Annotated in this window: 71 protein-coding genes, 1 rRNA gene and 2 other annotated features; of the genes, 2 read left to right on the top strand and 70 right to left on the bottom strand. The window is 38.4% G+C overall.

The window, feature by feature from the left end:
- The first annotated feature begins 403 nt into the window (after nt 1–403).
- Entirely contained in the window at nt 404–568 is a 165-nt protein-coding gene (locus BT1A1_RS18310) for a site-specific integrase (protein WP_156103128.1), read from the top strand.
- A gap of 5 nt (nt 569–573) precedes the next feature.
- Nucleotides 574–861, top strand: coding sequence for a tyrosine-type recombinase/integrase (locus tag BT1A1_RS19395; protein WP_034767094.1), 288 nt, complete (start codon nt 574–576; stop codon nt 859–861).
- A 194-nt stretch (nt 862–1,055) separates the two neighbouring features.
- Here BT1A1_RS19395 and rpsI (BT1A1_RS17595) read toward each other — a convergent pair whose 3' ends face one another.
- The 70 genes from rpsI (BT1A1_RS17595) to rrf form a co-directional block, all read right to left on the bottom strand.
- On the bottom strand, nt 1,056–1,145 hold the full coding sequence (rpsI, locus tag BT1A1_RS17595) for a 30S ribosomal protein S9 (protein ID WP_072012621.1): 90 nt from the start codon (nt 1,143–1,145) through the stop codon (nt 1,056–1,058).
- Nucleotides 1,146–1,449: 304 nt separating this feature from the next.
- Entirely contained in the window at nt 1,450–2,010 is a 561-nt protein-coding gene (locus BT1A1_RS00790; RefSeq protein ID WP_231553249.1) for a stage II sporulation protein M, read from the bottom strand.
- A 426-nt stretch (nt 2,011–2,436) separates the two neighbouring features.
- Complete coding sequence (gene rpsI / locus BT1A1_RS00785; RefSeq protein ID WP_034767092.1) at nt 2,437–2,829, bottom strand: 30S ribosomal protein S9; 393 nt, start codon at nt 2,827–2,829, stop codon at nt 2,437–2,439.
- Between the two features lie 20 nt (nt 2,830–2,849).
- Nucleotides 2,850–3,287: a 50S ribosomal protein L13 gene (rplM, locus tag BT1A1_RS00780; RefSeq protein WP_034767091.1), complete on the bottom strand. Its 438-nt coding sequence runs from the start codon at nt 3,285–3,287 to the stop codon at nt 2,850–2,852.
- Nucleotides 3,288–3,475: 188 nt separating this feature from the next.
- A complete protein-coding gene (truA, locus tag BT1A1_RS00775) occupies nt 3,476–4,213 on the bottom strand; it encodes a tRNA pseudouridine(38-40) synthase TruA (protein ID WP_034767089.1) in 738 nt (245 codons plus the stop codon).
- A gap of 93 nt (nt 4,214–4,306) precedes the next feature.
- Nucleotides 4,307–5,101 (bottom strand): energy-coupling factor transporter transmembrane component T family protein, encoded by a 795-nt coding sequence (locus tag BT1A1_RS00770; protein WP_034767086.1) that lies wholly within the window; start codon nt 5,099–5,101, stop codon nt 4,307–4,309.
- Nucleotides 5,098–5,967, bottom strand: a complete 870-nt coding sequence (locus BT1A1_RS00765) for an energy-coupling factor ABC transporter ATP-binding protein (protein WP_034767084.1) — start codon at nt 5,965–5,967, stop codon at nt 5,098–5,100. The genes BT1A1_RS00770 and BT1A1_RS00765 overlap by 4 nt, the downstream gene beginning before the upstream one ends.
- Nucleotides 5,943–6,782: an energy-coupling factor ABC transporter ATP-binding protein gene (locus BT1A1_RS00760; protein WP_034767082.1), complete on the bottom strand. Its 840-nt coding sequence runs from the start codon at nt 6,780–6,782 to the stop codon at nt 5,943–5,945. The genes BT1A1_RS00765 and BT1A1_RS00760 overlap by 25 nt, the downstream gene beginning before the upstream one ends.
- Nucleotides 6,783–7,421: 639 nt before the next feature.
- Nucleotides 7,422–7,787 (bottom strand): 50S ribosomal protein L17, encoded by a 366-nt coding sequence (gene rplQ, locus BT1A1_RS00750; protein WP_034767077.1) that lies wholly within the window; start codon nt 7,785–7,787, stop codon nt 7,422–7,424.
- 49 nt (nt 7,788–7,836) lie between these two features.
- Nucleotides 7,837–8,781: a DNA-directed RNA polymerase subunit alpha gene (locus BT1A1_RS00745; RefSeq protein ID WP_034767075.1), complete on the bottom strand. Its 945-nt coding sequence runs from the start codon at nt 8,779–8,781 to the stop codon at nt 7,837–7,839.
- A 171-nt stretch (nt 8,782–8,952) separates the two neighbouring features.
- The gene (gene rpsK / locus BT1A1_RS00740) at nt 8,953–9,342 is read right to left on the bottom strand and encodes a 30S ribosomal protein S11 (protein WP_034767073.1); all 390 of its coding nucleotides are present in this window, start codon (nt 9,340–9,342) and stop codon (nt 8,953–8,955) included.
- 22 nt (nt 9,343–9,364) lie between these two features.
- Nucleotides 9,365–9,730, bottom strand: coding sequence for a 30S ribosomal protein S13 (gene rpsM / locus BT1A1_RS00735; RefSeq protein WP_034767071.1), 366 nt, complete (start codon nt 9,728–9,730; stop codon nt 9,365–9,367).
- A gap of 19 nt (nt 9,731–9,749) precedes the next feature.
- Nucleotides 9,750–9,863, bottom strand: a complete 114-nt coding sequence (gene rpmJ, locus BT1A1_RS00730; RefSeq protein ID WP_003156543.1) for a 50S ribosomal protein L36 — start codon at nt 9,861–9,863, stop codon at nt 9,750–9,752.
- A gap of 33 nt (nt 9,864–9,896) precedes the next feature.
- The gene (gene infA, locus BT1A1_RS00725; RefSeq protein ID WP_010191517.1) at nt 9,897–10,115 is read right to left on the bottom strand and encodes a translation initiation factor IF-1; all 219 of its coding nucleotides are present in this window, start codon (nt 10,113–10,115) and stop codon (nt 9,897–9,899) included.
- Nucleotides 10,115–10,420, bottom strand: a complete 306-nt coding sequence (locus tag BT1A1_RS00720; protein WP_034767065.1) for a KOW domain-containing RNA-binding protein — start codon at nt 10,418–10,420, stop codon at nt 10,115–10,117. Before BT1A1_RS00720 ends, infA begins: the two co-directional genes overlap by 1 nt.
- A gap of 144 nt (nt 10,421–10,564) precedes the next feature.
- Entirely contained in the window at nt 10,565–11,215 is a 651-nt protein-coding gene (locus BT1A1_RS00715; RefSeq protein WP_034767063.1) for an adenylate kinase, read from the bottom strand.
- A gap of 62 nt (nt 11,216–11,277) precedes the next feature.
- Entirely contained in the window at nt 11,278–12,570 is a 1,293-nt protein-coding gene (secY, locus tag BT1A1_RS00710) for a preprotein translocase subunit SecY (RefSeq protein ID WP_041846752.1), read from the bottom strand.
- A complete protein-coding gene (gene rplO / locus BT1A1_RS00705; protein WP_034767061.1) occupies nt 12,570–13,010 on the bottom strand; it encodes a 50S ribosomal protein L15 in 441 nt (146 codons plus the stop codon). The genes secY and rplO overlap by 1 nt, the downstream gene beginning before the upstream one ends.
- 30 nt (nt 13,011–13,040) lie before the next feature.
- Entirely contained in the window at nt 13,041–13,220 is a 180-nt protein-coding gene (gene rpmD, locus BT1A1_RS00700; protein WP_034767059.1) for a 50S ribosomal protein L30, read from the bottom strand.
- A 13-nt stretch (nt 13,221–13,233) separates the two neighbouring features.
- A complete protein-coding gene (rpsE, locus tag BT1A1_RS00695) occupies nt 13,234–13,734 on the bottom strand; it encodes a 30S ribosomal protein S5 (RefSeq protein ID WP_034767056.1) in 501 nt (166 codons plus the stop codon).
- Nucleotides 13,735–13,755: 21 nt separating this feature from the next.
- Nucleotides 13,756–14,118, bottom strand: a complete 363-nt coding sequence (rplR, locus tag BT1A1_RS00690; protein WP_034767053.1) for a 50S ribosomal protein L18 — start codon at nt 14,116–14,118, stop codon at nt 13,756–13,758.
- A gap of 30 nt (nt 14,119–14,148) precedes the next feature.
- A complete protein-coding gene (rplF, locus tag BT1A1_RS00685; protein ID WP_034767051.1) occupies nt 14,149–14,685 on the bottom strand; it encodes a 50S ribosomal protein L6 in 537 nt (178 codons plus the stop codon).
- A gap of 27 nt (nt 14,686–14,712) precedes the next feature.
- Nucleotides 14,713–15,111, bottom strand: a complete 399-nt coding sequence (gene rpsH / locus BT1A1_RS00680; RefSeq protein ID WP_034767049.1) for a 30S ribosomal protein S8 — start codon at nt 15,109–15,111, stop codon at nt 14,713–14,715.
- 27 nt (nt 15,112–15,138) lie between these two features.
- On the bottom strand, nt 15,139–15,324 hold the full coding sequence (locus tag BT1A1_RS00675) for a type Z 30S ribosomal protein S14 (RefSeq protein WP_034767047.1): 186 nt from the start codon (nt 15,322–15,324) through the stop codon (nt 15,139–15,141).
- A gap of 20 nt (nt 15,325–15,344) precedes the next feature.
- Nucleotides 15,345–15,884, bottom strand: a complete 540-nt coding sequence (gene rplE / locus BT1A1_RS00670) for a 50S ribosomal protein L5 (protein WP_034767044.1) — start codon at nt 15,882–15,884, stop codon at nt 15,345–15,347.
- 28 nt (nt 15,885–15,912) lie between these two features.
- Nucleotides 15,913–16,224, bottom strand: a complete 312-nt coding sequence (gene rplX, locus BT1A1_RS00665; RefSeq protein ID WP_034767042.1) for a 50S ribosomal protein L24 — start codon at nt 16,222–16,224, stop codon at nt 15,913–15,915.
- Between the two features lie 38 nt (nt 16,225–16,262).
- On the bottom strand, nt 16,263–16,631 hold the full coding sequence (gene rplN, locus BT1A1_RS00660) for a 50S ribosomal protein L14 (protein WP_034767040.1): 369 nt from the start codon (nt 16,629–16,631) through the stop codon (nt 16,263–16,265).
- 41 nt (nt 16,632–16,672) lie between these two features.
- Complete coding sequence (gene rpsQ, locus BT1A1_RS00655) at nt 16,673–16,936, bottom strand: 30S ribosomal protein S17 (RefSeq protein ID WP_034767038.1); 264 nt, start codon at nt 16,934–16,936, stop codon at nt 16,673–16,675.
- 21 nt (nt 16,937–16,957) lie between these two features.
- Nucleotides 16,958–17,158, bottom strand: a complete 201-nt coding sequence (rpmC, locus tag BT1A1_RS00650) for a 50S ribosomal protein L29 (RefSeq protein WP_034767036.1) — start codon at nt 17,156–17,158, stop codon at nt 16,958–16,960.
- Nucleotides 17,148–17,582, bottom strand: a complete 435-nt coding sequence (gene rplP / locus BT1A1_RS00645; RefSeq protein WP_034767035.1) for a 50S ribosomal protein L16 — start codon at nt 17,580–17,582, stop codon at nt 17,148–17,150. The genes rpmC and rplP overlap by 11 nt, the downstream gene beginning before the upstream one ends.
- A 2-nt stretch (nt 17,583–17,584) precedes the next feature.
- A complete protein-coding gene (gene rpsC / locus BT1A1_RS00640) occupies nt 17,585–18,241 on the bottom strand; it encodes a 30S ribosomal protein S3 (RefSeq protein WP_034767034.1) in 657 nt (218 codons plus the stop codon).
- A gap of 3 nt (nt 18,242–18,244) precedes the next feature.
- Nucleotides 18,245–18,586, bottom strand: coding sequence for a 50S ribosomal protein L22 (rplV, locus tag BT1A1_RS00635; protein ID WP_034767033.1), 342 nt, complete (start codon nt 18,584–18,586; stop codon nt 18,245–18,247).
- 18 nt (nt 18,587–18,604) lie between these two features.
- The gene (rpsS, locus tag BT1A1_RS00630) at nt 18,605–18,883 is read right to left on the bottom strand and encodes a 30S ribosomal protein S19 (RefSeq protein WP_034767032.1); all 279 of its coding nucleotides are present in this window, start codon (nt 18,881–18,883) and stop codon (nt 18,605–18,607) included.
- Nucleotides 18,884–18,943: 60 nt separating this feature from the next.
- On the bottom strand, nt 18,944–19,774 hold the full coding sequence (gene rplB, locus BT1A1_RS00625; RefSeq protein WP_034767031.1) for a 50S ribosomal protein L2: 831 nt from the start codon (nt 19,772–19,774) through the stop codon (nt 18,944–18,946).
- 24 nt (nt 19,775–19,798) lie between these two features.
- Nucleotides 19,799–20,083: a 50S ribosomal protein L23 gene (gene rplW, locus BT1A1_RS00620; RefSeq protein ID WP_034767030.1), complete on the bottom strand. Its 285-nt coding sequence runs from the start codon at nt 20,081–20,083 to the stop codon at nt 19,799–19,801.
- Nucleotides 20,083–20,706 carry a 50S ribosomal protein L4 gene (gene rplD / locus BT1A1_RS00615; RefSeq protein WP_034767023.1) on the bottom strand — a complete coding sequence of 208 codons (624 nt, stop codon included), beginning with the start codon at nt 20,704–20,706 and terminating at the stop codon, nt 20,083–20,085. The genes rplW and rplD overlap by 1 nt, the downstream gene beginning before the upstream one ends.
- Nucleotides 20,707–20,732: 26 nt before the next feature.
- Entirely contained in the window at nt 20,733–21,362 is a 630-nt protein-coding gene (rplC, locus tag BT1A1_RS00610; protein WP_034767021.1) for a 50S ribosomal protein L3, read from the bottom strand.
- 33 nt (nt 21,363–21,395) lie between these two features.
- Entirely contained in the window at nt 21,396–21,704 is a 309-nt protein-coding gene (gene rpsJ, locus BT1A1_RS00605) for a 30S ribosomal protein S10 (RefSeq protein ID WP_003156464.1), read from the bottom strand.
- A 341-nt stretch (nt 21,705–22,045) separates the two neighbouring features.
- Nucleotides 22,046–23,233 (bottom strand): elongation factor Tu, encoded by a 1,188-nt coding sequence (tuf, locus tag BT1A1_RS00600; protein ID WP_034767019.1) that lies wholly within the window; start codon nt 23,231–23,233, stop codon nt 22,046–22,048.
- Nucleotides 23,234–23,363: 130 nt separating this feature from the next.
- The gene (gene fusA / locus BT1A1_RS00595) at nt 23,364–25,442 is read right to left on the bottom strand and encodes an elongation factor G (protein ID WP_034767017.1); all 2,079 of its coding nucleotides are present in this window, start codon (nt 25,440–25,442) and stop codon (nt 23,364–23,366) included.
- 77 nt (nt 25,443–25,519) lie between these two features.
- Complete coding sequence (rpsG, locus tag BT1A1_RS00590) at nt 25,520–25,990, bottom strand: 30S ribosomal protein S7 (RefSeq protein WP_034767015.1); 471 nt, start codon at nt 25,988–25,990, stop codon at nt 25,520–25,522.
- Nucleotides 25,991–26,036: 46 nt separating this feature from the next.
- Nucleotides 26,037–26,456 (bottom strand): 30S ribosomal protein S12, encoded by a 420-nt coding sequence (gene rpsL, locus BT1A1_RS00585; RefSeq protein WP_034767013.1) that lies wholly within the window; start codon nt 26,454–26,456, stop codon nt 26,037–26,039.
- Nucleotides 26,457–26,556: 100 nt separating this feature from the next.
- A complete protein-coding gene (locus tag BT1A1_RS00580) occupies nt 26,557–26,805 on the bottom strand; it encodes a 50S ribosomal protein L7ae-like protein (protein ID WP_034767010.1) in 249 nt (82 codons plus the stop codon).
- A 140-nt stretch (nt 26,806–26,945) separates the two neighbouring features.
- On the bottom strand, nt 26,946–30,542 hold the full coding sequence (gene rpoC, locus BT1A1_RS00575) for a DNA-directed RNA polymerase subunit beta' (RefSeq protein ID WP_034767008.1): 3,597 nt from the start codon (nt 30,540–30,542) through the stop codon (nt 26,946–26,948).
- Nucleotides 30,543–30,664: 122 nt separating this feature from the next.
- Nucleotides 30,665–34,225, bottom strand: a complete 3,561-nt coding sequence (rpoB, locus tag BT1A1_RS00570; RefSeq protein WP_034767006.1) for a DNA-directed RNA polymerase subunit beta — start codon at nt 34,223–34,225, stop codon at nt 30,665–30,667.
- Between the two features lie 224 nt (nt 34,226–34,449).
- Nucleotides 34,450–35,061 carry a class I SAM-dependent methyltransferase gene (locus BT1A1_RS00565; RefSeq protein WP_034767003.1) on the bottom strand — a complete coding sequence of 204 codons (612 nt, stop codon included), beginning with the start codon at nt 35,059–35,061 and terminating at the stop codon, nt 34,450–34,452.
- Between the two features lie 121 nt (nt 35,062–35,182).
- A complete protein-coding gene (gene rplL, locus BT1A1_RS00560) occupies nt 35,183–35,548 on the bottom strand; it encodes a 50S ribosomal protein L7/L12 (protein WP_034767001.1) in 366 nt (121 codons plus the stop codon).
- Between the two features lie 123 nt (nt 35,549–35,671).
- Nucleotides 35,672–36,172: a 50S ribosomal protein L10 gene (rplJ, locus tag BT1A1_RS00555; RefSeq protein WP_034766992.1), complete on the bottom strand. Its 501-nt coding sequence runs from the start codon at nt 36,170–36,172 to the stop codon at nt 35,672–35,674.
- Nucleotides 36,173–36,213: 41 nt separating this feature from the next.
- Nucleotides 36,214–36,376, bottom strand: a sequence feature (ribosomal protein L10 leader region).
- 52 nt (nt 36,377–36,428) lie between these two features.
- Nucleotides 36,429–37,118 (bottom strand): 50S ribosomal protein L1, encoded by a 690-nt coding sequence (gene rplA, locus BT1A1_RS00550; protein WP_034766990.1) that lies wholly within the window; start codon nt 37,116–37,118, stop codon nt 36,429–36,431.
- Nucleotides 37,119–37,225: 107 nt separating this feature from the next.
- Nucleotides 37,226–37,651 carry a 50S ribosomal protein L11 gene (gene rplK, locus BT1A1_RS00545; RefSeq protein WP_034766988.1) on the bottom strand — a complete coding sequence of 142 codons (426 nt, stop codon included), beginning with the start codon at nt 37,649–37,651 and terminating at the stop codon, nt 37,226–37,228.
- Nucleotides 37,652–37,820: 169 nt separating this feature from the next.
- Nucleotides 37,821–38,354 (bottom strand): transcription termination/antitermination protein NusG, encoded by a 534-nt coding sequence (gene nusG / locus BT1A1_RS00540; RefSeq protein WP_034766986.1) that lies wholly within the window; start codon nt 38,352–38,354, stop codon nt 37,821–37,823.
- A gap of 367 nt (nt 38,355–38,721) precedes the next feature.
- Nucleotides 38,722–38,901 (bottom strand): preprotein translocase subunit SecE, encoded by a 180-nt coding sequence (gene secE / locus BT1A1_RS00535; RefSeq protein WP_034766984.1) that lies wholly within the window; start codon nt 38,899–38,901, stop codon nt 38,722–38,724.
- 32 nt (nt 38,902–38,933) lie between these two features.
- A complete protein-coding gene (gene rpmG, locus BT1A1_RS17590; protein WP_072012620.1) occupies nt 38,934–39,080 on the bottom strand; it encodes a 50S ribosomal protein L33 in 147 nt (48 codons plus the stop codon).
- 173 nt (nt 39,081–39,253) lie between these two features.
- Entirely contained in the window at nt 39,254–39,913 is a 660-nt protein-coding gene (sigH, locus tag BT1A1_RS00530) for an RNA polymerase sporulation sigma factor SigH (protein ID WP_268753549.1), read from the bottom strand.
- Between the two features lie 69 nt (nt 39,914–39,982).
- Nucleotides 39,983–40,489, bottom strand: coding sequence for an NYN domain-containing protein (locus tag BT1A1_RS00525; protein ID WP_034766980.1), 507 nt, complete (start codon nt 40,487–40,489; stop codon nt 39,983–39,985).
- A 5-nt stretch (nt 40,490–40,494) separates the two neighbouring features.
- Nucleotides 40,495–41,232, bottom strand: coding sequence for a 23S rRNA (guanosine(2251)-2'-O)-methyltransferase RlmB (gene rlmB / locus BT1A1_RS00520; protein WP_034766978.1), 738 nt, complete (start codon nt 41,230–41,232; stop codon nt 40,495–40,497).
- Nucleotides 41,225–41,650 (bottom strand): Mini-ribonuclease 3, encoded by a 426-nt coding sequence (locus BT1A1_RS00515; protein WP_034766976.1) that lies wholly within the window; start codon nt 41,648–41,650, stop codon nt 41,225–41,227. The genes rlmB and BT1A1_RS00515 overlap by 8 nt, the downstream gene beginning before the upstream one ends.
- Before the next feature lie 3 nt (nt 41,651–41,653).
- Nucleotides 41,654–43,051 (bottom strand): cysteine--tRNA ligase, encoded by a 1,398-nt coding sequence (cysS, locus tag BT1A1_RS00510; protein WP_034766974.1) that lies wholly within the window; start codon nt 43,049–43,051, stop codon nt 41,654–41,656.
- A complete protein-coding gene (gene cysE / locus BT1A1_RS00505; RefSeq protein WP_034766972.1) occupies nt 43,002–43,700 on the bottom strand; it encodes a serine O-acetyltransferase in 699 nt (232 codons plus the stop codon). The genes cysS and cysE overlap by 50 nt, the downstream gene beginning before the upstream one ends.
- Nucleotides 43,701–43,773: 73 nt before the next feature.
- Nucleotides 43,774–44,019 (bottom strand) — a binding site (T-box leader).
- 45 nt (nt 44,020–44,064) lie between these two features.
- A complete protein-coding gene (gene gltX / locus BT1A1_RS00500) occupies nt 44,065–45,519 on the bottom strand; it encodes a glutamate--tRNA ligase (RefSeq protein ID WP_034766969.1) in 1,455 nt (484 codons plus the stop codon).
- Between the two features lie 103 nt (nt 45,520–45,622).
- Nucleotides 45,623–46,099 carry a 2-C-methyl-D-erythritol 2,4-cyclodiphosphate synthase gene (ispF, locus tag BT1A1_RS00495; protein WP_034766966.1) on the bottom strand — a complete coding sequence of 159 codons (477 nt, stop codon included), beginning with the start codon at nt 46,097–46,099 and terminating at the stop codon, nt 45,623–45,625.
- Between the two features lie 20 nt (nt 46,100–46,119).
- The gene (gene ispD, locus BT1A1_RS00490; RefSeq protein WP_034766964.1) at nt 46,120–46,809 is read right to left on the bottom strand and encodes a 2-C-methyl-D-erythritol 4-phosphate cytidylyltransferase; all 690 of its coding nucleotides are present in this window, start codon (nt 46,807–46,809) and stop codon (nt 46,120–46,122) included.
- A gap of 219 nt (nt 46,810–47,028) precedes the next feature.
- Nucleotides 47,029–48,114, bottom strand: coding sequence for a PIN/TRAM domain-containing protein (locus BT1A1_RS00485; RefSeq protein WP_034766962.1), 1,086 nt, complete (start codon nt 48,112–48,114; stop codon nt 47,029–47,031).
- A 182-nt stretch (nt 48,115–48,296) separates the two neighbouring features.
- On the bottom strand, nt 48,297–49,673 hold the full coding sequence (gene radA / locus BT1A1_RS00480; RefSeq protein WP_034766959.1) for a DNA repair protein RadA: 1,377 nt from the start codon (nt 49,671–49,673) through the stop codon (nt 48,297–48,299).
- 148 nt (nt 49,674–49,821) lie between these two features.
- A complete protein-coding gene (gene clpC / locus BT1A1_RS00475; protein WP_034766957.1) occupies nt 49,822–52,248 on the bottom strand; it encodes an ATP-dependent protease ATP-binding subunit ClpC in 2,427 nt (808 codons plus the stop codon).
- A gap of 15 nt (nt 52,249–52,263) precedes the next feature.
- Nucleotides 52,264–53,334, bottom strand: a complete 1,071-nt coding sequence (locus tag BT1A1_RS00470; RefSeq protein WP_034766955.1) for a protein-arginine kinase McsB — start codon at nt 53,332–53,334, stop codon at nt 52,264–52,266.
- A gap of 3 nt (nt 53,335–53,337) precedes the next feature.
- Nucleotides 53,338–53,880 (bottom strand): protein-arginine kinase activator protein McsA, encoded by a 543-nt coding sequence (locus BT1A1_RS00465; RefSeq protein ID WP_034766953.1) that lies wholly within the window; start codon nt 53,878–53,880, stop codon nt 53,338–53,340.
- Between the two features lie 23 nt (nt 53,881–53,903).
- A complete protein-coding gene (locus BT1A1_RS00460; protein ID WP_034766951.1) occupies nt 53,904–54,365 on the bottom strand; it encodes a CtsR family transcriptional regulator in 462 nt (153 codons plus the stop codon).
- A 581-nt stretch (nt 54,366–54,946) separates the two neighbouring features.
- Nucleotides 54,947–56,305, bottom strand: a complete 1,359-nt coding sequence (gene glpT / locus BT1A1_RS00455; protein WP_034766949.1) for a glycerol-3-phosphate transporter — start codon at nt 56,303–56,305, stop codon at nt 54,947–54,949.
- 704 nt (nt 56,306–57,009) lie between these two features.
- A 5S ribosomal RNA gene (gene rrf, locus BT1A1_RS00450) occupies nt 57,010–57,125 on the bottom strand.
- Nucleotides 57,126–57,335: the final 210 nt, after the last annotated feature.

Here is a 57,335-nt window from a genome sequence, read left to right as displayed (position 1 = left end):
ATTTCCTAATTTTGAAATTTCAATTGAAAGGGTATAGCCTTCAAATAACCCCAGTTTTCTAAAAGGCTTTTTACTTTTAAAATAGTTACCTCCCTTTTTTTTAGTAATCATATCCATAAAGAGCATTTAGACCACTATATTATATAAATATTTGAAAATCATCCAATTTAAAAAGGAATTTGAAAAACAGTAGTTTTTTACTAGCCGCTAACAATCTTTTGCAATTTTATTGTAACTTTAGTCTTAGTATCCTCTCTTTGATTAATAAAATTGTAACTACTTAGGGCTTGCTGAATAAGCAAAATTCCAGACTTGACAAGGATTTCGGCTACTATTGTCGAATATAAAGTGTAAGGATTTTATAGGAAACACGTAAAAAACCTTGCACTTGGAGGCTGTTACGATGTACAAAAATACAGAATATCAATTAACTTTTGTAGATGATTTTTTTCTACCAATCGGTGGGAAGAACCTTGTTTGGATCAACGAGGAATATCTATTGCTACGTCCGAAAACGAAGAATTCAGTGCGTACAATTAGTCTTGATGTTGAAACGTTGGAGTTCTGATAAAGTTGAAAAAGCTGAACAAACAACTACGGGAAGATCATGGTAATCCCAAAATCGAGAAATTTCTGTTTCCGCGTCCAAGCGACCTGAAACTAATACGGCTTGCGCATCTGAACGAGCGACTTCATTTCGCCTGCAAGAAATTCAAATTGAAAAATATCTGGGTTCACGGGTTGCGGCATACCCATGCTTCTATGTTGTTCGCATCCGGGGCAAGAATGAAAGACATTCAGCAAAGATTAGGACATGCACGGAAAGATACCGTCAAAAATGAAAGTGCTGAGTTAACGTAAATTATTCCAGTCATAAAAAGCACATGCCCAACCAAAAAATAGGGTTAAAACAGACCATAAGCGAAATGCTTAATTTCTTTTTGAAAAAGTTACATTCAATTTACATTTACTTTCGCCTTTTTAGCTGTTTTTTCTATGAAAACGCCCATTTGGAATATATACCAAATGGGCGTAACCCTTGATATGACAGGGTTTTAACGTTTTGTAAATTGTGGAGCACGACGAGCACCTTTAAGACCGTATTTTTTACGTTCTTTAATTTTTGGGTTTTCACGGCACATCATTTAATGCAAAACTCCATATGTATCAATATATTTAGTAAGTTTCAATTTCACAAGATTTCATTGAATTGCGCCAAGGGGTATTCAAAGGGTATTCAAAATTTAAATGCTGGCGGGACCATATGTATAAAGACTCTATTACTTCTCAATCGCTTTATGCAGAAATCGAAAACAAGTAATCAGGAACAATGTCAGAAGAAATACAAAAAAGAAATATAAAGTTGAGTATCAAAAATTAAAAATGGTCAATCAGAGAATAAATTCTGATTGACCTTATAATACGATCGCGCCCGATTGCTGAAAACTACTACTCAAATAAGCTAAATATAATATCAGCTATGTAGGTTTCCAGAAATGCAGCCATAATAATGATTGGTAAAATTAAAACAGCGTAAATCTTTACTGTCCCCAATACATTTTTAATTAGAGACGTTCCTGCTTTGTCTTTCTTAAATACACTTCTTACTTTATCTCGAACGACTTGATTTAACTTGAACAGAACTGCTGCAAATAAACAAAAAGCAAAAACCTCAAAGATATAATGAGGAATAGCAGAAATGATTATGCCAAGACCCTTTTTAAAATTTGCCTGTAAAGCAATACCGAAAAGAATTCCAGTAAGAGCAACAGTTGAAATTATATTCAATAGATATAGAAATTGTATTGGAATTAAAGCCAAGAAAAACATTTGTAAAGGCACTATAAATCCATTATTAACGATAAATGACCAGACCTTTTTTATCCCTTTAGATTCTTTCACTTGATCAGGTAGATTATTTCCTACTTCTTTGGTTAGTTCCTCCAAACTTGGATTGATTATGTAGGTTATTACCGTTGCAACGATTGTTATTGCTACGGCAAATATCAAAAAATTAATCGATCTTTTAAATACGCTTTTGTTAACTACATTCTGTATTTTAACCACCTCACTCTGGCAACTTACTCAACTATATGGTCCCATTCGTATTGCGGAGGAGTCGCAATCGGTTTTAGTATAGAACTTTACTCAAAGCAAACAACTTTATTAGCACAGAACATGATATATCGACTATTATTGGTGGCAAACCAAATTCTTTAAATAACACCGATGCAAATGAGCCAAGATATACAAACCACGATGAATATCTATACGCACGTTTCGGATGTTATGAAAGAAAGTGCAGCAGATACCATTAATGATTTTCTCGATTTTTAACCAAAGGGTATTCAAGGGGTATTCAGCTCTATTTTTTAAATGAAAAACCCTTCCCGTTTCTCACGGGAAGAGGCTGTAAACGTTGATATAATAACGATATTAACGTTTTGAAAATTGTGGAGCACGACGAGCGCCTTTAAGACCATACTTTTTACGTTCTTTCATGCGGGCGTCGCGTGTTAAGAAGCCGGCACGTTTTAGAACAGCGCGATATTCCGGATCTGCTTGAAGCAATGCACGAGCAATCCCGTGACGAATGGCTCCAGCTTGACCGGTATAACCGCCGCCATTTACATTTACTAATACATCATAACGACCAACTGTTTCCGTTGCAACAAGCGGTTGTTTAACAACTTCACGCAATGCTGCAAAAGGAATATATTCTTCAATATCACGATCATTAATAACGATACGACCATCACCAGGAACTAATCGAACACGTGCAACAGAACTTTTGCGACGACCCGTTCCGTAATATTGTACTTTTGCCAAAATGATTTCCCTCCTCTAGATTAACCGCGCAACTCGTAGTTTTCAGGTTTTTGTGCTTGATGTGGATGTTCCGGGCCACGATATACATGTAATTTTTTAAACATTTGACGTCCTAAAGAGTTTTTCGGAAGCATGCCTTTCACAGCCAATTCAAGCATTCTTTCTGGATAGTTCGTACGCATTTCATCAGCGGTCCGAACTTTCAACCCACCTGGATGCTGACTATGACGATAATATTTTTTATCAGCTAATTTGTTTCCTGTTAATTCAATTTTCTCTGCATTAATAATAATGACATGATCACCAGTATCTACATGCGGTGTATAAGTTGGTTTATGTTTACCGCGTAAAATCGATGCTACTTCACTTGCCAAACGTCCAAGCGTTTGACCGGCAGCATCAACAACGTACCATTTGCGTTCAATTTCTTGTGGCTTAGCCATATAAGTCGTACGCATTGATTACCCTCCTAATATCCATCAATTGTTTATATTCAACATAATAAGTTTCCGGGGCTTATCATGGAAAAAACAATGTACCATATGATATAATAACGGTTCTGAACCTTGCTGTCAAGGTAATGTACTTAATTTCGTTACTAAAAGTATGTGGCAATAAATGGGGCTCCCAATTCCGGCTGTCCTATTTAATAGTAAACTTTATATAAGTACAAACCATGCCCAGGTACGGTTTTTCCTGCTTGCATTCTGTCCTTTGCTTCTATAATTCGCGGAATTTCTTCCGGCTCTCGTTTCCCTGTGCCAACCTCCAGCAATGTACCAACAATAATTCTTACCATATTGTACAAAAATCCGGTCCCTTTTATTTTTATAATCAGTTGGTCCCCTTCTTGAATAAGGGTTAAGCTTTCAATCGTACGAATCCGGTCTTTTACTTCTGTTTTCGCTGAACAAAAGCTGGTAAAATCATAGGTTCCGACTAAATATTTTGCGGCTTTTTCCATTTTTTGAAAATGAAGGGGATGTGGGAAATGGTAATAATAATTTCTCATAAAAGGGTCCCGATCTTTTTTTAATGAAATATAATAATGATATTCTTTCCCTTTAACGGAAAAACGAGCGTGAAAATCAGACGGTACTTCCTCGGTTGTTACAACAACAATATCAGAAGGAAGTAATGTATTTAATGCAATTTTCCAGCGGTCTTCAGGAATTTCAAGAGGACTGTCGAAATGGATGACTTGCCCCTTCGCATGTACATGGGCATCAGTTCGTCCTGAAGCAAAAATCGGAATCATTTCCCCTTTATGCATTTTCATCAGTACTTTTTCAACCTCACCTTGAATCGTTCGTTTTTCCGGTTGTCTTTGATATCCCTCAAAATGAGTTCCATCATAGGCGATGACACATTTCAATCTTTTCATTCTAATAATCTCCGAGTCTCCATTAGTTTTACACGAGCTAATTTTTAATAAGAAAAGCGCAAAGTCCTGCTTTTGTACCGCTAAAGAAGAACTCTAGCGAAGTAAAAGTAATAGAATTGTCAAAATGAATAAAGTTAGTATGGCGATATTGTCAATCATCCCCCATTTTAGCAGACGATATTTCGTCCTTCCTTCGCCACCGCGATAGCCTCTCGCTTCCATTGCTGTAGCTAACTCTTCCGCCCGTTTGAATGCATTAATGAAGAGCGGAATTAATAGAGGTACGACCGCTTTTGCCCGTTGTTTAATGGTACCTTCTGAAAAATCAACCCCACGGGCCATTTGTGCTTTCATTATTTTATCTGTTTCATCCATTAATGTTGGAATAAAACGAAGAGCAATGGAAATCATCAGTGATAATTCATGAACAGGAAAACCTACTTTCTTCAAAGGTTTCAGTAAACTTTCAATCCCGTCTGTTATTTCAATCGGTGTTGTCGTCAAAGTTAATAAAGAAGTTACGAGTAATAAAAAGAAGAAGCGGAGGGAAATAAAAATCCCCTGACGCAGACCTCCTTGATAAATTTCGATAAAACCAAATTTATATAAGAGATCCCCTTCCTTCGTGAAAAATATATGCAAAAAGAACGTGAATAAAATAATCCAAAACAAAAATTTTAAACCGTTAAATAAAAATTTAATCGGGATATTTGATAGCCATATTGCCGCTAAGGTAAAAATCGCCAATAATCCATATGTCAACGTATTATCAGCCAGAAAAACAACAGCAATGAATATGATTATTGTTAATAACTTCGCACGGGGATCCATTTTATGTAATGGTGAATCAACTGGTATATACCGGCCGAAAATCATTTTCTCCATCATTTCTCGTTCACCCGCTTTATATAAGCAAATATATTTTCAACCAGCTCATCGATAGATAAGCTCGGTTCGGCAATTTCCTTTCCAATTTTATCCTCCAGTTTCAATTGAAAACGAACCGATTCCGGTACATCTAAACCTAAATCAATTAATTCAGCCGGTGATGAGAATATTTCCTTTGGTGTCCCCTTTTTATAGACCGTTCCTTTATGCATAATAATAATTGAATCAGCATATTTCGAGGCTTCCTCCATACTATGGGTGACAAGAACAATCGAAATCCCTTTTTCCTGATAAAGTTGGTAAAACATTTCCATAATTTCCGTTCGTCCCCGGGGATCAAGCCCCGCAGTTGGTTCATCCAAAACAAGAATATCCGGATTCATCGCAAGGACACCGGCAATGGCCACCCTCCGCATTTGACCACCGGAAAGGTCAAAGGGGGACTTGTTTAGGAGTTCTTCCGACAAACCCACTAATTTTAGCGCCGTTTTTGCCTGTTGTCTTGCCTCTTCCTCGGTTGCCCCAAAATTCATAGGTCCAAAACAAATATCCTTTTCAACTGTTTCTTCAAAAAGCTGGTGTTCAGGAAATTGGAACACAATACCGACTTTTTGCCTGATTCCCTTTAAGCCCTTTCCCTTTTTTTCAGAAGTTACCGTCAAATCACCAATCCGGATTTCTCCTCCTGTCGGTTGCAATAATCCATTCAAATGTTGTAATAAGGTTGATTTCCCCGAACCGGTATGACCGATGACTGCTGTGTAACTATGGGAAGGAATCGTAACATTGATATGAAAGAGCGCCCGTTTTTCAAATGGTGTTCCTTTTTGATAAACATACTCTAAATCTTTTGTAACAATTTGCATAAATAGTCCACCAACTTGTCTTCATGTAGAATTTCATCCGGTATATGGTATCCATTTTCCTTAAACTTTTTTATCAGTTTTTGAGTAAAAGGAATATCCAGCCCCAGTTCAACTAATTTTTCATCCATTAAGAAAATATCCGCAGGTGTTCCTTCTGCATAAACAGTTCCGCGATTCATGACAATTAGCCTGTCCGCTTTCACTGCTTCCTCTAAATCATGGGTAATCGAAATAATTGTTAAATTGTTAAGGTTTTTCAATTCTCTTACGGTTCCCAGTACTTCACTTCTTCCCCTCGGATCAAGCATTGAAGTCGCCTCATCAAGGATAATAATAGCCGGTCTTAATGCTAAAACACTGGCAATTGCAACTCTTTGCTTTTGCCCCCCGGAAAGATGGTGTGGCTCTTGATTAAGAAATTGGTCCATCTTTACTTTCGCAAGTGAGTCATGGACACGTTTCACCATTTCCTCTCGCGGAATCCCGTGATTTTCTAAACCAAAAGCAACATCATCTTGAACTGTAGTACCAACAAACTGATTATCCGGGTTTTGAAAAACCATCCCAACCAAATCACGAACATCCCAAACCGTTTCTTCAGAGATTTCTTTTCCATTCACATAAATCGATCCGGAATCGGGAAATATAAGACCATTCATCAATTTCGCAATGGTCGATTTTCCTGATCCGTTATGACCGACAATCGCCAGCCATTCACCTTCATACACCGAAAAATTGACACCGTTTAATGCATAAGAGGCATTTTCATCATATTTAAACGTAACATCTTGGAACCGTACAATTTCTTTAGCCATGGATTTCATTTCACCTCGGAATACAAAAGCCAGTCTAACTGACTTAGCTAAAAACATTATAATGGAAAATGTTCAATTTAACCAACTAATTTTTCAGTACAGTAAATTCATTCTATTATAAAGAGTTAAAGGTAAATTTACAAAAGTTTCCTTATGCGCTTACGTCCTCTAAAAATTTCCAACCTTGTCGAAGCCCTGTTGAATATTTATACTTCATGTATAAAAAAAAGCCTGCACCCTTTCCATGCGCAGTCATATTGCTCAAACGAACCATTATTCTTTTAAGTTTTTTACAGCGTAAGATTATAAAATGTATCCGTAATTAGAAAGGGTACCAGAGCTAGACAAAGGACTTTTCCCTTTATCGTAACACTCGCTTTTTTTCAGTATCATCCGTTAAACTCAATTTTTCAAAACAGGATCTTGATGAACCGCATCCAAAAATAAATTTACTAAAAAATATATGCTTAACATACAATATTTTAAGCCAAAATAAATACGATTCAAGAAATTTCCCGTCAATCCTTTTTGAGTACAAATTATTTATGGAAAAAGGGCAGAATTCAGTACAATCCCTTACTGCCCTCTTTGCATATGTTGTTAACATGAGGAAAATCTCCATAAAACAACATCATTCAATTAGTCAACGAATTCAATAATGGCCATCGGTGCACTATCACCACGGCGAGGTCCCACTTTAAGAATTCTTGTATATCCACCTTGTCGATCCTCATAACGAGGTGCAATATCTGAGAATAATTTTTGTAACGCATCTTTATTTGATTCATCATCTGCAACTTCTTTACGAACGAAGGCAGCTGCTTGACGACGTGCATGAAGATCTCCGCGTTTACCTAAAGTAACTAATTTTTCAATAACGGAACGTAATTCTTTCGCACGAGTTTCAGTCGTTTGAATGCGTTCATTAATAATAAGATCAGTTGCTAAGTCACGTAACAAAGCTTTACGCTGATCGCTTGTACGTCCTAATTTTCTGTAGCCCATGTTGTTTCCCTCCTTTTTGAAGTAAATTCCTTCAAATTACCGGTTTTCATTAATCGTCCTTACGTAAGGACAAACCGAGTTCTTCTAATTTTGCCTTTACTTCTTCTAAAGATTTTCGTCCAAGGTTACGAACTTTCATCATATCTTCTTCTGTTTTATTCGCTAATTCCTGAACAGTGTTAATTCCTGCACGTTTTAGACAGTTATAAGAACGAACCGAAAGATCAAGTTCTTCAATGGTCATTTCAAGCACTTTCTCTTTTTGGTCTTCCTCTTTTTCTACCATAATTTCAGCATGCTGTGCCTCATCTGTTAAGTCAACAAAAATATTCAAATGCTCCATCATAATTTTTGCAGCCAAGGAGATAGCCTCTTTTGGACCAATACTCCCATCTGTCCAAACTTCTAACGTTAATTTATCATAATCCGCTGATTGACCAATACGCGTATTCTCAACAAAATAAGAAACTTTTGAAACAGGAGTATAAATCGAATCAATTGGAATCACACCAATTGGTTGATCTTCTCGTTTATTATCATCGGCAACCGTATAGCCGCGCCCATTTTTGGCTGTTAAACGCATCCGTAGTTTCCCGTTTGCTGCTAATTCGGCAATGTATAAATCAGGATTTAAAATTTCAACATCACTATCATGATTAATATCAGCTGCTGTTACAACTCCCGCACCACTCATGTCGATTTCAAGCGTTTTTTCTTCATCGGAATAAATTTTTAACGCTAATTTTTTTAAATTCAAGATGATTGTAGTTACATCCTCCACGACGCCTTCAATAGTTGAAAACTCATGTAGCACTCCATCTATTTGAATAGATGTGACAGCGGCACCAGGAAGTGAGGATAGCAGGATACGACGTAAGGAGTTACCCAAAGTTGTACCATATCCACGCTCAAGCGGCTCGACTACAAACTTTCCGTACTTGGCGTCATCGCTGATCTCAACTGTTTCAATTATCGGTTTTTCAATTTCGATCATTCAAATTTACCCTCCTTCAAAACGTCGAAACCCCGGCAAGAATAATATATTCTAACCGAAATTCCCCCTGTAAAGTATTCCCGTTTGTGCACAACATTTTGGTTTTCTAAAAATTTGTTTACTGTATCATAACCCATTATAGACGGGCGATACGATTTCTATACACAAAAATTATACACGACGACGTTTTGGCGGACGGCAACCGTTATGAGGTACCGGAGTCACATCCTTAATAGCTGTAACTTCGAGACCTGCAGCCTGCAGTGCACGGATTGCTGCTTCACGACCTGCCCCTGGACCTTTAACATTTACTTCTAAAGATCTCATTCCGTGTTCCATTGATGCTTTTGCTGCTGCCTCAGCTGCCATTTGTGCAGCAAATGGAGTGGATTTACGAGAGCCTTTGAAACCAAGGGCACCGGCACTTGACCAAGAAACTGCATTCCCATGAATATCCGTAATTGTAACGATTGTATTATTAAATGTAGAACGAATATGTGCTACACCTGATTCTATATTCTTTTTCACACGACGTTTACGTGTATTTGTTTTACGAGCCATTTTACAAAACCTCCTTTACCTATTATTTTTTCTTATTAGCGACTGTCTTACGTGGACCTTTACGTGTACGAGCATTGTTCTTCGTATTTTGTCCACGTACAGGCAATCCGCGACGATGACGTAATCCACGGTATGAACCGATTTCCATTAAACGTTTGATGTTTAAGGATACTTCACGGCGAAGGTCACCTTCAACTTTTAATCTGTCTACCAGGTCACGAATTTTATTAATTTCCTCTTCTGTGAGGTCACGAACTCTAGTGTCTTCAGAAACACCGGCTTCTGCTAAGATTTTTTGAGCAGTTGATTTACCAATACCGTAGATATATGTTAAAGAAATGACGATGCGTTTATCTCTTGGAATATCTACACCTGCAATACGTGCCATACTTGAGCACCTCCTTTAATTATCCTTGTTTTTGTTTATGTTTAGGATTTTCACAAATTACCATAACTTTTCCTTTTCTGCGAATAACTTTACATTTTTCGCAAATAGGTTTTACAGATGGTCTCACTTTCATTTGCTTTTTACCTCCTTAACTTTTCGGAGTACCTTATTTAAAACGATAAGTAATTCTTCCTCTCGTTAAATCATAAGGTGATAATTCAACAGTAACTTTATCACCCGGCAAAATCCGAATGAAGTGCATACGAATCTTACCGGAAACATGAGCAAGTACCGTATGCCCATTTTCCAACTCAACTTTGAACATTGCATTCGGCAAAGTTTCAATGACAGTACCTTCGACTTCAATCACGTCGTCTTTGGCCATTAATGTGTTCCCTCCTCGCGAGCCAAGTAAAATGACCGGAATGTATGCAAGGCATATCGCAGTTTTCCGTCAGTTACCCGACCTGTTTGTAAAATACTGTTTTTTACTTCAGGGGAAACATAATTGTATAAATGTAAATGATTTATATTTTTCTTCTTGGGACGATCAAACTTTCGCTTATCCCCATCCGCAATTAATACAAGTTTATTGTCGATTTGACCTACAATGACAGAGAAAACACCAGCGTTTCTCCCTCTGGTTTCACAGACAATTCGACCAATATGTGCAGGATACCTATTCTCCATAGAAACCACCTGCTTAAGGGAAACAGAATACTATACACAAATAAACATTATACAATGATTCTCCTAATAAATCACGAAAAAATTTTTGCCAACGGAGAAAAAAGTTAACAAAAATATTCTATCAACATTATGGCTAAAAGTATTTTATTTTAAACCGGCAAGCAGCTTATCAATCTCTTCAAAAACTTTATTAATTTCTTGGACACCATTAATGGTTTTTAGCACATCTTTAGAGGCATAAAAATCAAGTAACGGCTTCATTTGTTTTACATTGACATCCAAGCGGTTTTGTACGGTTTCTGCATGATCATCCGGACGTTGGTAAAGCTCGCCACCACATTTGTCGCATGTATTTGCCACTTGCGGCGGGTTAAATACAAGGTGATAGGTTGCCCCGCATGATTTACAGATACGGCGACCTGTCAAACGTTCCATCAATATATTTTTATCAACGTTAATGTGAATGCAATAATCGATTTTTTTATTTAAATCATTCAATATTTGATCAAGGCTTTCTGCTTGTTGGACAGTTCTCGGAAATCCGTCGAGTAAAAAACCGGCTTGGCAATCCGATTTTGATAAGCGTTCTCTTACAATGCCAACCGTAACTTCATCTGGAACCAATTCACCTTTATCCATATAGGATTTTGCCTTTAAGCCTAGTTCTGTTCCATCTTTTATTGCTTGACGAAACATATCACCTGTTGAAATATGAGGGATTTGATATTTTTGAACAATTTTTTCTGCTTGAGTCCCCTTACCGGCACCAGGCAAACCCATTAAAATTAAATTCACTTGAATTCCCCCTAAAGTTTAGGATTATAGGAACTCCTGGATGGACGTTCCTAAACCCTATCCTATTTTAAAAACCCTTTATAATGACGTTTGACAAGTTGTGCCTCAAGCTGTTTCGTCGTTTCAAGAGCAACACCAATAACGATCAATAAACTTGTTCCGCCAATTCGAACACTGGACGGTAAATTCCCGATTCCCGTGAAAATAACAGGTAAAATCGCAACAATTGCCAGGAAGATCGAACCTACAAAGGTGAGACGATATAAAACACCTGTAAAGTAATCTTGGGTTTGTTTACCGGGTCTATGTCCGGGTACGTATGCGCCCTGTTTCTTTAAATTATCTGCCAGTTGTTCAGGGTTCACTTGAATAAACGCATAAAAATACGTAAATGCAATAATTAAAATTACGTAAATGCTCATTCCAAACGGATGGGAATAATTAAACCATTCGGTAATCCATCGCGTTACCTTATTATCACCAAAAAAAGATGCAATTGTCGGTGGTGTAATTAAGAATGATACAGCGAAAATAATTGGGATAACCCCTGCAGAATTTACCTTCAGCGGAATATGAGAGGAATTACCGCCAACTGTATTTTGCCCGGCCACTCTTTTTGCATATTGAATTGGTATTTTCCGTACTGCTTGTTGGATAAAAATAACACCAACAACGATCGCTAAAATTAAGAAAACTAGTAGCAACGCAATCAAAATACGGATAAATAATTGCTCACCGGCATTTTCAAATTGAGAAGCATAGATTTGATTAATCATTGACGGGAAAGCAGAAACGATACCGGCAAAAATGATAATGGATATACCATTTCCTACACCTTTTGCGGTAATCAATTCGCCCAACCAAAGTAAAAAGGCAGTGCCGGCTGTCAGTACAAGTGCAATCAAGAGATGATTTGCGACTGAATTATCTTCTATCAAAAGTCCACCAACATATGCATTAAAACCGTAAGACATTCCCAAAGCTTGAATGAAACCAAGAATTATTGTAGCGTAACGGGTAACTTGGGCTATTTTTTTACGGCCGACTTCACCCTGTTTTGACCATTCCGTCAACTTTGGAACAACATCCATTTGTAATAACTGCATAATGATAGAAGCAGTAATATAGGGCATAATCCCCATCGCTAAAATAGAGAAGTTTTTTAACGCTCCACCGCCAAAGATATTCAATACACCAAATGCATTTGCTTGTGATCCAAAGTTTAATGCCTCGGCATTAACCCCCGGTACAGGAATGAATGTGCCAATTCTGAAGATGATTAACATCAACAAGGTAAAAATAATTTTATTTCTTATGTCTCGTACACGCATAAAATTGGAGAATGTCCGGAACATCAAACCACCTCGGTTTTGCCACCTGCAGCTTCAATTGCTTCTTTTGCAGCAGCGGAAAATTTATGAGCCTTAACGGTTAACTTTTTCTCAACGGTTCCTTTTGCTAAAATCTTGATTCCGGATTTTTGATTGCTTACAACGCCGGTTTCAAGTAAGAGCTCAGGTGTTACTTCAGTTCCATCCTCAAAACGATTTAAGGCATCTAAGTTTACAACTGCATATTCTTTCCGATTGATGTTTGTAAACCCACGTTTTGGTAAACGTTGGAATAACGGCATTTGTCCACCTTCAAAACCTAAACGGACACCACCGCCTGAACGAGCATTTTGACCTTTTTGACCACGTGTACTTGTTTTTCCGTGACCGCTACCAGTACCGCGACCGACACGTTTCCGACTTTTACGGGATCCTTCGTTCAATTGCAATTCATGTAGTTTCATGTTGGCACCTCCTTTGTTAAAACGCAATTATTATTCTTTTACCGAAACTAAATGTGACACTTTATTAATCATACCGCGAATCGCAGCATTATCTTCTTTTACAACCGTTTGATGCATTTTGCGTAAACCCAATGCTTTAACAGTCTCTCTCTGGTCTTTTGGACGACCAATAAGGCTTTTGGTGAGGGTAATTTCTAAAGTTTTAGCCATCTGATTTCCCTCCTTATCCTAACAATTCTTCAACTGATTTATTACGTAATTTCGCTACGTCCTCAGCACGTTTTAATTGATGAATTCCGTCCATTGTAGCTCGTACCATATTAATTGGTGTGTTAGATCCTAGTGATTTTGATAAAATATCAGAAATTCCAGCTAGTTCTAGCACGGCACGTACAGGACCGCCTGCGATAACTCCGGTACCTTCATGAGCAGGCTTCAAAAGAATTTTTCCAGCTCCGAAGTTTCCGATTACCTCATGAGGAATGGTAGTACCAACGCGAGGAACTTCCACTAAGTTTTTCTTAGCATCTTCTACTGCTTTACGAATTGCATCCGGAACTTCTTGAGCTTTCCCTGTTCCAAATCCTACATGGCCATTCTTGTCACCTACAACAACAAGCGCTGTGAAACGGAAGCGGCGACCACCTTTAACAACTTTAGCCACGCGGTTAACAGTAACTACACGTTCTTCAAGTTCAAGTTTTGATGGATCAATACGACGCATAAATTTTCCCTCCTTTTTCTATTAAAATTCCAGACCGGTTTCCCGTGCTGAATCTGCTAAAGCTTGAATCCGACCATGATACAGATAACCACTACGATCAAAAACAACCGACTTATAACCTTTTTCTAACGCACGTTTAGCCACCAACTCGCCTACTTTTGCAGCTGCTTCAATATTGCTGGTTGATTCTAAATTAATTTCCTTATCTAAAGTTGATGCACTTGCTACAGTTACACCCTTCGTATCATCGATTAATTGTGCATAAATATGTTTGTTTGAACGAAAGACAGTGAGTCTCGGACGTTCAGGAGTACCGGATATTTTTGCACGAATGCGTGTATGTCTTTTTCTGCGAACCGCATTTTTATCAGGTTTTATAATCATGTGTGTCACTCCCTTCTAAAACGTTTATCCTTATTTACCAGTCTTACCTTCTTTTCGACGGACATATTCACCAACATAGCGAATACCTTTACCTTTATATGGTTCAGGCGGACGGACATCTCTAATATTTGCCGCTAATGCCCCAACTTGTTCCTTGTCAATACCTTTCACAACGATTTGGGTATTGGATGGAACATCAATTTCAAGCCCATTTTCCGGAGTGATCTCTACAGGATGAGAATAACCAACACTTAAAACAAGTTTATTCCCTTGTTTTTGTGCCCGATATCCAACCCCAATCAGTTCAAGAGATTTTTCAAAACCTTTTGAAACTCCTTCAACCATATTTGCAAGGATTGCACGGGTAGTACCGTGAACTGTCCGATGTTCTTTGGAATCAGATGGACGAGTGACGGTTACAACATTATCTTCAACAGTGATCGTTATGTCTTTATTAAACTCTCTGCTTAATTCCCCTTTAGGTCCTTTTACAGTTACTCTATTTCCGTTAAGTGTCACCGTGACACCTGCAGGAACTTCGATAGGTTTTTTACCGATACGTGACATTAAAATACACCTCCATTCATACCTAGATTACCAAACGTATGCTAAAACTTCTCCGCCTACTTTACGTGCACGCGCTTCTTTATCCGTAATTACACCTGATGATGTTGAGATAATAGCAATACCTAATCCGTTCAATACTTTTGGTACTTCATCAGCTTTTGCGTACACACGTAAGCCAGGTTTGCTTATACGCTTTAGACCGGTTATAACACGTTCGTTGTTTGGACCGTATTTTAAGAAAATACGAATGATCCCTTGTTTGTTGTCATCGATATATTCAACATCACGAACGAATCCTTCACGTTTCAAAATTTCTGCAATTTCTTTTTTAATTTTCGAAGCAGATACTTCTAAACTATCGTGACGTACCATATTCGCATTACGAATACGAGTTAATAAATCTGCAATTGGATCTGTCATTACCATACCATTTACCTCCTTTCGAAACGGGTTTTACCAACTTGCTTTTTTAACACCAGGAATTTGACCTTTATAAGCTAATTCACGGAAACAAATACGGCATAATTTAAATTTGCGATATACGGAATGTGGACGGCCACAACGTTCACAGCGTGTATATTCTTGAACTTTAAATTTTGGTTGACGTTTTTGTTTCACAATCATTGATTTTTTAGCCACGGTTTCGCCTCCTTTTTCGATTACTTTTTGAACGGCATTCCTAATTGAGTTAATAGCTCACGAGATTCTTCATCAGTATTTGCAGTTGTAACAATAACAATGTCCATACCGCGTACTTTGGCAACTTTATCATAATCAATTTCAGGGAAAATTAATTGTTCTTTAATCCCTAGAGTGTAATTACCGCGACCGTCAAACGCATTTTTTGAAACTCCACGGAAATCACGTACACGAGGTAATGAAACAGAAACTAATTTATCAAGAAAATCATACATCCGTTCACCACGAAGAGTAACTTTGGCGCCAATCGGCATTCCTTCACGAAGACGGAATCCTGCGATTGATTTTTTCGCTCTGGTTACTACCGGTTTTTGACCGGTAATTAGTGTTAATTCCTCTACAGCATTATCCAATGCTTTTGAGTTTTGAACGGCATCTCCAACACCCATATTGACAACAATTTTTTCAAGTTTAGGAACTTGCATGACAGATTTATAGTTAAATTTACTCATTAAACTTGGAACGATTTCTTTTATATATTTTTCTTTTAGGCGGTTCATCATGTGTACCTCCTTTCTTCACCACGAATTATTTATCTAATACCGCACCTGATTTTTTGGCAATACGTACTTTTTTACCATCTATTACTTGATAACCAACACGAGTTGGTTCACCGGTCTTAGGATCAATCGGCATAACGTTAGAAACATGAATGGCAGCTTCCATGTTTATAATTCCACCTTGAGGATTATCTTGAGATGGTTTTGCATGCTTTTTAACAATATTTACATTTTCTACAATCACCCGGTCTTTTTTAGGATAGGCGGCTAAAACAATACCTGTCTTGCCTTTATCTTTACCGGAAATAACCATCACTTTATCACCTTTTTTTACATGCATCATTCGCACCTCCTTAAAAGGCATAAATCTTTTTAAAATTAAAGAACTTCCGGAGCAAGTGAGACGATCTTCATAAAGTTGTTATCACGAAGTTCACGTGCAACAGGTCCAAAAATACGGGTGCCGCGCGGGCTTTTATCGTCACGGATTATGACACAAGCATTTTCATCAAAACGGATATAAGTACCGTCACTGCGCCGTACACCACGTTTTGTACGTACAACAACTGCTTTAACTACATCACCTTTTTTAACAACGCCTCCTGGTGTTGCTTGTTTAACAGTTGCGACAATCACGTCACCGATATTCGCATATTTACGGCCGGATCCGCCTAATACTTTAATCGTTAAGACTTCGCGTGCTCCTGAATTATCAGCAACTTTCAAACGAGTTTCTTGTTGAATCATAAATGAAACCTCCCTTCGGAAACAATACGTTCTATTGGAAATTAAATAATAACAGCTTTTTCAACAACTTTTACTAAACGAAAACGTTTTGTTGCAGAAAGCGGACGAGTTTCCATGATTTGAACAATATCGCCAACTTTTGCTTCGTTCAACTCATCATGGGCTTTAAATTTTTTCGAATATTTCACGCGTTTACCATAAAGAGGATGTTTTTTATATGTTTCAACTAAAACGGTAATGGTTTTATCCATTTTATCTGAAACAACACGCCCTGTATAAACTTTACGTTGGTTGCGTTCACTCATTACCTTACCTCCTCCCTAGTATTAGTTGTTAATGCCGATCTCTCTTTCACGGATGACAGTTTTCATACGTGCAATGGATTTACGTACTTCCCTTATACGAGCAGTATTTTCAAGTTGACCGGTCGCCAATTGGAAGCGAAGATTGAAAAGTTCTTCTTTTAACGACTTAATTTTTTGTTCAATTTCGGTAGTGGTTAAATCACGAATTTCTTTAGCTTTCATTTACTTCACCACCAATTTCTTCTCTTTTTACAAACTTACATTTAATCGGAAGTTTATGAGATGCTAGACGCAATGCCTCACGAGCAACTTCTTCAGAAACTCCGGCAATTTCAAACAATATTTTACCAGGTTTTACAACTGCCACCCAGCCTTCAGGAGCACCTTTACCGGAACCCATCCGAACTTCAAGCGGTTTTGCAGTATATGGTTTATGCGGAAAAATTTTAATCCAAACTTTACCGCCACGTTTCATATAACGAGTCATCGCAATACGTGCTGCTTCAATTTGACGGTTTGTAATCCATGAAGCTTCAAGTGCTTGCAGGCCGTATTCACCGAACGCAACTTCAGTACCGCCTTTCGCACGGCCACGCATTTTCCCACGATGTTCACGACGATATTTTACACGTTTAGGCATTAACATTATTATTTTCCTCCTTCCTCGGAATTTTTCTTCGCAGGAAGAACTTCACCACGATAGATCCAAACTTTTACACCAAGTTTACCGTAAGTTGTATCCGCTTCTGCATGTGCATAATCGATGTCTGCACGTAAAGTATGAAGTGGCACCGTTCCTTCACTATAGTGTTCGGCACGTGCAATATCAGCTCCGCCAAGACGTCCGGATACCATTGTTCTGATACCTTTTGCACCTGCACGCATCGTTCTTTGAATTGCTTGTTTTTGCGCACGACGGAATGAAACACGGTTTTCTAATTGACGTGCAATATTTTCAGCAACCAGTTTTGCATCAAGATCTGCCTTTTTAATTTCAACAATGTTAATATGCACCTTTTTACCCGTAATTGCATTTAACGCTTTTCGTAATGCTTCAACTTCGGAACCACCTTTACCGATGACCATTCCCGGTTTCGCTGTATGGATGGTAATATTTACACGGTTTGCCGCACGTTCAATTTCAACGCCGGATACTGCAGCATCTTTGAGGCGATTATAAATATATTCACGAATTTTAATATCTTCATGTAATAGTTCTGCATAATCTTTATCTGCGTACCATTTGGATTCCCAATCACGAATAATCCCGACACGCAAACCGATAGGATTAACTTTTTGACCCACTCATTATCCCTCCTTTTTTTCTGATAGCACAATTGTAATATGGCTAGTACGTTTATTAATTTGTGAAGCACGTCCTTGTGCACGCGGACGGAAACGTTTCAATGTCGGACCTTCGTCAACATATGCTTTTGAAACAACTAAATTGTTTACATCCATTTCGTAGTTATGTTCAGCATTCGCAATAGCAGAATTTAATACTTTTTCAACGATTGGGGATGCAGCTTTAGGTGTGAATTTTAAAATAGAAATTGCTTCACCGACTTGTTTTCCTCGAATTAGATCAACGACTAAGCGAGCTTTACGAGGTGCAATACGAACTGTTCTAGCAACAGCTTTAGCTTCCATGGATTTGCCCTCCTCTCATTAACGTCTTGTTTTCTTATCATCACCGGCATGGCCTTTATAAGTACGAGTTGGTGCAAATTCACCAAGTTTATGACCCACCATATCTTCGGTAATGTAAACCGGTACATGTTTACGTCCATCATATACTGCAATCGTATGCCCTACAAATGACGGGAAAATCGTTGAACGACGAGACCATGTTTTAATTACTTGTTTTTTACCACTTTCATTTAATACATCTACTTTTTTCAGAAGATGTTCATCTGCAAAAGGACCCTTTTTTAAGCTACGACCCATGTTTGAACCTCCCTTCTTAATTGCCCTACGGTTCTATCATCGAACCGTAGCCAAATCATTTTATTTTTTACGACGACGTACGATAAACTTATCTGACTTATTATTTTTCTTACGAGTTTTATATCCAAGTGCAGGTTTACCCCAAGGAGTCATTGGAGATTTACGTCCAACAGGAGCTTTACCTTCACCACCACCGTGTGGATGGTCATTCGGGTTCATTACAGATCCGCGTACAGTTGGGCGTTTGCCTAACCAGCGGGAACGACCTGCTTTACCGATATTTATAAGTTCATGTTGTTCATTTCCAACTTGACCGACTGTTGCACGGCAAGTACCAAGAACCATACGAACTTCACCGGATGTTAAGCGAACTAGTACATATTTGCCTTCTTTACCGAGCACTTGTGCACTTGCTCCGGCAGAACGAACTAATTGACCGCCTTTTCCGGGTTTTAATTCAATGTTATGAATTACGGTACCAACCGGAATGTTTGCCAAAGGTAGAGCATTTCCAACTTTAATATCCGCATCCGGACCGGATTCAATATCCATTCCGACTTCTAATCCTTTTGGTGCAAGAATATATCTTTTTTCTCCATCATGATAATGGATTAAGGCGATATTTGCAGATCGATTCGGATCATATTCAATAGTGGCAACGCGTCCGAGTATGCCATCTTTGTTACGTTTAAAATCAATCACACGGTATTGGCGTTTATGTCCACCGCCTTGGTGACGAACAGTTAACTTACCTTGGTTATTACGGCCTGCCTTTTTGTTTAACGGACGTAACAATGATTTTTCCGGTTTATCTGTAGTAATTTCCGCAAAATCGGAAACCGTCATATTACGCCGACCATTTGAGGTAGGTTTATAATGTTTAATCGCCATTTATTTTCCCTCCTTTTCAATTACTTAAGCTTGAAAGATTTCAATCTCTTGACTATCTTCCGTTAATTTGACAATTGCTTTTCTACGTTTATTTGTAAAACCGGTATATCTGCCCATTCTTTTGAACTTACCTTTGTAGTTCATAATGTTAACTTTTTCTACTTTAACACCGAAAATTTCTTCAACGGCTTGTTTTACTTGGGTTTTATTCGCTCTGACATCTACTTCAAATGTATATTTTCTATCGTTCAAATCGTTCATAGAGCGTTCAGTAATGACGGGGCGCTTGATTACATCACGTGCATCCATTATGCTAGCACCTCCTCTACTTTTCTGGCAGCATCTTCTGTCATGATTAACTTTTCATGGCCAATAATATCTAATACATTAACCGCATTTGAGCTGACAACTTTTACACCAGGGATATTTCGCGCAGATAATACTGCATTTTCATTAGTATCACTTGTTACAATAAGTGCTTTTGTATCCACTGACAGATTTTTTAGAACAGTTACAAAATCTTTTGTCTTTGGTGCTTCAAATGTTAATTGATCAAGTATCACAATATTGTTTTCTTGTACTTTTGTTGATAAAGCCGATTTTAATGCTAAGCGACGCACCTTTTTCGGAAGTTTATATGCATAACTACGCGGTACTGGGCCAAATACTGTACCACCCCCACGCCATTGAGGTGCGCGAATTGAGCCTTGACGAGCACGGCCTGTTCCTTTTTGTCTCCATGGTTTACGACCACCGCCGCGAACTTCGGAACGATTTTTTACTTTTGCAGTTCCTTGTCTCTGAGAAGCTCGCAAACTAATGATCACTTCTGACATGACATGTTTATTCGGTTCAATACCAAATACGGAATCATTCAGTTCGATTTCTCCGACTTGTGATCCGGCTTGGTTATACACAGTTACTTTTGGCATTCCTATGTCCTCCTTTCCTCTTTAATTTATTTTGCTTTTATCGCCGTTCTAATTTTCAAGAATGATTTTTTTGGACCAGGAACATTTCCTTTAATTAATAGAAGGTTTCTATCTGTATCCACCTTGACAATTTCCAGGTTTTGAATGGTAATTTGTTCTCCACCCATACGACCCGGTAATTCTTTAGATTTGAATACACGGTTTGGAGCTATTGGCCCCATTGAACCAGGACGACGATGATAACGAGAACCGTGTGACATTGGTCCACGTGATTGTCCGTGCCGTTTAATAGCACCTTGGAATCCTTTCCCTTTGGAAATTCCGGTTACATCGACAATCGTACCTTCTTGAAAAATATCTGCTTTGACTTCTTGACCAATTTCATATTCTTCTATATTTACATCTCTAATTTCACTGATGAAGCGCTTAGGAGCGGTATTTGCTTTGGCAACATGGCCTTTTTCAGGCTGATTTGCCAATCTTTCAGGTTTATCTTCATAACCTAATTGAATTGCATTATAACCGTCTGTTTCAACAGTTTTCTTTTGAAGAACGACGTTAGGTGTTACGTCAACAACTGTAACAGGGATAAGATCGCCGTTTTCCAAGAAAATTTGAGTCATACCAATTTTTCTTCCTAAGATTCCTTTGGTCATCAGTCACACCTCCTAAATTTTAAAGTGAATTGATTATAATTTAATTTCAATATCAACACCGGATGGTAAATCCAATCTCATCAAAGCATCAACAGTTTGTGGAGTTGGATTCACGATGTCGATCAAACGTTTATGTGTACGCATTTCGAATTGTTCTCGGGAATCTTTATATTTGTGTACCGCACGTAAAATGGTATAAACTGATTTTTCAGTTGGCAACGGAATCGGACCACTTACTGATGCTCCGGAACGTTTTGCGGTTTCCACAATCTTTTCTGCTGATTGATCAAGAATACGATGATCATATGCTTTTAATCGGATACGAATCTTTTGTTTTGCCATTATTTTCCCTCCTTTTCGCCTAATTGCTAGACTTCTCCATGAAAATTTCCTGCACACATGCCATGGCAAAGCGGCCGGGTGTGTCAGCAACCTCTCACTTCATCGCTAATAAAAGTCAACATTTGATATTATACATAAAAAGTATAACGAATGCAACCTTTTTCCAAAGTTATCTGTAACAAAACCTCTACTATTATACATAGAACATAACCTTTTTTCAACATCATTAGCATGGTAACTTTTGATAATAATTTGAAGCCGCATATCTGCTTGAAATTTTTTGTTTAAAAAAACAAGACGGATAGATTATCTACCCGTCTTTCGTCTGATCGAAATGATTTTTATTTTTCGATAGAAGCAACAGAGCCTGCTCCGACTGTACGTCCACCTTCGCGAATTGAGAATTTTGTACCTTCTTCAATAGCGATCGGTGCAATCAATTCTACTGTCATTTCAACATTGTCGCCAGGCATAACCATTTCTACGCCTTCAGGTAATTCAATGATGCCTGTAACATCTGTTGTACGGAAATAGAATTGCGGACGATAGTTTGAGAAGAATGGAGTATGACGTCCACCTTCTTCTTTTGTTAATACGTAAACTTGTGCTTTAAATTTTGTATGTGGTGTAATTGTTCCTGGTTTAGCAAGTACTTGACCACGTTCAACTTCATCACGAGCAACCCCACGAAGAAGTGCACCGATATTGTCACCGGCTTCTGCTTGGTCTAATAATTTACGGAACATTTCAACACCAGTTACAGTTGTTTGTTTTGGTTCTTCTGAAAGACCAACGATTTCAACAACGTCACCAACTTTTAACTCACCGCGTTCTACACGACCGGTTGCAACTGTACCACGACCAGTGATTGAGAATACATCTTCAACCGGCATCATAAATGGTTTATCAGTTTCACGTTGTGGAGTTGGAATGTATTCATCAACAGCTTCCATTAATTCAAGGATTTTACCTTCCCATTCTGCGTCTCCTTCAAGAGCTTTTAAAGCAGAACCTTTAATAACAGGGATATCATCACCCGGGAAGTCATATTCTGATAACAGGTCACGAACTTCCATTTCAACTAATTCTAATAATTCTTCATCGTCAACCATATCGCATTTGTTTAAAAATACAACGATGTAGGGAACACCTACTTGACGAGAAAGAAGAATGTGTTCACGAGTTTGTGGCATTGGACCGTCAGCAGCAGATACAACAAGGATTGCTCCGTCCATTTGAGCTGCACCAGTAATCATGTTTTTAACATAGTCAGCATGTCCTGGGCAGTCAACGTGTGCATAGTGCCGTTTGTCAGTTTCATATTCAACGTGTGCAGTAGAAATCGTGATTCCACGAGCTTTTTCTTCAGGAGCACCGTCGATTTGGTCATATGCACGAGCTTCTGCTTTCCCTTGTTTTGCAAGAACAGCAGTAATTGCTGCAGTTAAAGTAGTTTTACCATGGTCAACGTGTCCGATAGTACCAATATTAACATGTGGTTTTGAACGATCATATTTAGCTTTAGCCATTAGGATATATCCTCCTTTAATTTTAAAATTTACAAAATATATTATGTAGCTCTGGAAAGGTGGTTAAACCATTTCCATCGCATTTGTAACCTTCAATAGTAGTTATACAAGATTCACTTTACAAAATCAATTATTGACCGCTATTTTTTTTAATTATTTCTTCAGCAATTGATTTTGGTACTTCTTCATAGTGATCCGTAAACATTGTAAAAGTACCGCGTCCTTGTGTGTTGGAACGCAATGAGGTTGCATATCCAAACATTTCGGCAAGAGGAACCATTGCACGAACAACTTGTGCGTTCCCCCGGGCTTCCATTCCCTCAACGCGACCACGACGAGAAGTAATATCGCCCATAATATCGCCCAAGTATTCTTCCGGAATAACAACTTCCACTCTCATAATTGGTTCCAGTAATACAGGGTTACATTTTTTAGCGGCATTTTTCAAAGCAAGTGAAGCCGCAACTTTAAATGCCATTTCGCTAGAGTCAACATCATGATAAGAACCATCAAATAATTTTGCTTTAATGTCAACTAAAGGATAACCGGCAATGACACCGTTTTTCATTGCATCTTCAAGTCCTGCTTGAACGGCTGGTATATATTCGCGTGGAACAACCCCACCGACAATTGCATTTTCAAATTCAAAGCCTTTACCTTGTTCATTCGGTGAGAACTCGATCCAAACGTGACCATATTGTCCACGTCCACCGGATTGGCGAACAAACTTCCCTTCAACTTGAGCTGAAGTAGTAAATGTTTCACGATATGCAACTTGTGGAGCACCCACATTTGCTTCTACCTTAAATTCACGGCGCATACGATCGACGATAATATCAAGGTGAAGTTCACCCATACCTTCGATGATGGTTTGACCTGTTTCTTGGTCTGTATGTGCACGGAATGTCGGGTCTTCTTCTTGAAGTTTTTGTAATGCTGTACTCATCTTGTCTTGGTCAGCTTTCGATTTTGGTTCAATCGCAACAGAGATGACCGGTTCCGGGAATTCCATAGATTCTAAAATAACCGGATTTTTTTCATCACAAAGGGTATCGCCGGTTGTTGTATCTTTCAAACCAACCGCTGCAGCAATGTCGCCGGCATGAACTTCCGGAATTTCTTGACGGTGATTTGCGTGCATTTGCAGAATACGCCCAATCCGCTCACGTTTCCCTTTTGTAGAGTTCAGTACATAAGAGCCGGATTGCAATGTACCCGAGTAAACACGGAAGAATGTCAGTTTACCAACATATGGATCGGTCATTACTTTAAATGCTAATGCAGAGAAAGGCTCATTGTCATCTGCATGACGTTCAACATCTTCATCCGTATCCGGAATAATACCTTTGATAGAAGGTATGTCAATCGGTGATGGCAGATAGTCGACTACTGCATCCAGCATCAACTGAACACCTTTGTTTTTAAACGCTGAACCGCAAAGTACCGGGAAGAACTCAACACTTAAAGTTGCTTTACGAATACCTGCTTTCAGTTCTTCAACTGTAATTTCTTCACCTTCAAGATATTTCATCATTAAGTCTTCATCAAGTTCAGCAACAGCCTCAATTAATTTGTTGCGATATTCCTCAGCTTGGTCTTTATACTCGTCAGGAATTTCTCCATCAGTAATTTCAGTACCAAGATCATTTGCATAAAATACAGCTTTCATTTCAACTAAATCGATGATACCGTTGAATTGATCTTCGGCACCCATCGGCAACTGAATCGCATGGGCATTTGCTTGCAAACGATCATGAAGTGTATCGACTGAATACAAGAAATTGGCCCCGATTTTATCCATTTTATTTACAAAAACAATTCTCGGTACCCCGTATGTTGTTGCTTGACGCCATACAGTTTCTGTTTGTGGTTCAACACCGGATTGGGCGTCAAGAACAGTCACTGCACCGTCTAGTACACGTAAGGAACGTTCAACTTCAACAGTGAAGTCTACGTGTCCCGGGGTGTCGATAATATTTACACGGTGACCTTTCCATTGTGCTGTCGTAGCAGCAGAAGTAATGGTAATCCCCCGTTCTTGTTCTTGCTCCATCCAGTCCATTTGGGAAGCACCTTCATGGGTTTCACCAATTTTATGGATCCGGCCAGTGTAAAATAGGATGCGTTCGGTTGTTGTTGTTTTTCCTGCATCGATATGTGCCATGATTCCAATATTACGAGTGTTTTCTAAGGAGAACTCTCTTGGCATCCATATTTCTCCTTCCTTGTTATAATTATTAAAAAGTTAATTGCAAAAATCGTATACTTAATAATAGAAGTAATGATTTACCAACGATAGTGAGCAAACGCTTTGTTTGCTTCAGCCATTTTATGTGTATCTTCACGTTTTTTCACGGAAGCACCTGTATTATTTGCAGCATCCATGATTTCGTTGGCTAAACGTTCTTCCATTGTTTTTTCTCCGCGAAGACGAGCATAGTTTACTAACCAGCGTAAACCTAATGTTGTTCGACGGTCAGGGCGAACTTCTACAGGCACTTGATAGTTCGCACCACCTACACGGCGGGCTCTTACTTCTAATACCGGCATAACATTTTTAAGAGCTTGTTCGAAAACTTCCATTGGCTCTTTTCCGGTCCGCTCACGGATAATATCAAATGCTTTATAAAGGATTGTTTGAGCTTTTCCTCTTTTTCCATCAATCATAATTTTATTTACTAAACGTGTTACTAGTTTTGAATTATAAATCGGATCCGGTAACACATCTCTTTTCGCAACTGGGCCTTTACGTGGCATTACCTTATTCCTCCTTTCAAAAGATAATCAACTTAAAAATGGTTTATTATTTCTTCTCTTTCGGACGTTTTGTACCGTATTTCGAACGACCTTGTTTACGGTTTTCTACTCCTGCCGTATCTAACGCTCCACGAACGATATGGTAACGTACCCCAGGTAAGTCTTTTACACGTCCGCCACGGATTAACACAACACTGTGTTCTTGTAAATTATGTCCGATCCCGGGAATATAAGCTGTTACTTCGATTCCGTTCGTTAGCCGAACACGAGCATATTTACGAAGTGCGGAGTTTGGTTTTTTCGGTGTCATCGTCCCTACACGTGTACATACACCGCGTTTTTGAGGTGATGCAAGGTTCGTTTGTTCCTTTTTAAAACTGTTATAACCTTTGTTTAGTGCAGGAGATTTTGACTTTTCAACAATCGCTTTACGTGGTTTACGAACTAATTGATTAATTGTAGGCATGATTTTTTCCTCCCTTCTTGGTTTTTTAAGCCCACACATCCAGGTGATTCATTTTTGGGCAAAAATAATTTTGTAGTTAAATAATTAACTACAGTAATATTTAATTCATAATAGCAACTGTTGCAGCACGCACGTCTATACCACACGCTTTTCCAAGTTTCTCCATGGAATCTACATAGATAATTGGCACATTTGCCTCATTCGCAATTTTAACAATTTCCGATATGAGTTTCTTATCGGCATCGCTAGCAACGATCACTTCATGAACAGAGCCCGACTTCAGAGCTTTCAAAGTTTGCTTTGTTCCTATTTTTATATTCCTGGCCTGTTTTACTTTTTCATAAGACATCTTATATATCCTCCAAAGCAACAGGATGATTAGGAGCACCTTGAATATATTAGCACCATAAAAATTAAAAGTCAAGTTGTTAATTGAATATTTTTAAATGGGCCGGGATCCGTTCGGACTGATCCCGGCACGTTTCATTTTTATTCGACAATTACCGGTTCTTCAATATCTTTCATTTTTTTGAACTTAGTTTTCCGATATACTTGCATTCCTGTACCGGCTGGAACAAGTTTCCCGATAATAACATTCTCCTTTAAGCCGAGTAATTCATCTTGTTTTCCTTTAATGGCTGCATCAGTAAGAACACGGGTTGTTTCTTGGAATGATGCCGCCGACAAGAATGAGTCAGTTTCAAGAGAGGCTTTCGTAATTCCGAGCAGTACAGGTTTTCCGGTTGCCGGATTTTTCCCTTCAAGCAATGCTTTTTTGTTCGCTTCGGTAAATTGATGGATATCCATTAGCGTACCCGGTAAAACATCTGTTTCTCCTGAATCGATCACTCTGACCTTACGTAACATCTGGCGAACCATTACTTCGATATGTTTATCGCCGATTTCAACCCCTTGCATCCGGTAAACACGTTGTACCTCATGCAATAAATATTGTTGAACGGTTTGAACATCTGTTACCTTTAATAGTTCTTTCGGATCAATCGAACCTTCTGTTAATTCTTGACCCCGTTTAACCATATCACCTACAGCAACTTTTAAGCGGGCTGTATATGGTGCATTGTATGTCCTTGTTTCAATACTACCGGAAACAACAATTTCTTGTTGACGATCTTTTCCTTCGCTGATTGAAGTGATTTCACCGTCGATTTCAGTAATAACGGCTTGACCTTTTGGATTCCGTGCTTCAAAAAGCTCTTGAACACGAGGAAGACCTTGGGTAATATCATCCCCGGCAACCCCACCGGTGTGGAACGTACGCATCGTCAACTGCATTCCCGGTTCACCGATTGATTGGGCAGCAATAATTCCAACTGCTTCACCGACTTCAACTTCCTGTCCTGTAGCCAAGTTATATCCATAACATTTTTTACATACACCATGTTTTGTATTACATGTAAATGCAGAACGAATCCAAACAGAAGTAATTCCTGCTTTTACAATTTCTTTGGCAATGTCTTCAGTAATTAACTCATTTTGTCCCACGATCACTTTATTTGTTTCCGGATGTCTTACGGTTTTCCTGGAGTAACGTCCGATTAAGCGTTCTTCCAGCGGTTCGATAATCTCTGTTCCATCCATGATTGCAGAAACGTAAATTCCGCGATCTGTTCCACAGTCTTCTTCTCGAATAATGACATCTTGGGCGACATCTACGAGACGTCTCGTTAAATAACCCGAGTCTGCCGTCTTAAGTGCAGTATCCGCCAGACCTTTCCGGGCACCATGGGTAGAGATAAAGTATTCTTGAACAGTCAAGCCTTCACGGAAACTTGATTTAATTGGCAACTCAATGATTCGCCCGGCCGGGTTCGCCATCAAGCCACGCATACCGGCAAGTTGGGTAAAGTTCGATGCATTACCCCGGGCACCGGAATCACTCATCATAAAGATCGGATTGAATTTATCCAACGATTCCATCAGTTTTCCTTGAATTTCATCTTTTGCCGCACTCCAGATGGAAATGACACGATCATAGCGTTCATCTTCCGTTATTAAACCTCTCCGGAATTGTTTTTGTACATTATCAACTTTTCTTTGGGCATCTTCCAAGATTTCATATTTTTGTGGAAGAACAGTGATATCCGCAATACTAATGGTAATACCTGCTTTTGTTGAATATTTAAAACCGAGATCTTTCATGCGATCAAGCATTTTTGATGTTGCGGTTATTTTGTATCGTTTAAACACTTCCGCAATAATTTTTCCTAAATAGCCTTTCTTGAATGGAGAAATCAATTCTCTTTCTTCAAGGATTTCCTTAATATTTGCAGAAGGGTCAACAAAATACTTTGCAGGTGTCTTTTCTTCCAAATTTGAAGTTGTCGGCTCATTTATATATGGGAAAGATTTCGGTAAAATTTCATTGAAAATTAATTTCCCAACCGTTGTTAATAGCAATTTTTTGTTTTGCCCTTCGGTAAATGTTGGGTTTTTCAACGAACCGGCATGAACCGCTACCCTTGTGTGTAAATGGACATATCCGTTTTGGTAAGCAATGAGTGCTTCTTCCCGATCTTTGAAGACCATTCCTTCACCGATTGCCCCTTTTCTTTCTAATGTTAAATAATAGTTACCTAGCACCATATCTTGGGAAGGTGTAACAACCGGTTTTCCGTCTTTCGGATTCAAGATGTTTTGAGCAGCAAGCATGAGTAAACGTGCTTCCGCTTGGGCTTCAGCAGATAGCGGAACATGGACAGCCATTTGGTCACCGTCAAAGTCCGCGTTGTAAGCCGTACAGACTAACGGGTGCAAACGAATGGCACGACCTTCCACCAATGTTGGCTCAAATGCTTGAATTCCCAATCTATGTAGTGTTGGGGCACGATTCAATAAGACCGGGTGTTCTTTAATAACTTCTTCCAACACATCCCAGATTTCCGGACTGAGCCGTTCTATTTTCCGTTTTGCTGATTTAATATTGTGAGCTAAGCCTTTGGCAACAAGTTCTTTCATGACAAACGGCTTAAATAATTCAATGGCCATTTCTTTCGGCAAACCGCATTGATACATTTTTAAGTTTGGACCGACAACGATAACAGAACGCCCCGAATAGTCAACACGTTTTCCGAGCAAGTTTTGACGGAAACGACCTTGTTTCCCTTTTAACATATGGGATAAAGATTTTAACGGACGATTTCCCGGGCCAGTTACCGGTCTGCCGCGACGACCGTTATCAATTAACGCATCGACAGCTTCTTGCAGCATCCGTTTTTCATTTTGAACGATAATGCTGGGAGCACCAAGATCTAATAAACGTTTCAACCGGTTATTTCTGTTGATTACCCGACGATATAAATCATTTAAGTCAGAAGTGGCAAAACGACCGCCATCCAATTGGACCATTGGACGTAATTCAGGCGGGATTACGGGTAGAACATCAAGAACCATCCATGAAGGATCGTTCCCTGAATTACGGAAGGCCTCAATAACTTCCAACCGTTTAATCGCACGGGTTCTTCTTTGTCCTTGAGCAGTTTTTAGCTCTTCCCTTAAAGTGGCACTTTCCTTTTCAAGATCGACATCTTGGAGAAGTTTTTTAATTGCTTCTGCGCCCATTCCGGCTTGGAATTTATTGCCGTATTTTTCCCGGTAAGAACGGTACTCTTTTTCAGATAGTAATTGTTTCTTTTCTAATGTTGTATTTCCCGGTTCTGTAACGACGTATGAGGCGAAATAAATAACTTCCTCAAGTGCTCTCGGAGACATGTCCAGCACAAGCCCCATCCGGCTTGGAATTCCTTTAAAATACCATATATGTGATATCGGAGCTGCCAGTTCAATATGCCCCATTCTTTCCCGACGAACTTTTGAACGGGTCACTTCAACACCGCAGCGATCACAGACAACACCTTTATATCTTACTCGTTTGTATTTACCGCAATGGCATTCCCAATCTTTTGTCGGACCAAAAATCCGTTCACAAAATAGACCGTCTTTTTCCGGTTTTAATGTGCGATAGTTGATTGTTTCCGGTTTTTTGACTTCACCGTGTGACCATGAACGAATTTTATCCGGTGAAGCCAGACCAATTTTCATATATTCAAAGTTATTTACGTCTAGCAAGGGGTCGACCTCCTATTCATAAGGGTAATTCCCAATTTGGTTCATTACAGGGAAAGAAAAACCCAATACACAGGCTCTCGATTTAAAATGAGATCTGTAAGTATTGAGTTTTTTTTCTTTTTTTACTCGGTGACACCTACTTTTTCAGATTCTTGATTATTGTTTTCGGATTGTATATTTAAAGCATCTGCTTGTTGAAAATCATCATCATCTTCTAAGTCCTTCATGTCAATTTCCTGTTGGTTTCCGGAAAGGATTTTGACATCCAAACCTAAACTTTGCAATTCTTTCATCAACACTTTGAAAGATTCCGGAACACCCGGTTCAGGAACATTCTCGCCTTTAACGATAGCTTCGTATGTTTTTACCCGACCAACAATATCGTCCGACTTAACGGTTAAGATTTCTTGAAGCGTATATGCCGCTCCATAGGCTTCTAAAGCCCACACTTCCATTTCACCAAAACGTTGTCCACCAAACTGTGCTTTTCCGCCCAGCGGTTGTTGGGTAACTAACGAGTAAGGACCTGTTGAGCGAGCATGCAATTTGTCGTCAACCATATGTGCCAGTTTAATCATATACATGATACCGACAGATACACGGTTATCAAACGGTTCACCGGTTCTACCGTCATAAAGAATGGTTTTACCGTCGCGGGCAAGACCGGCTTCCTCCAACGTATCCCACACATCATCTTCGGTTGCACCGTCAAAGACCGGTGTAGCAACATGGATGCCAAGTTTCTTTGCAGCAATCCCTAAATGCAACTCTAAAACTTGCCCAATGTTCATCCGTGACGGCACACCTAACGGATTTAGCATGATATCAACAGGGGTTCCATCAGGTAAGTACGGCATATCTTCTTCCGGAAGAATGCGTGAAATAACCCCTTTATTCCCATGTCGTCCGGCCATTTTATCGCCAACACGGATTTTCCGTTTTTGTACAATATATACCCGAACTAATTGATTAACTCCAGGTGGCAGTTCATCGCCGTCTTCCCTATTGAATACTTTTACATCAAGAACAATTCCGCCGCCGCCATGTGGAACGCGCAGAGAGGTATCTCGAACTTCCCTTGCTTTTTCACCAAAGATCGCATGTAGAAGTCTTTCTTCAGCAGTTAATTCCGTAACTCCTTTTGGTGTTACCTTCCCAACGAGAAGATCGCCATCTTTCACTTCTGCCCCAATGCGGATGATTCCACGCTCATCAAGATTACGAAGAGCATCTTCCCCAACATTCGGAATATCTCTCGTGATTTCTTCAGGCCCTAGTTTTGTATCCCTGGATTCAGATTCATACTCTTCAATATGAATAGAAGTATATACATCATTTTTCACCAGACGTTCACTCATGACGATCGCATCTTCATAGTTGTAACCTTCCCATGTCATGAAAGCAACCAGTACATTTCGTCCCAAAGCCAATTCCCCTTTTTCCATGGAAGGTCCATCGGCCAAAATTTCACCTTTTTTGACACGATCACCGACCTTGACAATTGGTCTCTGGTTAAAGCTCATTCCATTATTGGAACGATCAAATTTATGAACTTTATAACGATCCAAGTCACCGCGAACTTCTTGACCATCAATTGTTGAAATACGACGAACACGAATTTGATCGCCTTCAACATGTTCAACGATACCATCATGTTTACAAATAACTGCCGCCCCTGAATCACGAGCACTGACATGTTCCATTCCCGTACCTACAATTGGTGCTTCAGGAACAAGTAACGGAACAGCTTGACGCTGCATGTTTGCTCCCATCAAAGCGCGGTTAGAGTCATCGTTTTCAAGGAACGGAATACAAGCAGTCGCAACGGAAACGACTTGTTTAGGTGAAACATCGATATAATCGACACGGTCAACTGAAACAACTAAGTTTTCACCACGGAATCTTGCAAAAACTTCTTTTTCCAAGAAGTTCCCTTCGTCATCCACTTTCGCATTCGCCTGAGCGACAACATAGTTATCTTCTTCATCCGCTGTCATGTAATGAATTTCATTAGTAACCTTACCAGTCTCGTGATTAACCTTGCGATACGGTGCTTCAATAAAGCCAAATTTATTCACTTTCGCATACGTGGAAAGCGAGTTGATTAACCCAATGTTCGGACCTTCAGGTGTTTCAATCGGGCACATTCTTCCATAGTGTGAATAGTGAACGTCCCGTACTTCCATACTTGCCCGTTCTCGTGTCAAACCACCCGGTCCAAGAGCGGATAAACGTCTTTTATTGGTAAGTTCAGCTAACGGGTTCGTTTGGTCCATGAATTGTGACAGCTGAGAACTGCCAAAAAACTCTTTGATTGCCGCAATTACCGGACGAATATTAATGAGTTGCTGTGGTGTAATTGTGTTCGTATCTTGAATCGACATTCTTTCACGGACAACCCGTTCCATTCTTGATAAACCGATACGGAATTGGTTTTGTAATAATTCACCAACAGAGCGAATCCGGCGATTACCCAGATGATCAATATCGTCCGTTCTACCAACTTGATGAAGCAAATTGAAGAAATAACTAATAGACGAAATAATATCTGCCGGTGTGATATGTTTAATTTTTTCCTTTATACCTGCATTCCCAATAATATTAATTTCTTTATTTTCATCATCATTTGGAGCATAAACTCGAATGGATTGGATTAAAATTTCTTCTTCCAAAACGCCGCCGGTCGGATTAAATCGTTTAAAACCAATTCCTTTTTCGATATAAGGAATAAGTCGATCCAAAGTACGTCGATCTAATACTGTCCCTTTTTCAGCAACAATTTCTCCGGTTTCGGGATCAGCGAGTGTTTCAGCCAAGGTTTGCCCAAACAAACGATTGGAAATATTTAATTTCTTGTTCATTTTATAGCGCCCAACATTGGCTAAATCATACCGTTTTGGGTCGAAAAAACGTGAGATCAATAAACTCTTTGCATTTTCAACGGTTGGCGGTTCACCCGGCCGCAAGCGCTCATATATTTCTATTAATGCTTTTTCCGTGCTATCGGTATTATCTTTTTCCAGCGTATTTCGCAAAAACTCATTATCACCTATTAAATCAATGATCTCTTGATCTGAACCAAATCCTAAAGCACGTAATAATACTGTAACCGGAAGTTTTCGCGTACGATCGATGCGAACGTAAACAACATCTTTCGCATCGGTTTCATATTCGAGCCAAGCACCACGGTTTGGTATTACAGTTGCACTGAAACCACTTCTACCATTCTTATCAACTTTTGCATTATAATAGACACTGGGGGAACGAACCAATTGGGAGACAATGACCCGTTCAGCACCATTAATAATAAAGGTACCTGTTTCTGTCATAAGCGGAAAATCACCCATGAACACATCTTGGTCCTTTACTTCCCCAGTTTCCTTATTAACTAACCGAACTTTTACCCTCAGTGGTGCTGCATATGTAACATCACGTTCTTTTGCTTCATCAACAGAGTACTTTGGTTCTCCCAATTCATAGTCAATGAACTCAAGAGACAAATTACCCGTAAAATCCTCTATCGGGGAAATATCCTGAAACATTTCCCGCAAACCTTCATCAAAAAACCATTTGTATGATGCGGTTTGAATTTCAACAAGATTCGGTAATTCTAAAACTTCACGTATTCTCGCATAACTTCTCCGCTTGCGGTGCCGTCCATATTGAACTAGTTGACCTGTCAACTGATTCACCCCTCAAATCAAACGTTTTGAAAATGCCAAAAATCATTGAAATGCTCTTACTAAGTTATTGTAAAAAGAAAAAAGGGTTTCCTTTGAAAACCACAAAAAATCTAGTCTTATTTATACTATTTTCCCCATTTTTCCATAAAAATATACGAATAATTATGGAAAAATTGGTTATATAGGTAAATACATATTGGCATTAAATTATATTAACATATGCATTAATCAGAGTCAAATTTTTTTGCCTTTAAAATATAATATCCTTTATCCCGTTTTGCAATTGTCACCTCATCATATATTTCTTCCATCACTTTTTTTGCCGATGGGGCGCCCTGCTTTTTTTGGATAACAACCCAAAATTCACCGCCATCGCATAAATGCTGATAGCTTTTTTCTATGATTTCTATCACTACTTTTTTACCGGCACGGATTGGAGGGTTTGTTACGATTGCTGCATAGTTATGCTCAATCACATTTTCAAAAACATCACTTTCAAAAATGTTTACATTATCAATGTGATTTTGTTCCGCATTTTCTTTCGCCAGCTGAATGGCTCTCTCATTAATATCAATCATATGTATTTGTCTGTTTGGATAGGAACGTGCGAGCGCCAAACCGATTGGACCATAACCGCATCCAACATCAAGTATGGTTCCATCAACATCCGGGGGTATAAATGTGTCGATAAGCAATTTTGATCCATAGTCTACCTCATTTTTCGAAAACACACCACGGTCCGTTTTAAAGCGAAACGGGTAGCCTTTTAGCTGACAAGACCAATATTTCGGATCACTGGCTACATCTGGTTTATGGGAATAATAATGATCAACCATGATCATCACCTCAATTCAGTTCTAGGTAGGAAGGGGGAAAGTTTTGTGAAAAAAGCTCGCTATCGTCAGCGAGCTTTTTTTATTTTATATAATCAATCCGAGATGAACTTGCTCAAGTAAATTATTTAACTTCAACGCCTGCTCCAACTTCTTCAAGTTTTGCTTTAATTTCTTCTGCTTCTTCTTTAGAAGCACCTTCTTTAACTGGTTTTGGTGTGTTGTCAACAAGATCTTTTGCTTCTTTAAGTCCAAGACCTGTGATTTCACGAACCACTTTAATAACTTTAATTTTTTGAGCACCGGCTTCAGTTAAAACAACATCAAATTCAGTTTTTTCATCACCAGCAGCTCCAGGAGCAGCTCCGCCAACTACAGCTACAGGAGCAGCAGCAGTTACACCAAACTCTTCCTCAATTGCTTTTACTAAATCGTTTAATTCTAAAACTGACATATTTTTTACAGCTTCAATAATTTGTTCTTTCGTCATCAGTTTTTTCCTCCTAATTTGATAATTTTCATATTAAATAATCGAATGTTTTTAAACCGAACGAACCCTAATCTCTTGCATTAAGAAACATTAAAAAGTTTAAATCATGCAATCTTTATTGAATTATGCACTTTGTTCTTCTTTTTGATCAGCAACTGCCTTTGTAACAAGCGCAAAGTTGCGGATTGGAGCTTGAAGAACGCTAAGCAACATAGAGAGTAAACCTTCTCTTGAAGGAAGTTCAGCAAGAGCTTTAATTTCCTCAACCGAAGATACTTTTCCTTCAATAACGCCTGCTTTCATTTCTAATGCTTCATGTTCTTTTGCAAAGTTATTTAAAATTTTTGCAGGAGCCACAACGTCTTCATTACTGAACGCAATGGCATTCGGACCTGTTAAAACTTCAGTTAAACCGTTTAAATCAACAGCTTCAGCAGCTCTGCGGGTTAAAGAGTTTTTATAAACTTTAAATTCAACCCCTGCTTCACGAAGTTGTTTCCGCAGTTCTGTTACCTCAGCAACATTCAATCCGCGATAGTCAACAACAATGGTTGAAACACTGTTTTTTAGTTTTTCAGCAATTTCTTCCACTAACTGTTTCTTTTGTTCAACAGCACTAGACATACCTACACCTCCCAGTTGATGATTATCACATCTATACCGGCCTGTCTACCAAAAAACCTCCTTGCCGGTAGACAAGGAGGTTTACATAGCCAGTCTTTTCGACATTCGAAATCCTGGTAATCATACGATCTATGTTTATTACCTCGGTAGGAAATTAAGCTCTTGAGGAGCACCTACTGTCTACGGTATAAATGCTTTTATTTCATTGACGAAAAAAATCATAACATATATATGCTTTATCAGTCAACTGTCATTTTTAAACAGTTGTTGGGTCAAGTTTAATTCCAGGTCCCATTGTTGAACTGATTGTTACATTTTTTATATAAGTGCCTTTTGCGGCAGCAGGTTTCGCTTTATTAATTGTTTCAACAATAGTAGCTAAGTTTTCGAGAAGTTTATCATTGTCAAAGGAAATTTTTCCAATTGGAACATGGACATTTCCTGCTTTATCTGCACGATATTCAACTTTCCCTGCTTTAATTTCATTTACAGCACGTGTAACATCAAATGTAACCGTACCTGTCTTCGGGTTTGGCATTAAGCCTTTCGGACCTAACACACGACCCAATTTCCCAACTTCTGCCATCATATCAGGTGTTGCGACGATTACATCAAATTCAAACCAACCTTGTTGAATTTTATTAATATAATCTGCATCACCTACATAGTCAGCTCCGGCAGCTTCTGCTTCTTTTGCCTTATCACCTTTCGCAAAAACTAGCACACGTTGCGTTTTACCGGTTCCGTTTGGAAGAACAACTGCTCCACGGATTTGTTGGTCATTTTTTCTAGGGTCAATGCCTAAGCGAAATGCAACTTCTACCGATGCGTCAAATTTTACATAACTTGTTTTTTTCAATAGTTCAATTGCTTCTTTTGCATCATATGCTTTTGAACGATCAATTAGCTTTACAGCTTCAATATATTTTTTACCTCTTTTAGCCATAGTAATCCTCCTTAACTGTGGTTTTAACGGTTGGGACCTCCCACGAATAGAGGTTGCGACTTAAAAATAAACACTGTTGCCGCAACCCCATACTCTTCATGAAACAATTAATCTTCAATCACAATACCCATGCTGCGTGCTGTACCTTCAACCATTTTCATGGCTGCTTCAACACTTGCTGCATTTAAGTCAGGCATTTTTGTTTCAGCAATTTCACGCACTTTATCACGTTTAACTGTCGCAACTTTTTTACTGTTTGGTTCACCGGAACCAGATTCAATACCAGCTGCTTTTTTGAGAAGTACAGCAGCAGGTGGTGTTTTCGTAATAAAAGTAAACGAACGGTCTTCAAAGACTGTAATTTCTACCGGTATAATCAAACCAGCTTGATCAGCTGTACGAGCGTTGAATTCTTTACAAAATCCCATTATGTTAACGCCAGCTTGACCTAATGCAGGACCGACTGGTGGCGCAGGATTTGCTTTACCTGCTGGAATTTGCAGTTTCACTACTTTGATGACTTTTTTTGCCACGAGACACACCTCCTTAAGTCCGTGATGTGGTAAATGGGTCTATGCCCTCCCACTCTCATTCAATAGCATATATCTTACAACAGCACTAAAACACTGTCAATCTCAATAAAGAGACATACCGACTTAAAAATAGTATCAAATTTCAAGACATTTTTCAAGCTATTCGTTATTATATTTTTTCAATTTGTGAAAAGTCTAATTCTACCGGCGTATCCCGGCCAAACATATTCACTAGTACTTTGATTTTTGCCTTAGCACGGTCGATATCTTCAACAGAAGCTGTAAAGTTGGCAAATGGCCCTTCAATTACTTTTACAGTGTCCCCTACTTCCAGATCAACCTCAATACGTTTTTCTTCAATACCCATCCGTTTTAAAAGTGCGCTAACCTCTTCCGGTAATAACGGTATCGGTTTTGAGCCGGAACCGGTTGAACCAACAAAGCCTGTTACTCCAGGAGTATTACGGACAACATACCAGGAATCATCTGTCATGATCAGTTCCACTAACACATAACCCGGAAATACTTTTTTCTTTACGACTTTGGATTTTCCGTTTTTTATTTCTGTCTCTTCTTCTTCCGGGACGATCACACGAAAGATTTTATCTTCCATCCCCATCGTTTCAACCCGTTTTTCCAAATTTGCCTTCACTTTATTTTCATACCCTGAATACGTATGAACAACATACCAATTTTTTTCCATTGAAGAGGACTATATGTCCTTCCCTCCCTAAATCAAAATATAAGATAAAGAAAACTTAAGCGTCCGAGCCTTTATGAACGACTCGTGACTCGTCGATCACCGAAAAAAATATAATTTTTCGGCTACGATTTATTCGTTGGAAAAGTCATTGTTCTTTCAACTGCGGAGCCTATGCTTTCGAAGCCTTCCTTGCTCTACACAGCATTCCTTGTGCACTTATATTGAAAACTTAAAATTTCCCGCCACAAGCGAATTCTCATCCTAGCTGGAAATTTATACTTTACTAACGTATAATGAAAAAACCCGACAACCGGGTTTTACACTGTTCATTACCATTATAACAAAGGATGAACATGTTATTCACTTATTAAGGTAATAACTCAATAATTTGTGTTAAACCTAGATCTACTAAAGTGAAAAAAATTGTAAAAAAGATAAGTGTTGTAATTACAGTAATCGTATACTTGGTCAATTCTTTCCGGTGCGGCCATCGAACTTTACGCATTTCTACGATAACATTATGGAAAAACTTGCTGATCCTTTGCATGTCAAACCTCCAAAATTGGGAAATTACTAGGTTTATGCTTGTCTATGAACTGTATGTGTTTGGCATTTTGGACAATATTTTTTTAACTCCAGACGTTCGTCTTTGCTATCATTTGTTTCCGTCGTCCGGTAATTCCTACACCCACATACCGAACATGCTAATACTATTTTTTTAGGCATCTACACACACCATCAATCTTTAATCTAAACTACTCTATCTTTCAAACTTTAACATGTAACCGGTTATTATGTCAATGTCTCTTGAATGTCCTGTCGCGGTTTTTCTTGTGGAACTGAACAATAAAACTAGTCCAAAGTTATTGACCCGGATGTTTTATTCTTATTCTATAAAATTACAAACCCTTCATCGGCGTTTCCCTGGATTCTAAGTATTTTTCCAGTTTCCGTTTCACTCTTTGTAAAGCATTATCAATTGACTTGACATGTCGATTCAACTCTCCGGAAATTTCCTGATAGGATTGCCCGTCCAAATATAATGCTAAAACTTCCCGCTCCAAGTCACTTAACAACTCTGCCATTTTTATTTCAATATGATCAAATTCTTCCTGATTAATAATTAGCTCTTCCGGATCCAATGATTTTGTTTCTGTCAACATATCCATTAAAGTCCGATCTGATTCTTCGTCATAGACAGGCTTGTCCAATGATACATAAGAATTGAGGGGAATATGCTTTTGCCGCGTTGCCGTTTTAATTGCCGTAATAATTTGCCTTGTAATGCACAATTCCGCAAACGCTTTAAAAGACGACGACTTATCATCTTTATAATCCCGGATGGCCTTAAATAATCCGATCATACCTTCCTGAACAATGTCTTCACGGTCAGCACCAATTAAAAAATACGATCTTGCTTTGGCTCGGACGAACTGACGATATTTATGGATTAAATAATCAAGTGCCTCACTATCTCCTTTGTGAACCATTTCAACGAGTTGCTCATCATCCATATTGCCAAACTGAAGATTACCGTATATTTTACCCTTTTCCCTCAAGAACATCACCCCGGCCACTCAGTTGTTAGGTACATTATACATTAGCAATTTTTATAGCGTCAACATCATTCATTCGCCTCTTCTGAATCTTTCAAAAAAATCAAGCACTTCCTTCGTTAAAGGTATTTTGGAAATTGGCCGTTCATGCTTAATTTCATCCACATTTTTTGAAATCTTTTTTTCTATTTCTTTAATTTCATTATACAATTCCCGGGCAGATTTACGAAATGCTCCCTTGCCAAAAATTTGCCCTTGCTCAGCATAATCAGATGTCGCGACAAATACTTTTGTTGTACGGTTAACCAACTGATTAGCCAATTTTTCAATTCTTTCGTCTGCCGTTTCCTTTTCCTTAGTAAAAATAATCTCGATATTAAAATTTCTATATTTCCGTTCTAAGCCTTTTACAATATAGGCATCAAAAACAATGATGACTTTGACTCCGGTAAACCCTTGGTATTCAGCCATTTTTTCAATTAGTAAATCCCTTGCAGCTGCTAAATCTTTATTCTTTAATTTCTGCAATTCTGGCCATGCTCCGATCATGTTATATCCATCAACAATAAGAATATCCATGGGTTTTACCTTAACGGACTACGTTTTCGATAAATTTCATACATTAGCAGTGCCGCTGCTACCGATGCATTCAAGGAAGTGACATGACCTCTCATTGGTAATTGCAGAAGAAAATCACATTTTTCTTTATGTAATCGGCTGATCCCTTTTCCTTCACTGCCGATGATAAGGGCAATCGGCAAGACTCCATCAACATCCCGGTAATCCATGTCTCCTTTGGCATCTGTTCCGGCAATCCATACTCCTTTTTCTTTCAGTTCATCTATGATCCGGGTAATATTTGTTACTCTTACAACAGGAATATGCTCAATTGCTCCGGTCGAAGCCTTTGCCACAGTTGCTGTCAAACCAACTGATCTTCGTTTTGGAATAATGATGCCATGGACCCCGCAGGCATCTGCCGTACGCATAATGGAGCCCAAATTATGCGGATCTTCAATTTCATCCAAGATGAGGAAAAAAGGGGGTTCATTTTGCTCTTCTGCCCTTCTGAACAGTTCATCAAGTTCATAATATTGATAAGCGGCAACTTGAGCAACTACTCCTTGATGGTTGCCGTCCACCATTTCATCAAGCTTTCTTCTAGGTACAAACTGAATAATTAATTGATTTTCCTTTGCCGCTTTAATAATTGGTTGCATCGCCCCTTTTTGGGAACCTTCGCCTATCCATATTTTATTTATATCCCGCTTTGCCTTGATTGCCTCCAAAACAGGATTTTTTCCAATAATAAAATCATCCATGTTGATCACCTATTCTTTCTTCTACTTTCATAAAAGCTTGCTGGATTAATTCCTCCAAACGAAGGAAGTTTTGCGAGAGAAAATGATACCCAAGCAATGCTTCAAAGGCAGTGCTATAACGATAGGTTTGAACATCCGTATTTTTAGGGGTTGTATGACTTTTCGCATTTCTTCCTCTTTTGACAACGGCCAATTCCTCTTCAGTCAGATATTCATCGTTAATAAAAGCATGGATAATAAAGTTTTGTGCTTTTGCCGATACATATTGAATCGCTTTTTTCTGTAAGATATTCGGTTTTACTTCCCCTTTTTTTAATAAGTGACGCCTGACATATACTTCATAGACGGCGTCACCCATGTAGGCAAGGGCAAGACTATTTAAGCTTTTTGGGTCTCGAACATAATCACTTATCAGCATACGTTAACTCCTTTTCCAACGCGTTCCTTGAGGGGTATCTTCCAAAACGATGTTCATCTCTTTTAATTGGTCACGAATTTGATCGGCTGTATGAAAATCACGATTTTTTCTCGCTTCATTTCTTTTTGTAATCAATTGTTCAATTTCCTCATCCAGTAATTGGTCTTTGGTCAGTTCCAATCCTAAAACATTAAAAAATTGTTCAAATGTCTCTAAAAATTTACGAATCACAACTGGCGATGTATTTTTTTCCATCAAATAATAATTTGCCAACTTGGATACCTCAAACAGAACCGATATTGCATTGGCTGTATTAAAGTCATCATCCATTTCCTCAATAAATTGATTATGGAAGTTTGCAATTTGATCGAGCCATTTTTGGTCATCTTCTACTAAGTTTGTACTCGCCTCCAAGCGATGTTTTAAGTTTTGGTACGACGTTTGTAAGCGTTCCAATGCTGATTTTGCGTTGTTCAATAATTCTTCACTGTAATTAATCGGATGCCGGTAATGAACCGACAGCATAAAAAAGCGTAATACATTCGGGTCATGCTGCGTAATAATGTCATGAACAAGCACAAAGTTTCCTAACGATTTGGACATTTTTTCGTTATCAATATTAATATAGCCATTATGCATCCAATAATTTGCAAAAGGTTTTCCCGTTAAACTTTCCGATTGAGCGATTTCATTTTCATGGTGTGGAAATGTCAAATCCTGCCCCCCGGCATGAATATCAATCGTATCACCGAGATATTCCCTTGCCATTGCCGAGCATTCAATATGCCAACCCGGTCGGCCTTTTCCCCATGGACTTTCCCAGTATACTTCACCGGGTTTTGCCGCTTTCCAAAGAGCAAAATCCAGCGGGTCCTGTTTTTTCTCGCCTACTTCAATTCTTGCACCAAGTCGTAAATCATCAATTGATTGATGAGATAACTTTCCGTATTCTTGGAATTTCTTCGTCCGAAAATACACATCCCCATCCGATTCATAAGCAAAATCTTTATCAATGAGGCCTTTAATAAAATGGATGATAATATCCATATTTTCAGTAACCCGCGGATGATGTGCAGCCTTGAGGCATCCGAGAGCAGCGATATCTTCAAAATAAGCCCGGATAAACCGGTCGGCCAAAGAAAACACATCTTCATTATTTTCGTTCGCTGCTTTGATAATTCGATCATCCACATCGGTAAAATTCGATACATACTTCACTTCATAACCACGAAACTCTAAATAGCGACGTACCGTATCAAAAACGATCGCGGGCCGTGCATTGCCGATATGAATATAATTATAAACGGTCGGCCCGCACACATACATCTTTACTTTTCCTTCTTCTATCGGTTTAAACACTTCTTTTTTCTGCGTCAATGTATTGTAAATTCGAATGGACATCTTCTAAACTCCTTTCCTTCTTTAGCCGTTCGATTTCATCTTTGAGTTCATTTATTTGTTGTTGCATCGATTTGCAAATGTCGGCTATCGGATCAGGCAAGTCCGTATGATTCAGATCTTTCTTTATTTTCACACCATCTTGAACAACTACATGCCCGGGAATTCCTACCACAGTTGCGTTCGGAGGAACATCTTTTAATACGACCGAACCGGCACCAATTTTTGAATTTTCGCCAATGGTGATTGAGCCGAGCACTTTCGCACCGGTAGCAACCAGCACATTATCTTTCAATGTCGGGTGTCTTTTCCCTTTTTCTTTACCTGTCCCTCCAAGTGTTACACCTTGATAAATGGTTACATTATCGCCAATTTCGCAAGTTTCCCCAATAACTACACCCATCCCATGATCGATGAAAAGGCGTCGACCGATTTTTGCTCCCGGGTGGATTTCAATACCGGTCAAAAACCGGCTGAATTGTGAAATAAATCTAGCCACAAAAAATAATTTTTTCTTAAAAAACCAATGAGCAATCCGATGGAACCAAATGGCATGTAATCCTGAGTAGGTCAAAATTACTTCCACATAACTCCTGGCTGCAGGGTCCTGATCAAAAACAACTTCAATATCTTCTTTCATCCTTTTAAACATCATCTCACCCTCTTTGGCTAGAATCTCTTTCCCTTTTTGCTTTTCTAAAAATTAAAAACGCCCCTGTCACAAGGACAGAGACGCTAATTTTGCGCGGTTCCACTCTGTTTGGACCAATTTTATAGAAACAGCAAATGAAGGTTTATGGTCCCAACTCTGTCCTAATAACGGTAGGATGCCGCCTTTACCTACTCCAATGATTGTTTCAACAAAGGACTCCGGGGTGCATTTCAATAACCATAACTTTAGACCACTCTCAGCTTATGTGATCCTCTCTGAAAAAGTATCATTATTTACTTCTCCCCGTCACAGCTTTCATTTTATTCTCTTTGTACATTTACTATATTACATTTTTATAAAAAAGTTAACTTAAAATGTTTTGGATCCGTTTTTTTACTGTTTCTTTGCCTAATAACTCGATTGTATTCGGTAGTTCCGGTCCATGTTCTTGACCTGTAACAGCAACACGGATTGGCATAAACAATTTTTTACCTTTTTGACCGGTCGCTTTTTGAACCCGTTTGATTGCAGCTTTAATTTCCGCAGCTTCGAATGGCTCTAAATCCTCCAGTTCTTGTAAAAATGCCCGTAATACTTCAGGTACTTGTTCTTCACTTAAGATTGCTTTTCCAGTTTCATCATAGCTGATTTCCTCTTTGAAGAAAAGCTCGGACAATGAAACAATCTCCGCCCCATAACTCATTTGTTCTTGATAAAGAGCAACCAGTTTATTCACCATTTCCAATTGTTCGGGGCTTGGATTTTCAGGAACACGTCCTGCGTTCACTAAATGTGGCAATGCCAATTCTACAACTTTTTCAACCGGAAGTTTTTTCATGTATTGGTTATTCATCCAAATCAATTTTTGTCTGTCAAAAACAGCAGGTGATTTGGAGAGGCGAGCCGGGTCGAATATCTCGATTAACTCTTCCTTGGAGAAAATTTCCTCTTCTCCAACCGGTGACCAGCCTAATAATGCAATAAAATTAAATAATGCTTCCGGTAAATAGCCGAGCGCTTCGTATTGTTCGATAAATTGAATAATCGATTCATCCCGTTTACTCAATTTTTTATGATTTTCATTAACAATCAATGTCATATGTCCAAAAGTTGGAGGTTCCCATCCAAACGCTTCATAAATCATTAATTGTTTCGGTGTATTGGAAATATGATCGTCACCGCGAAGAACATGACTGATTTTCATTAAATGATCATCAATAGCCACAGCAAAATTGTATAACGGCATCCCGTCTTTTTTGACAATGACAAAATCCCCGATATCTTCAGACGCAAAGGAAACTTCCCCCTTGACGATATCATTGAAGCGATAAACTTTTCCTTCCGGGACACGGAAACGAATACTTGGTTTTCGTCCCTCCGCTTCAAGTCTAGCCTGATCTTCTTTTGTTAAATGACGGCATTTACCGGAATAACGCGGTGCTTCTCCACGGGCAATTTGTTCTTCCCGTTCTTTTTCTAATTCTTCTTCCGTGCAATAACACTTATAGGCTAATCCTTTTTCCAGTAAATCCTCATAATATTTTTTATAAATGTCGAGTCGTTCTGATTGCCGATACGGTCCATATTCACCACCGACATCAACACTTTCATCCCAGTCCATACCAAGCCATTTTAAATATTTTAGCTGACTTTCTTCCCCGCCGACAATATTCCGCTTTTGATCCGTATCCTCTATCCGAATAATAAATTGACCCTTTTGATTACGGGCAAATAAATAATTAAAAAGTGCCGTTCTTGCATTTCCGATATGTAAATGACCGGTTGGGCTCGGTGCATATCGAACGCGTATGTCGCTCATTTAAATTTACCTCCAATTATTTATCAATACGTTTTTACTATCGTTAACTTTACTTATTTTACAACAAAAACAGAGATTTGTTATCATCTTAACTTGAATTATTTTAAACCTTTTCTAACAAAACGACAGCCAATGAGGCAATCCCTTCCTCTCTTCCTGTAAATCCGAGCTTTTCCGTGGTTGTTGCTTTAACATTTATTTGTTCTCGTTCAGCTTCCAGAATAGCGGCAATATTTGTTTTCATTAATTCAATATAGGGTGCCATTTTCGGCTTTTGTGCAATAATAGTGGCATCAATATTTACCAGTAGGTAACCTTTATCTTTAATCATTTCCCAAACATTTTTCAATAAAACAGCGGAGTTTGCATTTTTATAAGCATCATCATTGTCCGGGAAATAACTGCCGATATCACCTAAACCAACCGCTCCTAAACACGCATCTGTCACTGCATGTAATAAAACATCCGCATCTGAATGCCCCAAAAGCCCTTTTTCATACGGGATATGTACCCCGCCAATAATTAACGGACGTCCTGCAACTAACTGGTGAACATCATATCCTTGTCCAACACGCAACAAGCCAATCTCTCCTTTTCCTGTTATTCATTCCCTTTTTGTCTTTGAATAATTGCATTGGCAAAAATTAAATCTTCCGGTGTGGTTATTTTAAAATTTTCATAATCTCCTTCAACCACAACAACTTTTCCTCCAAATCTTTCTAACAAACTAGCATCATCTGTCCCTATATATCCATCTTCTTCAGCCTTTTTATGGGCATTCATGATTAAATGGAGTTGAAATGCTTGAGGCGTTTGGATCGACCATAATGTTGAACGATCAATCGTTTCCTCAACAATACGGTTCCTCACTTTTTTGATTGTATCTTTTACCGGAACAGCTAACACCGCTCCCCCGTAGTGATTTGCCTTTTCAACCAGTTGATGAAGATATTTTTGCTTTACAAAGGGTCTTGCCCCGTCATGTATAAGCACAATGCATTCACTTTGCAGCTGTTGCAATCCTTTATATACGCTCTGTTGCCGTTCACTGCCTCCTTCTACCATAGCCGCAATTTTTCTTAATTGAAATTGCTCAACCAAGTCCCTTATTTCTTTTCGATCCTGTTTATGAATAACGAGTGTAATGGATTTACACCAATTGTCCTTTTCAAAAATTTTCAAGGTATGTACAAGTACCGGTATTTCATCAATATAAACAAGCAATTTGTTTTTTTCCATACCCATTCGTTTCCCCGTACCTGCTGCCGGGATGACAACATGATATTCCATTCGTATACTTCCCCTGATCCTCTATATTTTGACTCTTTTCTGTAAGATTGTTGCATTTTGATTGAAAAATAACTTTTAATCACTTCTAACCTCAGGAACGATTTCAAGTTTTATGTATCCGCTTCTGCATCCAATAGCAACAAAATTTTAAAACAGCCTTTTCTTAATATATTAAAATAAGGAGGATCATAATTCAAATTGGATCCTCCTTTCATTAATCTATAAGGCTTTCTCTAATAATTTGGGCTTGGCAAATATCATTCGACCTGCAGATGTTTGCAATACACTTGTTACGAGAACAGTAATTGTTTTACCTATATGATTACGTCCTTCTTCAACAACAATCATCGTTCCGTCATCAAGATAGGCAATTCCTTGGTTATGTTCCTTCCCGTCTTTAATTACTTGGACAATCATTTCCTCACCCGGAAGAACGACCGGTTTAACCGCATTAGCCAAGTCATTAATATTTAGCACGTTTACTTGTTGAAGCTCGCATACTTTATTTAAATTAAAGTCATTGGTAACCACTGTACCATTTGTTAATTTAGCCAATTTTACCAGCTTGCTGTCAACCTCTTGGATATCTTCAAAATCCCCTTCATATATTTCCACTTTAATGGGAAGCTCTTTTTGGATTTTATTTAAAATATCAAGCCCTCTTCTGCCGCGGTTTCGCTTTAGAACATCTGATGAATCAGCAATATGTTGCAGTTCTTCTAAAACAAATTGGGGAATCACAATGGTCCCTTCCAAAAAACCTGTCTGACAAATATCCGCAATTCGGCCGTCAATAATGACACTAGTATCTAAAATTTTTAATTGACCACTACCTTTTTGGGTATTACCATCTGCTACTTTTTTCTTATTTGCCCGATTTTGGAAAATACTTAATAGTTCATCCCGCTTTTTAAAACCTACTTGGAAACCCAGATAGCCAAAAAGCATAGTCAAGATAATCGGGGCAATTTCATTAAGAACAGGTAAGAATACAGCATTTAAGGCATAACTAATCAAAAACGCTACAACCAATCCGAGTATTAATCCTATTGTTCCGAACAGTAAATCCAAAATTGGCGCTTTTATTAATGATTCCTCGACCCACTTAATAAAATTCACAACATATTTAACAGCCCAAAAAGTGATAAGATAAAAGATAATAGCTCCTAGGATTGCAGATACAAAAGGGTTATCAACAAGTGCAAACTGATCTAGGTTTGTCAGATGATATAAAAACGGTAAAAACAGAACACCTAATGTTCCTCCTACAAACAGGAAACAAGTTTGGACAATACGTGTAAGCATAAACTCACCTCCTCGTATAATATACATTATAAACAATTACTAATTTTTGAAACGTTATATAACAGATTTATTTTTTAAATGTAATCAGAATGAAATAGTTATTTTCCAACAGAATCTATCAAAAAATGTAAGGGCACCCAGAACAACTTATTGTTCCTTATATTAAGAAAACAGATCGTTCCTTAATCGAATGCTACTTGAAGCGCTTCATTAATCGTCGCTACCCCAATAATTTGAATAGGTTGGTTAATTTCCCAGCCACCTATATTGTTCCGGGGAATTATTATTCTTTTAAATCCTAACTTTGCTGCTTCCCTTACCCTCTGTTCGATTCGTGATACTCGCCTAATTTCACCTGTTAATCCGACTTCACCGATAAAACAATCGGTTGCCCGTGTCGGTGTGTCCCTGAAACTGGAAGCTATACTAATAGCAATAGCTAAGTCGATGGCCGGTTCATCTAATTTTACCCCACCAGCTGCTTTCAAATAGGCGTCTTGGTTTTGCAATAACATCCCAACACGTTTTTCTAAAACGGCCATGAGTAAAGAAACACGATTATGATCGATTCCAGTTGCCATTCTGCGAGGATTTCCAAATGTTGATGGCGAAATTAAGGATTGGACTTCAACTAAAATCGGTCGGGTGCCTTCCATTGATGCAACTACGGTTGAACCCGAAGAACCCATTGAGCGTTCTTCTAAAAAAACTTCTGACGGATTGGCAACATCATTTAAACCCTCTTCTTTCATTTCAAATATACCAATTTCATTTGTAGAGCCAAAACGGTTTTTTACCGCACGTAAAATTCGAAACGAATGATGTCGTTCCCCTTCAAAATAAAGAACCGTATCAACCATATGTTCTAAAACTCTTGGACCGGCAATAGCCCCCTCCTTCGTTACATGCCCCACAATGAATATCGGAATCCCACTTCTTTTGGCTATTCTCATCATTCCACTCGTACATTCCCTAACTTGAGAAACGGAACCTGGAGCAGAGGTCACATCCGGGTGGTATATCGTTTGGATGGAGTCAATTACTGTAAAATCCGGTTTGATTTCTTGAATTGTTTGTTCAATAAACAACATATCCGTTTCCGAAAGTACGTATAAATTGCCGCTTGTTATTCCTAAACGATCAGCACGCATTTTTGTTTGTTTTACAGATTCTTCACCTGATATATACAGTACTTTCAATCCTTTGGTAGCCAACTGGTTGGAAACTTGTAAAAGTAATGTTGATTTCCCAATCCCGGGATCTCCACCGATTAACACGAGTGAGCCATTGACAATCCCACCGCCTAAAACACGATTCAATTCAACTGAATTAGTTAAAACCCGCGTTTCCTCTTTAGATTCAACCGTTGTAAGAGGAACCGCCTTTCGATCCGATGTCAATGGTGAATGATGAGAAAATCCGGCATGGCGATTGCCTGTTACTTCCTGAATCTCTTCAACAAATGTATTCCATTGTTGACAGTTCGGACAGCGCCCTAACCATTTTGGTGATTCATAGCCGCAAGAATGACAAATAAATTTTGTTTTCACTTTAGCCATCTATATTATTTTCCCCTTAATATAAAAACATTGTTATATTTTTGTATTTTTCTACCTTATTTTCCCATATATAAGGTAACGAGGCAACCTACTAAAGTTGTATTTAGAAAAGTTGCCTCCTAATGTTTATTCCTTCAACTGATATTCATTAAGAGTATACATTTGCTTTTACTTTAAATTCATCCTCTTCAACATCCACAGTAACATGTTGACCGGGCTTCACTGTTCCTCTTAATAATTCCTCAGATAGTAAATCTTCAACATGTTTTTGAATCGCACGGCGTAAAGGTCTTGCCCCGTATTCCGGATCATAGCCTACTTCTGTAATTTTTTCTTTAGCCGAATCTGTTAATGTTAATTCGACACCTTGCTCTTTTAATTGTTTCTTTAATGATTCCAGAAGCAAGTCAACAATTTTTTTCAAATGTTCCCTTTCAAGAGAGTGGAATACAATAATCTCATCAACCCGGTTCAAAAATTCCGGACGGAAAGCCCGCTTTAACTCTTCCATGACACGATCTTTCATGTCTTTATAATCTTGATTTCCATCTTGGACACTGAATCCAACATACTTATTTCTTTTCAATGACTCTACTCCGATATTAGAAGTCATGATTACTATTGTATTCCTGAAATCAACCGTTCTTCCTTTCGAATCGGTAAGACGTCCATCTTCTAATACTTGTAATAAAATATTAAATACATCCGGATGTGCCTTTTCAATTTCATCCAGCAAAATAACGGAGTAGGGTTTTCGTCTTACTTTTTCAGTCAATTGACCGCCTTCATCATAACCGACATATCCCGGTGGTGAGCCGACAAGACGTGATGTGGAGTGTTTCTCCATGTACTCACTCATATCAATCCGAATCATTGCATCTTCGTCACCGAACATTGCTTCAGCTAAAGCCCTTGCTAATTCGGTCTTACCAACACCGGTAGGACCTAAGAAAATAAATGAACCGATTGGACGCTTCGGATCCTTTAGTCCGGCTCTTGCTCTTCGTACAGCTTTGGCAATAGCTTTAACCGCCTCCGTTTGGCCTACGACACGATTATGAAGAATTTCTTCCAGTTTCAATAATTTTTCTGTCTCTGTTTCTGCAATTTTTGATACCGGAATCCCTGTCCAGCTAGACACTACGCTTGCGACGTCTTCAACAGTAACTTGGCTGTTCTCTTTTCCTTGTTTTTCTTTCCATATTTTCTTTGTTTCTTCAAGTTGCTCACGGAGTCTTTGTTCCATATCCCTTAATGATGCAGCTTTTTCAAATTCCTGACTTTGAACCGCCGCATCTTTTTCTTTCCGAACTTCATCCAGCTTTACTTCTAATTCTTTTAAGTTTGGCGGTGTCGTAAAGCTACGGAGACGAACTTTTGAACCGGCTTCATCAATGACGTCGATGGCCTTATCCGGTAAAAAACGGTCGGAAATATATCGATCAGAAAGAGTTACAGCAGCTACAATTGCGTCGTCGGTAATCGCTACCCGGTGGTGAGCCTCATACCGGTCACGAAGTCCTTGTAAAATTTGAATAGATTCTTCTACTGTTGGCTCATCGACCATGATCGGTTGGAATCTTCGTTCTAGTGCTGCGTCTTTTTCAATATATTTTCTATATTCATCAAGGGTCGTTGCACCGATACACTGCAATTCACCACGTGCCAACGAAGGTTTTAAAATATTGGATGCGTCAATTGCACCTTCAGCACCACCCGCGCCAATTAACGTATGCAATTCATCGATAAATAGAATAATATTTCCGGCCTGACGAATTTCGTCCATTACTTTTTTGAGACGATCCTCAAATTCTCCGCGATATTTCGTTCCGGCAACAACGGTCCCCATATCTAAGGTCATTACCCGTTTATTACGTAAAATTTCCGGCACCTCATTGTTGACAATTTGTTGTGCCAGTCCTTCCGCAATCGCCGTTTTTCCGACACCGGGTTCACCAATTAAGACCGGGTTGTTTTTTGTTCGACGGCTTAATACTTCAATAACCCGTTGAATTTCTTTACTGCGACCAATAACAGGATCGAGATTGCCGTCCCTTGCCACTTGTGTTAAATCTCTGGCAAGACTATCCAAAGTTGGTGTGTTTACATTCGTTACACTCCCATTAGAAGCACCCGAATCACTGTTACCTAACAGCTGAAGAACTTGTTGCCGTGCTTTATTTAAACTTACGCCAAGATTGCTAAGTACACGTGCAGCCACACCTTCTCCTTCTCTAATTAACCCGAGAAGAATATGTTCCGTTCCGACATAGGAATGCCCGAGTTTTCTTGCTTCATCCATGGATAGTTCAATAACCTTTTTCGCTCTCGGCGTATATTGGGGAGTTTGTGTTAATTCTTTGCCAACACCAATTAAATTTTCCACTTCTTTTTGTATTTTTTCCGGAGTTAATCCAATTCCAAACAAAGCTTTAGCAGCAATCCCTTCACCTTCCCGGACTAATCCTAACAAAATATGTTCGGTCCCTACATTCACATGTTTTAAACGGATGGCTTCTTCCTGGGAAAGTGCCAATACCTTTTGTGCTCTTTCAGTAAATCGTCCAAATAGCATATATTTACCTCCTTATCAGTTGTTATTTTCCATTTGGAGGCGTTCACGAATCATCGTTGCCCTCCTTACATCTCGCTCAAATGGCCTAAGTCCTCCACCTGCATAAAGTTGTAAAAAACCGGGTTGTGTAAGAATCATTAACTCATTCAAAATATTCCTTGAGATATTTTTTATATATCCGATATCAATGCCAAGGCGCACATCGGACAGACATTGAGCCGCTTCCTTTGTTTCAATAATCCTGCTGTTCATTAGTACCCCTAATGAACGATAAATTTTATCTTCTAATTGAACACCGGATGTTTTAATAATCGCTTCTCTGGCCGCACGCTCCTGATTAACAATCTGTTGAACCACATCATTTAAGTCTATGATAATATCCTGTTCGGATTTTCCCAATGTAATTTGATTGGAAATTTGGAAGATATTGCCTAAAGCCTCGCTCCCTTCTCCATAAATCCCCCGGACAACTAAACCAAGTTGATTAATAGATGGAATCAACTGTCTCATTTGTTGTGTCATGACCAAACCGGGGAGATGCAGCATAACAGAAGCCCGAAGTCCTGTTCCAACATTTGTCGGACAACTTGTTAAATAACCACGCACTTCATTAAACGCATAATCCAAGTGCTGTTCAAGCTGGTCATCAACCGCATTAGCAAGATCAAGAGCTGCTTGTAATTGCAATCCTGATAAAATACATTGTATTCGAATATGATCCTCTTCATTAATCATAATACTAATTTCTTCATTTTGCGATAACAGACATGCACCGGTAATAGACTGATCGGCTAAACTTGGACTAATTAAATGTTTTTCCACTAACACTTGTTTCTGTAAAGGTTGAAGTTCTTCCATTTTTAACAATTCCGCATCTTTTAGCGGATGCAAATTTAAAAGTGGAATAACAGATTCAACTTGTTTTAGGACTTTGTCAGCTTCCTCTTTTGTAAAAATGGTTGGGAATAAGTAATCTTTTAAATTTCTTGCCAGACGAATTCTGGAAGTCAAAATAATGTCAGCCTGGGGACCATCTGCATTCATCCAGGAACTTATCGATTGATTTATAAACCGTTCGATTGACATAGTTTATTCGCCCCCCTCTTGCAATTGTTTCTCATAAAGGCGAATTTCATCCCTTACTTCAGCGGCTTTTTCAAATTCTTCCTTAGCAACTAAGGTTTGTAACGTTTCTTTTAAGATATCAATTTTCTTCCGGATGTTCAGGACTCCACCGGAACGTTGAGGGATTTTTCCATTATGTTTCCAATTTCCTCCATGGAGTCTTCTTAAAAGTGGATTTAATTGTTCTTGAAATGCTTTATAGCAATGTGCACATCCGAAACGTCCAATATTCAAAATTTGATTTAATGTCATTCCACATCTGTCACATTGAATAATTTCGCCGGATTGGATCGGATTATTTTGATTTAATTGTTCTATATTCGAGTTCAAATTGAATAATCCTGCTAATAAATTATTAATTGCAAATCCGGAAGTACCACTAATCATAAACTCTGTACCTTTTTCTTGTGCACAATGTTCACAAAGGTGTATTTCCGTTTTTTCCCCATTAATAATCTTTGTAAAATGCAAGGTTGCAGTCCTTTTTTGACACTCTTGACATATCAACTTAGTTCCCCTGCCTTATGATATTATTCATACTTTAGAGTTAATAACATTGCTTTTAAAATTCTTGCCCTTATTAAATCTCGTTCGGGCAAGTCTAAATAAATTACTGAACGATCCAGTGCACTTAACATTATTTTTTCTTCACGTTCATTAATAACTCCTTCTTTTCGTAATCGATTTATGATATCTGTAGCAGAAGATTGAGGAATTTGATTACCAATGATCGCAAACAATTGGTCGATAAGGTGTTTCTTACTATTCGGTCTAACTTTAATAATCCGAATATATCCGCCACCGCCACGTTTACTCTCAACTAAATAGCCGCGTTCAAGGGTAAATCTTGTATTAATAACGTAATTGATCTGTGAAGGAACACATTGAAATTTACTGGCAATCTCACTGCGTTTAATTTCTAATATTTCTTCTTCACTCATCTCTAATATTTGCTTTAAATATTCCTCAATGATATCCGAAATATTTCTCAAGGTTTCCTCCCTCCAAAAACCTCTTTGTATTATTTTCAAAAACAACAGAAGTTCCTATAATCAATTATATTATTAACTATTGACTTTGACTATATTTGACTTTAATTTATTATATATTTTTTTATTATGAATCGCAAACCAAATAACCATTTTCATTTATAATTTATTTGTTGCCTTTGAAAGTACCTTCTAAACATTGTTTACATAAAATAGCACATGATTTGATTGAAAAGTTGTCTTTCACGATGATTCCTTGAAAAATGCTAAACACATTTTTTGAGCGATAAGTTTTTGGGAAAGACTTTTTAAAGTCCGGGTAAAAGTTATTTCAATTTCTTGGGGTTTCGGGGAATTTATTCAGAGCGTGAGACGTTTTCTAAGGTTTGAGATTATGAAAAATGGTTTCATTCTTTTTTTAAAACTGATTTTGGTAAATGTCATTGGCAAAAGAGATCTTAAGAAAGCATAAACTTGATTGGTAAATACTGCGATCCTTTTATGCCTTTATTCTTAAGATCTCTCCAAATCGAAACCTGAATTAACTTTTTTAAAACAGGGATATTTCTAAATTGATTTAATAATTAGTTTTTAACAATTTCCTGTCCACGAACATTCCATGTAAATGCAAAAACAACTGCTGCGAGTACACATGATATCGTTAACAATATAAAACCTGCGTTCCATCCCGCTGCATCTACAAGGACACCCATTAAAGCATTTGCAGTTACTGTGCCACCTAGGTATCCGAATAATCCGGTTAAACCAGCAGCGGTTCCTGCAGCTTTTTTAGGTACAAAATCAAGTGCTTGTAAACCAATTAACATAACAGGTCCGTAAATTAAAAATCCTATTGCAATTAGACAAGCCATATCAATAATCGGCTTTCCTGCTGGATTAAACCAGTACACAAGAACAGCAACTAAAACTCCAAGAATAAAGACAAAGCCTGCGGGTCCACGGCGCCCTTTAAATACCTTATCTGAAATCCAACCACATAATAACGTACCTGGAATACCAGCCCATTCATATAAGAAGTAGGCAATACTAGATTTATCCATATCAAAACCTTTTTCTTCACTTAAGTACATCGGTGCCCAGTCAAGAACGCCATAGCGTACAAAATAAACAAAAATATTCGCAAATGCTATCGCCCAAACCCACTTATTGTTTAATACATATTTAAATAAGATCTCCTTCGTTGTCAGCTCCTTTTCAAATGTTTCTCGCGTTTTTGTTGGATAATCATTTCGGTATTCTTCAATTGGAGGTAATCCAACAGATTGAGGAGTATCTCGAATTAAGAAATACGAAATAATAGCAACTACAATAGCGATTAATGCTGGGAAGATAAACACTCCTTCAAAACCTGCATTCGAAGCAACTATCGTAGAAAATAAGGTAGCTCCTGTAACAGCAATCGGAGCCATTAGTCCCCCGCCTACATTATGTGCTACATTCCAGATTGCAGTTTTACTCCCTCGTTCACTGACACTAAACCAATGTACTAGAACACGACCGGATGGAGGCCAACCCATTCCTTGAAACCACCCTAAAATAAATAACATAACAAACATAATTGCAACTGAAGATGTAAATAATGGGAAACAGCCCATTAATAAACTAACAAATGCAGAAAGGATTAATCCCAACGGCAGAAATACACGAGCATTGCTTCGATCTGATACGGTCCTCATGACAAATTTACTAATCCCATATGAGAGCGAAACGGCTGATAAAGCGAAGCCCAATTCTGTCTTTGAAAAGCCTTGTTCTGTTAAGTATGGCATAGCAATTGAAAAGTTTTTTCTCAACAAATAGTACGCTGCATAGCCTATAAAAATACCGATAAACACCTGGAGTCTATATTTCTTATACACCGGGTCAATTTTATCCTTTGGTAGTCTTTCAATTGGTGAAGCTGGCTGTAAAAACTTAAGCATAATTCTTCTCCCCCCATTTAAAAGCTTTATTAATATTGAATGACAACAAAAAGACCATACTTAACTAATCACTTCTTTTCTTTTGGAAAGAAGTAATTATAAGCATGGTTCTCCCTATCTCCACCATAATTAACTTGTTATTATTATATTAGTATACTTCGAAAGCGATGTCAATGGAGTATTTACGGGAGTTTGACAGTTGATAATCAATAAAATCACAAGAAATTTTGACAGGTTTATTTTTGTCAATTTTTTGATTTAATATTACGTAACAATTCGAAACATCATATAATTCAGGCATCGTTGTCACTTTGGATGTTACAATTAGGCGAATAAAAACTAGTCGTTCCAAAATTCTGAGTCATACGGAAGCCATTAATTAAAAAGGAATGAAAAAATTGTAAAGAAGGCTAAATGTCCATTTGTACATTATAATTCGGTTAGAGCTAACGTTTTTTTCATATGGTCTTGTTTTCACATGAAGGTAAATTCTGTATCTCGACGACATGTTTTTTGAGTATCCGTAAAAAATAATTTTAATCAACAGTTTTGAAGATAGAACGCTCTTCTACCACTTTTATAGAAGTTTCTTATCGGATACAGATTACTAGAAAGAGCGATTTTTTGGAACTTTTTCAAAAAAAGAATAGGGTTGTCCAAAAAGTCATTAATTTTGACTTTTTTGGACAACCCATTTACTGTGTGCCCGGCAACGTCCTACTCTCACAAAAGCAAGGCCTTCACTACCATCGGCGCTGAGAAGCTTAACTTCCGTGTTCGGGATGGGAACGGGTGTGACCTTCTCGCCATTATCACCGGACTATTTTTAAACAACATAATGTATATAATATGTTGTTTATTATTTCGCATGGGAATTTTCATTCTCTCAAAACTAAATAACGTAAGGCTATTTACCGAGTAACGTTCTTATCTGTCTTGCTTCGGCTCCTAGCGACTAGCGCCACTTCACACTCATTCACTACGATAAGTCAACATCGGCTCATTACTTCGCCGTGTTTCCTTTTCCTCG

The sequence above is a fragment of the Caldibacillus thermoamylovorans genome, from assembly GCF_000751775.1.
Taxonomy (GTDB): domain Bacteria; phylum Bacillota; class Bacilli; order Bacillales; family Caldibacillaceae; genus Caldifermentibacillus; species Caldifermentibacillus hisashii.
The sequence above is the reverse complement of the archived record's forward strand: the minus strand, read 5'-3'. Positions and strand labels throughout refer to the sequence as shown.

Excerpts from the sequence above, each read along its gene's own strand:
- BT1A1_RS18310 (WP_156103128.1), top strand. The coding sequence starts at position 404 with ATGTACAAAAATACAGAATATCAATTAACTTTTGTAGATGATTTTTTT.
- rpsI (WP_072012621.1), bottom strand. The coding sequence starts at position 1,145 with ATGATGTGCCGTGAAAACCCAAAAATTAAAGAACGTAAAAAATACGGT.
- rplM (WP_034767091.1), bottom strand. The coding sequence starts at position 3,287 with ATGCGTACGACTTATATGGCTAAGCCACAAGAAATTGAACGCAAATGG.
- truA (WP_034767089.1), bottom strand. The coding sequence starts at position 4,213 with ATGAAAAGATTGAAATGTGTCATCGCCTATGATGGAACTCATTTTGAG.
- BT1A1_RS00770 (WP_034767086.1), bottom strand. The coding sequence starts at position 5,101 with ATGATGGAGAAAATGATTTTCGGCCGGTATATACCAGTTGATTCACCA.
- BT1A1_RS00765 (WP_034767084.1), bottom strand. The coding sequence starts at position 5,967 with ATGCAAATTGTTACAAAAGATTTAGAGTATGTTTATCAAAAAGGAACA.
- BT1A1_RS00760 (WP_034767082.1), bottom strand. The coding sequence starts at position 6,782 with ATGGCTAAAGAAATTGTACGGTTCCAAGATGTTACGTTTAAATATGAT.
- rplQ (WP_034767077.1), bottom strand. The coding sequence starts at position 7,787 with ATGGGCTACAGAAAATTAGGACGTACAAGCGATCAGCGTAAAGCTTTG.
- BT1A1_RS00745 (WP_034767075.1), bottom strand. The coding sequence starts at position 8,781 with ATGATCGAAATTGAAAAACCGATAATTGAAACAGTTGAGATCAGCGAT.
- rpsK (WP_034767073.1), bottom strand. The coding sequence starts at position 9,342 with ATGGCTCGTAAAACAAATACACGTAAACGTCGTGTGAAAAAGAATATA.
- rpsM (WP_034767071.1), bottom strand. The coding sequence starts at position 9,730 with ATGGCACGTATTGCAGGTGTAGATATTCCAAGAGATAAACGCATCGTC.
- rpmJ (WP_003156543.1), bottom strand. The coding sequence starts at position 9,863 with ATGAAAGTGAGACCATCTGTAAAACCTATTTGCGAAAAATGTAAAGTT.
- infA (WP_010191517.1), bottom strand. The coding sequence starts at position 10,115 with ATGGCCAAAGACGACGTGATTGAAGTCGAAGGTACTGTCATTGAAACT.
- BT1A1_RS00720 (WP_034767065.1), bottom strand. The coding sequence starts at position 10,420 with ATGGAGAATAGGTATCCTGCACATATTGGTCGAATTGTCTGTGAAACC.
- secY (WP_041846752.1), bottom strand. The coding sequence starts at position 12,570 with ATGTTCCGGACATTCTCCAATTTTATGCGTGTACGAGACATAAGAAAT.
- rplO (WP_034767061.1), bottom strand. The coding sequence starts at position 13,010 with ATGAAACTACATGAATTGCAATTGAACGAAGGATCCCGTAAAAGTCGG.
- rpmD (WP_034767059.1), bottom strand. The coding sequence starts at position 13,220 with ATGGCTAAAACTTTAGAAATTACCCTCACCAAAAGCCTTATTGGTCGT.
- rpsE (WP_034767056.1), bottom strand. The coding sequence starts at position 13,734 with ATGCGTCGTATTGATCCATCAAAACTTGAACTTGAAGAACGTGTAGTT.
- rplR (WP_034767053.1), bottom strand. The coding sequence starts at position 14,118 with ATGATTATAAAACCTGATAAAAATGCGGTTCGCAGAAAAAGACATACA.
- rplF (WP_034767051.1), bottom strand. The coding sequence starts at position 14,685 with ATGTCACGTATCGGTAAAAAACCTATCGAAGTTCCTGCAGGTGTCACG.
- rpsH (WP_034767049.1), bottom strand. The coding sequence starts at position 15,111 with ATGGTAATGACAGATCCAATTGCAGATTTATTAACTCGTATTCGTAAT.
- rplE (WP_034767044.1), bottom strand. The coding sequence starts at position 15,884 with ATGAACCGCCTAAAAGAAAAATATATAAAAGAAATCGTTCCAAGTTTA.
- rplX (WP_034767042.1), bottom strand. The coding sequence starts at position 16,224 with ATGCATGTAAAAAAAGGTGATAAAGTGATGGTTATTTCCGGTAAAGAT.
- rplN (WP_034767040.1), bottom strand. The coding sequence starts at position 16,631 with ATGATTCAACAAGAAACTCGTTTGAAAGTTGCTGATAATTCAGGAGCA.
- rpsQ (WP_034767038.1), bottom strand. The coding sequence starts at position 16,936 with ATGAGTGAACGCAACCAACGTAAAGTTTATACAGGGCGTGTTGTTTCA.
- rpmC (WP_034767036.1), bottom strand. The coding sequence starts at position 17,158 with ATGAAAGCTAAAGAAATTCGTGATTTAACCACTACCGAAATTGAACAA.
- rplP (WP_034767035.1), bottom strand. The coding sequence starts at position 17,582 with ATGTTAATGCCTAAACGTGTAAAATATCGTCGTGAACATCGTGGGAAA.
- rplV (WP_034767033.1), bottom strand. The coding sequence starts at position 18,586 with ATGGAAGCTAAAGCTGTTGCTAGAACAGTTCGTATTGCACCTCGTAAA.
- rpsS (WP_034767032.1), bottom strand. The coding sequence starts at position 18,883 with ATGGGTCGTAGCTTAAAAAAGGGTCCTTTTGCAGATGAACATCTTCTG.
- rplB (WP_034767031.1), bottom strand. The coding sequence starts at position 19,774 with ATGGCGATTAAACATTATAAACCTACCTCAAATGGTCGGCGTAATATG.
- rplW (WP_034767030.1), bottom strand. The coding sequence starts at position 20,083 with ATGGATGCACGTGATGTAATCAAGCGCCCCGTCATTACTGAACGCTCT.
- rplD (WP_034767023.1), bottom strand. The coding sequence starts at position 20,706 with ATGCCAAAAGTAACTGTGTATAACCAAGCCGGATCACAAGTCGGAGAA.
- rplC (WP_034767021.1), bottom strand. The coding sequence starts at position 21,362 with ATGACCAAAGGAATCTTAGGAAGAAAAATTGGTATGACTCAAATTTTC.
- rpsJ (WP_003156464.1), bottom strand. The coding sequence starts at position 21,704 with ATGGCAAAACAAAAGATTCGTATCCGATTAAAAGCATATGATCATCGT.
- tuf (WP_034767019.1), bottom strand. The coding sequence starts at position 23,233 with ATGGCTAAAGCTAAATATGATCGTTCAAAACCACATGTTAATATTGGT.
- fusA (WP_034767017.1), bottom strand. The coding sequence starts at position 25,442 with ATGCCAAGAGAGTTCTCCTTAGAAAACACTCGTAATATTGGAATCATG.
- rpsG (WP_034767015.1), bottom strand. The coding sequence starts at position 25,990 with ATGCCACGTAAAGGCCCAGTTGCGAAAAGAGATGTGTTACCGGATCCG.
- rpsL (WP_034767013.1), bottom strand. The coding sequence starts at position 26,456 with ATGCCTACAATTAATCAATTAGTTCGTAAACCACGTAAAGCGATTGTT.
- BT1A1_RS00580 (WP_034767010.1), bottom strand. The coding sequence starts at position 26,805 with ATGTCTTATGAAAAAGTAAAACAGGCCAGGAATATAAAAATAGGAACA.
- BT1A1_RS00565 (WP_034767003.1), bottom strand. The coding sequence starts at position 35,061 with ATGGTTGATCATTATTATTCCCATAAACCAGATGTAGCCAGTGATCCG.
- rplL (WP_034767001.1), bottom strand. The coding sequence starts at position 35,548 with ATGACGAAAGAACAAATTATTGAAGCTGTAAAAAATATGTCAGTTTTA.
- rplJ (WP_034766992.1), bottom strand. The coding sequence starts at position 36,172 with ATGTCTAGTGCTGTTGAACAAAAGAAACAGTTAGTGGAAGAAATTGCT.
- rplA (WP_034766990.1), bottom strand. The coding sequence starts at position 37,118 with ATGGCTAAAAGAGGTAAAAAATATATTGAAGCTGTAAAGCTAATTGAT.
- nusG (WP_034766986.1), bottom strand. The coding sequence starts at position 38,354 with ATGGAAAAAAATTGGTATGTTGTTCATACGTATTCAGGGTATGAAAAT.
- secE (WP_034766984.1), bottom strand. The coding sequence starts at position 38,901 with ATGCAAAGGATCAGCAAGTTTTTCCATAATGTTATCGTAGAAATGCGT.
- rpmG (WP_072012620.1), bottom strand. The coding sequence starts at position 39,080 with ATGCCTAAAAAAATAGTATTAGCATGTTCGGTATGTGGGTGTAGGAAT.
- BT1A1_RS00525 (WP_034766980.1), bottom strand. The coding sequence starts at position 40,489 with ATGGATATTCTTATTGTTGATGGATATAACATGATCGGAGCATGGCCA.
- rlmB (WP_034766978.1), bottom strand. The coding sequence starts at position 41,232 with ATGGATGATTTTATTATTGGAAAAAATCCTGTTTTGGAGGCAATCAAG.
- BT1A1_RS00515 (WP_034766976.1), bottom strand. The coding sequence starts at position 41,650 with ATGCTGATAAGTGATTATGTTCGAGACCCAAAAAGCTTAAATAGTCTT.
- cysS (WP_034766974.1), bottom strand. The coding sequence starts at position 43,051 with ATGTCCATTCGAATTTACAATACATTGACGCAGAAAAAAGAAGTGTTT.
- cysE (WP_034766972.1), bottom strand. The coding sequence starts at position 43,700 with ATGTTTAAAAGGATGAAAGAAGATATTGAAGTTGTTTTTGATCAGGAC.
- gltX (WP_034766969.1), bottom strand. The coding sequence starts at position 45,519 with ATGAGCGACATACGCGTTCGATATGCACCGAGCCCAACCGGTCATTTA.
- ispD (WP_034766964.1), bottom strand. The coding sequence starts at position 46,809 with ATGGAATATCATGTTGTCATCCCGGCAGCAGGTACGGGGAAACGAATG.
- BT1A1_RS00485 (WP_034766962.1), bottom strand. The coding sequence starts at position 48,114 with ATGCTTACACGTATTGTCCAAACTTGTTTCCTGTTTGTAGGAGGAACA.
- radA (WP_034766959.1), bottom strand. The coding sequence starts at position 49,673 with ATGGCTAAAGTGAAAACAAAATTTATTTGTCATTCTTGCGGCTATGAA.
- clpC (WP_034766957.1), bottom strand. The coding sequence starts at position 52,248 with ATGCTATTTGGACGATTTACTGAAAGAGCACAAAAGGTATTGGCACTT.
- BT1A1_RS00470 (WP_034766955.1), bottom strand. The coding sequence starts at position 53,334 with ATGTCAATCGAACGGTTTATAAATCAATCGATAAGTTCCTGGATGAAT.
- glpT (WP_034766949.1), bottom strand. The coding sequence starts at position 56,305 with ATGCTTAAGTTTTTACAGCCAGCTTCACCAATTGAAAGACTACCAAAG.